This window comes from Citrobacter sp. Cu231 (assembly GCF_030332265.1).
GTDB lineage: Bacteria > Pseudomonadota > Gammaproteobacteria > Enterobacterales > Enterobacteriaceae > Citrobacter > Citrobacter meridianamericanus.
The window spans coordinates 172,467-221,979 of the sequence record NZ_JAOWIE010000046.1 but is presented as its reverse complement, the minus strand read 5'-3'; the positions used below and the strand labels follow the sequence as shown (position 1 = coordinate 221,979).

General features: G+C 50.3%; 47 protein-coding genes and 4 pseudogenes (1 of these 51 running past the window's edge). 19 read left to right on the top strand and 32 right to left on the bottom strand.

Annotated features, from left to right (window positions below; translation table 11 throughout):
• Positions 1 to 52: 52 nt before the first annotated feature.
• The 4 genes from OGY15_RS20850 to OGY15_RS20835 all read right to left on the bottom strand — a co-directional run bounded on the left by OGY15_RS20850 (position 53) and on the right by OGY15_RS20835 (position 2,947).
• Positions 53 to 1,108 carry a DUF2955 domain-containing protein gene (locus tag OGY15_RS20850; RefSeq protein WP_286540931.1) on the bottom strand — a complete coding sequence of 352 codons (1,056 nt, stop codon included), beginning with the start codon at positions 1,106 to 1,108 and terminating at the stop codon, positions 53 to 55.
• Positions 1,098 to 2,165, bottom strand: coding sequence for an HlyD family secretion protein (locus OGY15_RS20845; RefSeq protein ID WP_252838441.1), 1,068 nt, complete (start codon positions 2,163 to 2,165; stop codon positions 1,098 to 1,100). The genes OGY15_RS20850 and OGY15_RS20845 overlap by 11 nt, the downstream gene beginning before the upstream one ends.
• Positions 2,166 to 2,171: 6 nt before the next feature.
• Positions 2,172 to 2,636, bottom strand: coding sequence for a MarR family winged helix-turn-helix transcriptional regulator (locus OGY15_RS20840; protein ID WP_151224511.1), 465 nt, complete (start codon positions 2,634 to 2,636; stop codon positions 2,172 to 2,174).
• A 146-nt stretch (positions 2,637 to 2,782) separates the two neighbouring features.
• Positions 2,783 to 2,947 (bottom strand): DUF1127 domain-containing protein, encoded by a 165-nt coding sequence (locus OGY15_RS20835; RefSeq protein WP_151224510.1) that lies wholly within the window; start codon positions 2,945 to 2,947, stop codon positions 2,783 to 2,785.
• 177 nt (positions 2,948 to 3,124) lie between these two features.
• On the opposite strand from OGY15_RS20835, the gene OGY15_RS20830 reads away from it, so the two are divergent.
• A complete protein-coding gene (locus OGY15_RS20830; protein ID WP_187253678.1) occupies positions 3,125 to 4,537 on the top strand; it encodes an aminotransferase-like domain-containing protein in 1,413 nt (470 codons plus the stop codon).
• A gap of 26 nt (positions 4,538 to 4,563) precedes the next feature.
• Here OGY15_RS20830 and OGY15_RS20825 read toward each other — a convergent pair whose 3' ends face one another.
• On the bottom strand, positions 4,564 to 5,526 hold the full coding sequence (locus OGY15_RS20825; RefSeq protein WP_187259152.1) for an Rpn family recombination-promoting nuclease/putative transposase: 963 nt from the start codon (positions 5,524 to 5,526) through the stop codon (positions 4,564 to 4,566).
• A gap of 231 nt (positions 5,527 to 5,757) precedes the next feature.
• Here OGY15_RS20825 and OGY15_RS20820 point away from each other — a divergent pair, with 231 nt between their 5' ends.
• From OGY15_RS20820 to mdtM, 3 genes are all read left to right on the top strand, one after another.
• On the top strand, positions 5,758 to 6,573 hold the full coding sequence (locus OGY15_RS20820; protein WP_151216643.1) for a helix-turn-helix transcriptional regulator: 816 nt from the start codon (positions 5,758 to 5,760) through the stop codon (positions 6,571 to 6,573).
• 48 nt (positions 6,574 to 6,621) lie between these two features.
• The gene (locus OGY15_RS20815; protein WP_278238466.1) at positions 6,622 to 7,272 is read left to right on the top strand and encodes a LysE family translocator; all 651 of its coding nucleotides are present in this window, start codon (positions 6,622 to 6,624) and stop codon (positions 7,270 to 7,272) included.
• 323 nt (positions 7,273 to 7,595) lie between these two features.
• Positions 7,596 to 8,837, top strand: a complete 1,242-nt coding sequence (gene mdtM, locus OGY15_RS20810) for a multidrug efflux MFS transporter MdtM (protein WP_286540925.1) — start codon at positions 7,596 to 7,598, stop codon at positions 8,835 to 8,837.
• Positions 8,838 to 8,929: 92 nt separating this feature from the next.
• Here the strand turns inward: mdtM and metC are convergent, their stop codons facing one another.
• Positions 8,930 to 10,120 carry a cystathionine beta-lyase gene (metC, locus tag OGY15_RS20805; RefSeq protein WP_187253675.1) on the bottom strand — a complete coding sequence of 397 codons (1,191 nt, stop codon included), beginning with the start codon at positions 10,118 to 10,120 and terminating at the stop codon, positions 8,930 to 8,932.
• Between the two features lie 31 nt (positions 10,121 to 10,151).
• Entirely contained in the window at positions 10,152 to 11,384 is a 1,233-nt protein-coding gene (locus tag OGY15_RS20800; RefSeq protein WP_151216639.1) for a dicarboxylate/amino acid:cation symporter, read from the bottom strand.
• A gap of 219 nt (positions 11,385 to 11,603) precedes the next feature.
• On the opposite strand from OGY15_RS20800, the gene OGY15_RS20795 reads away from it, so the two are divergent.
• From OGY15_RS20795 to OGY15_RS20785, 3 genes are all read left to right on the top strand, one after another.
• Complete coding sequence (locus OGY15_RS20795; protein WP_187253674.1) at positions 11,604 to 12,530, top strand: LysR family transcriptional regulator; 927 nt, start codon at positions 11,604 to 11,606, stop codon at positions 12,528 to 12,530.
• A gap of 75 nt (positions 12,531 to 12,605) precedes the next feature.
• Positions 12,606 to 13,886, top strand: coding sequence for a DUF445 domain-containing protein (locus OGY15_RS20790; RefSeq protein WP_151216638.1), 1,281 nt, complete (start codon positions 12,606 to 12,608; stop codon positions 13,884 to 13,886).
• Positions 13,887 to 13,984: 98 nt separating this feature from the next.
• Positions 13,985 to 15,172, top strand: coding sequence for an MFS transporter (locus OGY15_RS20785; RefSeq protein ID WP_286540919.1), 1,188 nt, complete (start codon positions 13,985 to 13,987; stop codon positions 15,170 to 15,172).
• 206 nt (positions 15,173 to 15,378) lie between these two features.
• Here OGY15_RS20785 and OGY15_RS20780 read toward each other — a convergent pair whose 3' ends face one another.
• The 4 genes from OGY15_RS20780 to uxuA form a co-directional block, all read right to left on the bottom strand.
• Positions 15,379 to 15,582, bottom strand: coding sequence for a hypothetical protein (locus OGY15_RS20780; RefSeq protein WP_151216636.1), 204 nt, complete (start codon positions 15,580 to 15,582; stop codon positions 15,379 to 15,381).
• A 649-nt stretch (positions 15,583 to 16,231) separates the two neighbouring features.
• Entirely contained in the window at positions 16,232 to 17,005 is a 774-nt protein-coding gene (gene uxuR / locus OGY15_RS20775; protein WP_003033268.1) for a Uxu operon transcriptional regulator, read from the bottom strand.
• 132 nt (positions 17,006 to 17,137) lie between these two features.
• Complete coding sequence (locus OGY15_RS20770; protein ID WP_286540916.1) at positions 17,138 to 18,613, bottom strand: fructuronate reductase; 1,476 nt, start codon at positions 18,611 to 18,613, stop codon at positions 17,138 to 17,140.
• Positions 18,614 to 18,691: 78 nt separating this feature from the next.
• Complete coding sequence (gene uxuA, locus OGY15_RS20765) at positions 18,692 to 19,876, bottom strand: mannonate dehydratase (RefSeq protein ID WP_151216634.1); 1,185 nt, start codon at positions 19,874 to 19,876, stop codon at positions 18,692 to 18,694.
• Positions 19,877 to 20,120: 244 nt separating this feature from the next.
• Here uxuA and OGY15_RS20760 point away from each other — a divergent pair.
• Positions 20,121 to 20,698: pseudogene (locus tag OGY15_RS20760) on the top strand (GntT/GntP/DsdX family permease); the annotation flags it as partial.
• 51 nt (positions 20,699 to 20,749) lie between these two features.
• On the opposite strand, the gene OGY15_RS20755 reads toward OGY15_RS20760, so the two are convergent.
• From OGY15_RS20755 to OGY15_RS20745, 3 genes are read right to left on the bottom strand one after another with little or no spacing between them, the layout of a single operon-like run.
• Positions 20,750 to 21,442, bottom strand: a complete 693-nt coding sequence (locus tag OGY15_RS20755; protein ID WP_151216633.1) for a LutC/YkgG family protein — start codon at positions 21,440 to 21,442, stop codon at positions 20,750 to 20,752.
• Positions 21,435 to 22,862 (bottom strand): LutB/LldF family L-lactate oxidation iron-sulfur protein, encoded by a 1,428-nt coding sequence (locus tag OGY15_RS20750; RefSeq protein WP_187259159.1) that lies wholly within the window; start codon positions 22,860 to 22,862, stop codon positions 21,435 to 21,437. The genes OGY15_RS20755 and OGY15_RS20750 overlap by 8 nt, the downstream gene beginning before the upstream one ends.
• A 10-nt stretch (positions 22,863 to 22,872) precedes the next feature.
• Positions 22,873 to 23,592, bottom strand: a complete 720-nt coding sequence (locus OGY15_RS20745; protein WP_151216632.1) for a (Fe-S)-binding protein — start codon at positions 23,590 to 23,592, stop codon at positions 22,873 to 22,875.
• A 556-nt stretch (positions 23,593 to 24,148) separates the two neighbouring features.
• Here OGY15_RS20745 and OGY15_RS20740 point away from each other — a divergent pair.
• A complete protein-coding gene (locus OGY15_RS20740; protein WP_286540912.1) occupies positions 24,149 to 25,702 on the top strand; it encodes an L-lactate permease in 1,554 nt (517 codons plus the stop codon).
• Positions 25,703 to 25,952: 250 nt separating this feature from the next.
• On the opposite strand, the gene OGY15_RS20735 is transcribed toward OGY15_RS20740, so the two are convergent.
• The 3 genes from OGY15_RS20735 to OGY15_RS20725 all read right to left on the bottom strand — a co-directional run bounded on the left by OGY15_RS20735 (position 25,953) and on the right by OGY15_RS20725 (position 28,925).
• Positions 25,953 to 26,087 carry a hypothetical protein gene (locus OGY15_RS20735; protein WP_261990750.1) on the bottom strand — a complete coding sequence of 45 codons (135 nt, stop codon included), beginning with the start codon at positions 26,085 to 26,087 and terminating at the stop codon, positions 25,953 to 25,955.
• A gap of 12 nt (positions 26,088 to 26,099) precedes the next feature.
• A complete protein-coding gene (locus tag OGY15_RS20730; RefSeq protein ID WP_286540908.1) occupies positions 26,100 to 27,365 on the bottom strand; it encodes an aromatic amino acid transporter in 1,266 nt (421 codons plus the stop codon).
• Between the two features lie 189 nt (positions 27,366 to 27,554).
• Positions 27,555 to 28,925 (bottom strand): tyrosine phenol-lyase, encoded by a 1,371-nt coding sequence (locus OGY15_RS20725; protein ID WP_151216629.1) that lies wholly within the window; start codon positions 28,923 to 28,925, stop codon positions 27,555 to 27,557.
• Between the two features lie 777 nt (positions 28,926 to 29,702).
• Here OGY15_RS20725 and symE point away from each other — a divergent pair.
• The 3 genes and pseudogenes from symE to OGY15_RS20710 form a co-directional block, all read left to right on the top strand.
• A complete protein-coding gene (gene symE, locus OGY15_RS20720) occupies positions 29,703 to 30,065 on the top strand; it encodes an endoribonuclease SymE (RefSeq protein ID WP_286540906.1) in 363 nt (120 codons plus the stop codon).
• A 410-nt stretch (positions 30,066 to 30,475) separates the two neighbouring features.
• The gene (locus tag OGY15_RS20715) at positions 30,476 to 30,823 is read left to right on the top strand and encodes a hypothetical protein (RefSeq protein WP_286540905.1); all 348 of its coding nucleotides are present in this window, start codon (positions 30,476 to 30,478) and stop codon (positions 30,821 to 30,823) included.
• A gap of 2 nt (positions 30,824 to 30,825) precedes the next feature.
• Positions 30,826 to 31,170 (top strand): annotated as a pseudogene (locus OGY15_RS20710) (Hcp family type VI secretion system effector); the annotation flags it as partial.
• Between the two features lie 232 nt (positions 31,171 to 31,402).
• Here the strand turns inward: OGY15_RS20710 and OGY15_RS20705 are convergent.
• Complete coding sequence (locus OGY15_RS20705; protein ID WP_286540904.1) at positions 31,403 to 31,729, bottom strand: DUF1493 family protein; 327 nt, start codon at positions 31,727 to 31,729, stop codon at positions 31,403 to 31,405.
• A 196-nt stretch (positions 31,730 to 31,925) separates the two neighbouring features.
• Here OGY15_RS20705 and OGY15_RS20700 point away from each other — a divergent pair, with 196 nt between their 5' ends.
• Positions 31,926 to 32,798 (top strand): phosphorothioated DNA-binding restriction endonuclease, encoded by an 873-nt coding sequence (locus OGY15_RS20700; protein WP_286540901.1) that lies wholly within the window; start codon positions 31,926 to 31,928, stop codon positions 32,796 to 32,798.
• 635 nt (positions 32,799 to 33,433) lie between these two features.
• On the opposite strand, the gene OGY15_RS20695 is transcribed toward OGY15_RS20700, so the two are convergent.
• The 3 genes from OGY15_RS20695 to OGY15_RS20685 all read right to left on the bottom strand — a co-directional run bounded on the left by OGY15_RS20695 (position 33,434) and on the right by OGY15_RS20685 (position 36,005).
• Positions 33,434 to 34,546 carry an HNH endonuclease gene (locus tag OGY15_RS20695; protein ID WP_286540899.1) on the bottom strand — a complete coding sequence of 371 codons (1,113 nt, stop codon included), beginning with the start codon at positions 34,544 to 34,546 and terminating at the stop codon, positions 33,434 to 33,436.
• Positions 34,547 to 34,655: 109 nt separating this feature from the next.
• Positions 34,656 to 35,324: a hypothetical protein gene (locus OGY15_RS20690; protein ID WP_023296972.1), complete on the bottom strand. Its 669-nt coding sequence runs from the start codon at positions 35,322 to 35,324 to the stop codon at positions 34,656 to 34,658.
• Between the two features lie 27 nt (positions 35,325 to 35,351).
• Positions 35,352 to 36,005: a hypothetical protein gene (locus OGY15_RS20685; RefSeq protein ID WP_286540896.1), complete on the bottom strand. Its 654-nt coding sequence runs from the start codon at positions 36,003 to 36,005 to the stop codon at positions 35,352 to 35,354.
• Between the two features lie 352 nt (positions 36,006 to 36,357).
• Here OGY15_RS20685 and OGY15_RS20680 point away from each other — a divergent pair, with 352 nt between their 5' ends.
• The gene (locus tag OGY15_RS20680; RefSeq protein WP_023296970.1) at positions 36,358 to 38,175 is read left to right on the top strand and encodes a hypothetical protein; all 1,818 of its coding nucleotides are present in this window, start codon (positions 36,358 to 36,360) and stop codon (positions 38,173 to 38,175) included.
• Between the two features lie 179 nt (positions 38,176 to 38,354).
• On the opposite strand, the pseudogene OGY15_RS20675 reads toward OGY15_RS20680, so the two are convergent.
• The 10 genes and pseudogenes from OGY15_RS20675 to OGY15_RS20630 all read right to left on the bottom strand — a co-directional run.
• Positions 38,355 to 38,585: pseudogene (locus tag OGY15_RS20675) on the bottom strand (type IV toxin-antitoxin system YeeU family antitoxin); the annotation flags it as partial.
• A gap of 25 nt (positions 38,586 to 38,610) precedes the next feature.
• Positions 38,611 to 38,832: a DUF987 family protein gene (locus tag OGY15_RS20670; RefSeq protein WP_023296968.1), complete on the bottom strand. Its 222-nt coding sequence runs from the start codon at positions 38,830 to 38,832 to the stop codon at positions 38,611 to 38,613.
• Positions 38,829 to 39,371, bottom strand: coding sequence for a RadC family protein (radC, locus tag OGY15_RS20665; protein ID WP_286540893.1), 543 nt, complete (start codon positions 39,369 to 39,371; stop codon positions 38,829 to 38,831). Before radC ends, OGY15_RS20670 begins: the two co-directional genes overlap by 4 nt.
• Before the next feature lie 12 nt (positions 39,372 to 39,383).
• Complete coding sequence (locus OGY15_RS20660; RefSeq protein ID WP_023296966.1) at positions 39,384 to 39,821, bottom strand: antirestriction protein; 438 nt, start codon at positions 39,819 to 39,821, stop codon at positions 39,384 to 39,386.
• A 168-nt stretch (positions 39,822 to 39,989) separates the two neighbouring features.
• Positions 39,990 to 40,160: pseudogene (locus OGY15_RS20655) on the bottom strand (DUF905 family protein); the annotation flags it as partial.
• Complete coding sequence (locus tag OGY15_RS20650) at positions 40,157 to 40,975, bottom strand: DUF932 domain-containing protein (RefSeq protein ID WP_023296964.1); 819 nt, start codon at positions 40,973 to 40,975, stop codon at positions 40,157 to 40,159. The gene OGY15_RS20650 and the pseudogene OGY15_RS20655, both read right to left, overlap by 4 nt.
• Before the next feature lie 84 nt (positions 40,976 to 41,059).
• Positions 41,060 to 41,542: a hypothetical protein gene (locus tag OGY15_RS20645; protein ID WP_023296963.1), complete on the bottom strand. Its 483-nt coding sequence runs from the start codon at positions 41,540 to 41,542 to the stop codon at positions 41,060 to 41,062.
• Between the two features lie 4 nt (positions 41,543 to 41,546).
• A complete protein-coding gene (locus tag OGY15_RS20640; protein WP_023296962.1) occupies positions 41,547 to 41,954 on the bottom strand; it encodes a hypothetical protein in 408 nt (135 codons plus the stop codon).
• Positions 41,955 to 42,130: 176 nt separating this feature from the next.
• Positions 42,131 to 43,018 carry a GTPase family protein gene (locus OGY15_RS20635; RefSeq protein ID WP_286540892.1) on the bottom strand — a complete coding sequence of 296 codons (888 nt, stop codon included), beginning with the start codon at positions 43,016 to 43,018 and terminating at the stop codon, positions 42,131 to 42,133.
• 97 nt (positions 43,019 to 43,115) lie between these two features.
• Positions 43,116 to 44,039: a hypothetical protein gene (locus OGY15_RS20630; protein ID WP_286540891.1), complete on the bottom strand. Its 924-nt coding sequence runs from the start codon at positions 44,037 to 44,039 to the stop codon at positions 43,116 to 43,118.
• A gap of 820 nt (positions 44,040 to 44,859) precedes the next feature.
• Between OGY15_RS20630 and OGY15_RS20625 the strand changes: the two genes are divergently transcribed.
• Positions 44,860 to 45,450, top strand: a complete 591-nt coding sequence (locus tag OGY15_RS20625) for a YagK/YfjJ domain-containing protein (RefSeq protein ID WP_023296959.1) — start codon at positions 44,860 to 44,862, stop codon at positions 45,448 to 45,450.
• Here the strand turns inward: OGY15_RS20625 and OGY15_RS20620 are convergent.
• On the bottom strand, positions 45,447 to 45,992 hold the full coding sequence (locus OGY15_RS20620; RefSeq protein ID WP_023296958.1) for a hypothetical protein: 546 nt from the start codon (positions 45,990 to 45,992) through the stop codon (positions 45,447 to 45,449). The two genes, OGY15_RS20625 and OGY15_RS20620, sit on opposite strands and share 4 nt — an antisense overlap.
• 693 nt (positions 45,993 to 46,685) lie before the next feature.
• Between OGY15_RS20620 and OGY15_RS20615 the strand changes: the two genes are divergently transcribed.
• The 4 genes from OGY15_RS20615 to OGY15_RS20605 form a co-directional block, all read left to right on the top strand.
• On the top strand, positions 46,686 to 46,892 hold the full coding sequence (locus OGY15_RS20615) for a helix-turn-helix transcriptional regulator (protein WP_023296957.1): 207 nt from the start codon (positions 46,686 to 46,688) through the stop codon (positions 46,890 to 46,892).
• A gap of 164 nt (positions 46,893 to 47,056) precedes the next feature.
• Positions 47,057 to 47,464: a DUF7828 domain-containing protein gene (locus tag OGY15_RS24740; RefSeq protein WP_139016043.1), complete on the top strand. Its 408-nt coding sequence runs from the start codon at positions 47,057 to 47,059 to the stop codon at positions 47,462 to 47,464.
• Positions 47,465 to 48,135: 671 nt separating this feature from the next.
• Positions 48,136 to 49,074, top strand: coding sequence for a glycosyltransferase (locus tag OGY15_RS20610; RefSeq protein ID WP_023296956.1), 939 nt, complete (start codon positions 48,136 to 48,138; stop codon positions 49,072 to 49,074).
• 197 nt (positions 49,075 to 49,271) lie between these two features.
• A protein-coding gene (locus OGY15_RS20605; RefSeq protein ID WP_023296955.1) for a type I restriction-modification system subunit M crosses the window boundary here: on the top strand, positions 49,272 to 49,513 show its start. The gene runs 2,221 nt beyond the window's last position; only the first 242 of its 2,463 coding nucleotides appear in the window; the start codon lies at positions 49,272 to 49,274; the stop codon falls past the right edge of the window.

Below are 49,513 nucleotides of genomic sequence, written 5' to 3'. Positions count from 1 at the left end.
CCGGGTACGCGATCTGTTGCCCTGGAAAGTTGATCTGACCTCTCAGTAAATATCAATACGGTTCTGGCGAGCCGCTTACGTTCAAAACGCGGTGCACCAGAAATACCATCGTTAACGTGGCCAGCAGCGCGACGGTAACGGAAGTGATGCGGTAGAGATCGCTGAATACCAGGTCCTGATCCGGATGCAGGTTCTGCCCGAACATAATGCCGATGGTGGTGATACTGGCAAAACCCACGCCAGCGCCTACTTTTTCCATCACGTGCAGGCGGGCGCTGAACGCCAGTCCAAGGCCAATCAGCGGCATAATCAACAGCATATGGTTGCTGAAATCATAGATAAGCAGCTGCACCAGCAGAATATACAGACAAGCCAGTACCACGCCGACCACACGCCAGAGAGAGCTCAACACCGCGCCGCGATAGTGCATAGGAAACAGGATCAAAATGCCCGCCATCAGCGCCGACAGCGAATCACTCAAGTCACAGATCTGGAAAACCACAAAAATCATTGTCGCCACCGAACCGGAAAGCAGCGACTCGTGGCGAACCCGGGCGTCATCTTTCTCAATGCGCGGCGGCGGCTGGCGGGGTTCCACGTCCGGGATCAGATAATGCAGCAACGCGCTCAGCGCCACCGCCATGACGCAGGCTTCCATATTGGAGAACATCAGCGTATGCCAGTTGGTGGTGGGATAGCTCATAAAGTTGAGCATCGTGCTCTGGCACACCACGCCCATTGAGCCGAACAGAAACAGCGGTCCTTTGCTCATCAAACGAAAACGCATCACGTACAGGCCAAATACCACCAGCGTCATAATCAGCGGCCATTGTGAGAGATAGCCGACAATCAGTACCATTTCAACGCAGTTCACCGCCGCACTGAACACAAACTGTTTTGCCACATGGCGGTTGAACACCGGTACCAGCGACAGCAGCATCAGCGGATAAACCACAAAGAACACGCCGTACTGCACGTTGTAAAAGGTCGAGATACTCAGCGCTATCGTTCCGGCAACGGCAATACGCAGAGTCTGGCGAAAATCATTGGCGGTGTAGACAATATTCCCGTGCGGCGTAAAGACGTGAGCCAGGGTGTTAATAGACATAGTGCAGCCAGCTAACGAGATGGATCTGCGCTCCGGCAAAGGTGCGGGCGAACATCCCCTCGCTGTTGTACAGCTGTACCGTGGCGCGTGCCCCGGTCGGCAACGGCGTGTCGAGCGGTTCGTTCAGCGCGACGTGAATACGCATACGCTGGGCGTCGCGCACCCAGCGGGTAGACTGTTCCGGTTGCGACAGCTGGCCGTTAACCTGCTCCTGACCCGCCAGAATACCGGCATCGCTGCTGGTGACGCGGGCAGAGAAAACCTTGCCCGGCATGGCGTCGAACACTACGGCGGCATCGGTATCCACCCGGGTGTGGCGCAGGCTTTTCTCGCGAAAGTCGGCCACGATATCGGTCTGATGGCTGACCAGCGCCAGCAATGGCGTGGCGGCGGTGGCGTACAGTCCGGGGCTAAGCTGGAGATTGCTCACCGTACCGTCGGTCTGGGCATACACTTTGCTCCAGCCGAGGTTCAGTTGCGCCTCTTCCAGCGCGTTACGGTATTTTTGCAGCGTCACGTTGCGGTTTTCATCGCGCTCGCCGCGTTGGATCAGCAGGTTCTGAATATTGGCATTGAGCGCCGACACCGACTGCTCGCTGGTTTGCCAGGCGGTGCGCACCTTATCGAGATCGGCTTGCGACACGTTCTGCATGGCGCTCAGGCGCTGATAGCGGTCAAAGGTGGTCTTGTCGTTCCGGGCGTTAAATTGCGCAGTGCGCAGATTGGCACGCGCAGAGGCGATCTGCGCATCCAGCTGTTGGTTGCTCAGCTTTGCCTGCTCAAGGGCGATTTGCGCAGCCTCGACCTTATTGATAAACGGCGTCGGATCCAGTTCGTACAGCAAGTCGCCCTTTTTCACCGGGCTATTGTTATGGACATGTACCTGCGAGACGTAGCCGGATACGCGTGAGGAAACAGGCGTTACCACGCGCATCACAGTGGAGTCCGGCGTCAGCGGGATCCAGATATCGGCAACGATAAACCAGGCGAATATTACCAAGAAAGCGGCAATACTCACCCTTACCCAACGGGCAAATTTTTGTTCTGGGGTCATCATAGTTTTTTAGTGTTGATTGTCTTCTTCGCGGATTGTCCGCAAATTGCAGGCGAGTTGATTTAAGGTCGCGCTGAAGGCGGCAAGCTCCGCTTCTGGGATGGTACACGTGACGCGATGTTGGTAGTTCTCAATCACCCGGTTGAGTTCTTCCAGCCTTGCTCGGCCTTGCGCGGTCAGCGTGAGCAGGCGAATGCGTTTGTCATAAGGCGATGTGGAACGCAGCAGATAGCCGTGCTTTTCCAGCTGTGAGAGAGTGCGCATCAGCGGCGGCAGTTCAATACCCTGCACCTGGGCCAGTTCACTGACCGAGACGTTATCTCCCAGTTGATACAACTGCATCAGTACCGTCCAGCTTGACTGCGTCAGGCCTGTGTCAGTAATAGCTGCATCAATAATAGCCCGCCACTGCCGCACCACCATCGCCATGCGCATTCCCATCGGGCGGCGGGCAAACAGTTCATCTTCAGTCATGCTTATTTCCCCTTCATCACTGAGAAGAAAATAATACTTATCAGAGTAAGTATCAAGAAACACATCATTCAGAAGCATGAATTGATAAATGCCGTGAATACAAAAGAGGCCGGGGCGATAACCCCAGCCTCTGTCGATGAAAGAAATCACTCCACCTGATCGCGTCGCAGCCCGACGTCCCGCAGCCGCTCGTCGCTCATCTGTTGCAATACGCGCCGCGTTTGCGCTCGCAGCCGCCATGCCTTGTATGCCCGCCAGATCTGCACCAACCCAATAAACGGCTGTTTTGCGTGGTTCTCGTGAAATTCCATACCCCACCTCCTCACCTTGTCAGAGGCTTTATCTTCTCGGATTTACTGCCTGACAATACAGATTCAAAAAGTACTTTTATTTAACATACAGATTGATTAAAACAGTATCTGCACACGGTTTTTTCCACCGTTCTGTATTGGTTTATCAATCTGTATGGCAATAACGAGGGATACAGCATGACGCGTTACCAACATCTGGCCACACTGCTGGCCGAACGCATTGAGCAGGGGCTGTATCGCCATGGCGAGAAACTGCCGTCGGTGCGCAGCCTGAGCCAGGAACACGGGGTGAGCATCAGCACCGTGCAGCAGGCGTATCAGATGCTGGAACAGCGGCAGTTGATCACCCCGCAGCCACGTTCGGGCTACTTTGTCGCGCCGCAAAAAGCGCAGCCGCCGGTGCCGCTGATGTCGCGCCCGGTCCAGCGTCCGGTGGAGATAACCCAGTGGGATCAGGTGCTGAGCATGCTGGCAGGTCATGCAGATAAATCGATAATCCCTTTCAGCAGCGGCGTCCCTGATATCAATCAACCCAGCCTGAAACCGCTCTGGCGCGAGTTAAGTCGCGTGGTGCAACACAATTTAGGTGCGGTGCTGGGCTACGACGAACTGGCTGGATGCCGTGAACTGCGCAATCAGATTGCCCGTCTGATGCTGGACGGCGGATCGGTAGTGGCTGCGGATGATATCGTGATCACCAGCGGCAGCCAGAGTGGAATGTCGCTGGCACTATTGTCGGTCTGCCAGCCAGGAGATATCGTCGCCGTAGAATCGCCCGCCTATTACGGCACGATGCAGCTACTGCGCGGCTTAGGGATTAAGGTTATTGAGATCCCAACCGATCCGGATACCGGCATCAGTATTGAAGCACTGGAATTAGCGCTGGATCAGTGGCCCATCAAAGGCGTGATCCTGGTCCCCAACTGCAATAATCCCCTCGGATTTATTATGCCGGATGCACGTAAGCGGGCGGTCCTGGCTCTCGCTCAGCGCCACGATATTGTTATTTTTGAAGACGATGTGTATGGCGAACTGGCAACAGAATACCCGCGCCCGCGCACCATCCACTCCTGGGATATCGACGGTCGGGTGCTGTTGTGCAGTTCGTTTACCAAATCCGTTGCACCGGGTCTGCGCGTGGGTTGGGTTGTTCCTGGGCGCTATCATGACAAACTTCTGCATAAAAAATACGCCGTTATCGGCACCAATGTTCCCGCCACGCAGCTGGCAGCGGCAACCTTTGTGCGCGAAGGCCACTATCATCGCCATGTCCGGCGTATGCGCCAGATTTATCAGCGTAATATGGAAATCTACACCTGCTGGGTGCGCGAATACTTCCCCTGTGGAATCTGCGTTACACGACCAAAAGGTGGCTTTATGCTTTGGGTCGAACTGCCATTGCAGGTTGATATGGTCTGCGTGGCTAAGCAGCTCTGTCGGTTGAAAATACAGGTCGCTCCGGGATCGCTGTTCTCCGCATCCGGAAAGTATCGCAACTGTGTGCGCATCAACTGCGCATTGCCGCCTGATGAGAAGCATCGGGAAGTGATGCAAAAACTCGGAGAAGCAGTGAAGGTGGCGATGGAGTAAATCGGTACGCCCGGTTTCGCCTCTGTCTAGTGGCTTAATCCCTGGATATCCTCAGCAGAAAGTCGGGTAATTCTTTGTACCGTGTTGATATCGATACCGTCTGCCAGCATGGTGCGTGCAATACGGAGCGCCTCAGCTCGCTGCCCCTCAATTAGACCTTCTTGTTTACCTTCTTGTTTACCTTTTTGCTGGCCTTCCTGCTGACCTTCGAGCCACCCTTTTTGAAATCCAGCCTCATGCAATCTGTCCGCAATCGTCATCAAATGCTCCTTATGCTGCGGTGAACGTTCGGCAACCCCACGAATAAACTCCCTGAATCGAGGTGCATCGCCTGTACGCAAAATATAATTAAACAGCGTCTTTATCTGACTGTCATTAGTCAGTCCGGTAACTAACAGAGAAACAATTTGCTCAACCAGTCCCATAAGATCGCGCTGGCGGATATGTTTTTGTATTAGCTCTAGCAACGCCATACGCCGATGTTGCACAATCTCATCGTCCGGAATAACCGTAATATCCACCAGCGGAAATGCCGCAGCATACAACTGACGAGCCAATTTCGGACTGGCAAATTCATCTAGCCAGCACAGCGAGTAGGGATACGGGCTTTTAGCGCCGTGATAAAACAACATCGGCACCACCAGCGGCAACTGCTGATGCCCGGCATCTAAATGCTTCTGCATGGCCGCAACCGCATAGCGCATCAACCTGAATGCCATATGCGCATTCGGTGTACTCTGGTGTTCAATCACGACATAAATATACCCATCCCCATCCGTCGTTTTCACAGACCACAGCACATCGGAATAGTACGCACGTAATTCCTCTTCAATGAAACTGTCTGTCTCGAGTTTCAGCGTCTGAAAATCACAAAGTTCACACAGCGAAGCAGGAAGATGTATTTGGAGAAAATCCCGAGCGGTTTCAGGGTGATGCAAAAACGTTTTAAAGACCGCATCATGTGGCGTGGAAGTCGGTGTTTTGTTCATGGCGATCCGTCACCTGGGAATAAGATGCTGTGACTGTAGCGCCGCAAAACCGCCCCCCTCACCTGCAACTTTCTCTCTTTGCGAGACGTTTTCAGAGATAAAAACGTCCCGTTGTAACGTCTGCAATTGTCTGGAACGCATCACGCAGAATCACTATTTCAATGCGCATTCCCGCTTTTTGACCGCACGGCCTGTGTTATAACAAACCATCACTTTCAGGGAGGACACGATGTGACGCATACCCGGGATATTCCACAATCGTTCTGGCGAGACGAACAGCTCCCGTGGCTGGAACTACGCAGCACCTGGCAAAGCCAGCAGGCCTATAAGCGTCATAACCACTCTCAGCTCTCGATTGGGGCGATTCTTGAGGGGGAAACATGCAGCCAGTGCGATGGAAAAGATTATCACCTGAAAGTGGGCGATCTGATTGTGATCCCGCCATTGGTGCCACACAGCTGTAATCCCGTGAACGGACTGTTTCGCAGCTATCACATGCTTTATCTTGATGTCCGGTGGTGTCTTGTCCATCTGCCTGCGCTCAACAACAATCAACTGCTCTGCTCGCGCGATCCCGTTATTCGCGACCCGCAATTATTCCAGCACTATATGAACCTCGTGGCGCTTATGCAGCAACGGCAAACGACGCAGATAACGGATGCCGCACAAGCATTGCTGCGCTCGCTGCCATTGCAATCGGTAACACCGGAAAACCAAAGCACCGCCAGCCAGTATCTGCGTGAACGGTTGCAGACCAATCTGCTGGCTCCGCCCTCGCTGGACAATCTGGCGCAAGAGTGCGGCATGCGTAAAGAAACACTGATCCGTACCTTTAAGCAGGACACAGGACTCACGCCTGCAAGTTATCTGAATATCTTGCGGATTGACTATGCCCGCCAGCGGCTTCGTGCCGGGGACGAGATTGCCGATGTCGGCTATCAGAGCGGTTTTGCCGACCAGAGTCATTTCCACCGCACCTTTGTCCGCTACACCGCAGCTACACCGCGCCAGTACGCGTTGGGACGATCAATTTCAGACAATAAATAGCATTATGCCAGGCGTAGGGTGATCGCAGGTTCATTCTCTGAGGTCGCTATGTCACTGCTTTCTGTACTTTTTCCATCGGCTTTTCCCGCACTGGCGCTGGCACATTTTGTCGCTCTGCTAAGCCCCGGGCCGGACTTCTTTTTACTGGTCGGTTACGCCGCCCGTTACCGGATGCGCGGTAGCACCGGGCTGTGTGTGGGTATCGCCATAGGCAATGGGCTGTATATCCTGCTGGCGATTATCGGTTGGGGGATCCTGCGCCAACGTCCCCTGCTGTTTACGGTTATTGAGCTTGTGGGCGCGTTCTATTTATTGTGGATAGGCAGCCTGCTAATACGCAGCCGCCCGCAAACCCTGTCCGGAGCAGACGCCCCGTCTACCTGCCCGGGATTTAGCAAACAGCTGCTGCTGGGGTTAGGTTCGTCGTTGCTCAACCCCAAAAATGCGCTGTTTTATCTGGCGCTGATGACCGCACTGCTCGGCCCATCGGTGACGCTGCTGCAACAAGCCGTGAGCGGGATCTGGATGACCAGCGTGGTGCTGGTGTGGGATCTGTTGATCGTTATGTTCATAGGCTTACCGCAGATCCAGCGACGGTTAACCAGAGGAATATTGTGGGTAGAGCATATCGCCGGGGGCGTACTGATCGTCTTCGGCGGTGCGATCGCGCTGCGTTTTCTGCAGAGCATCACTTTCTGATAAGCGAGATGAATTTCTGCAAATAAAGCGGATAAACTCGTTTAATTAATATCCAATCCGCATTACACTTTGGGTGGCTATTATCCATTCAACTAATTCTTCCCGAGGTGCGATGTGCTGATTGTTACCTGTAATCGTTACGTTTTCTGACCCGAGTCTGAAAACGTTTCTCCTGCTTGCGCCTTGCGCGGGCAGCGTTTTTGATTACATGAAATTCAGTACATTTGCAGTCTGCATTTTTCTGTCATCGGCCTGACGTCTCAAAGACGGTATTGAATTTTGCTATTCCCGTTGAGGGTTTTCTCCCGACAAGGAGCTGTTTTATGCAACGGATTTTCGCGTTTTTCTCCCAACGCGCCACGACGCTATTTTTCCCCATCGCGTTGATTCTGTACGACTTCGCCGCCTATCTGTCGACGGACCTGATCCAACCCGGCATCATTAATGTCGTGCGCGATTTCAACGCCGATGTCAGCCTGGCACCGGCTGCAGTGAGCCTTTATCTGGCAGGCGGCATGGCGCTGCAATGGCTGTTAGGCCCGCTTTCAGACCGGATTGGTCGTCGACCGGTGCTGATTGCGGGTGCGTTAATCTTTACGCTCACCTGCGCGGCCACGCTGTTCACCACCTCAATGACGCAATTTCTGGTTGCGCGTTTTGTGCAGGGCACCAGCATCTGCTTTATCGCCACTGTGGGTTATGTCACGGTGCAGGAGGCGTTTGGGCAAACGAAGGCCATTAAGCTGATGGCGGTAATCACCTCCATTGTGCTGGTTGCGCCGGTTATTGGCCCACTCTCCGGGGCTGCGCTAATGCACTTTGTCCACTGGAAGTTTCTGTTTGCCATTATTGCCGCCATGGGGCTTATCGCCTTCATTGGCCTGCTACTGGCAATGCCGGAAACCGTCCAGCGCGGCGCGGTGCCGTTCAGCGCGCGTGGCGTGCTGCGCGATTTCCGCGACGTTTTCCGCAACCGGGTATTCCTGTTTGGCGCAGCCACGCTGTCGCTAAGCTATATCCCGATGATGAGCTGGGTGGCAGTCTCACCCGTGATCCTGATTGATGCGGGCGGCATGACCACATCGCAGTTTGCCTGGGCGCAGGCGCCGGTATTTGGTGCGGTGATCGTCGCCAATATGGTGGTGGTTCGTTTTGTGAAGGATCCAACCCAACCCAGTTTTATCTGGCGCGCCGTGCCTGTTCAACTGAGCGGGTTAGCGGTGCTGATCGCGGGTAATTTGCTGTGGCCGCACGTCTGGCTGTGGTCGGTGCTGGGAACCAGCCTGTATGCGTTTGGCATTGGAATGATCTTCCCAACGCTGTTTCGTTTTACGCTTTTTTCCAACAACTTACCGAAGGGCACTGTTTCCGCGTCACTGAATATGGTGATCCTGACGGTGATGGCGGTTTCTGTCGAAATCGGGCGTTGGCTGTGGTTTAACGGTGGCAGGATCTCGTTTCATCTGCTGGCGGTTGTGGCGGGGATCGCTGTCGTGTTCACGCTGGCAGCCTTGCTCAAACGGGTGCGCCAGCATGAGGCGACGACGTTAGCCACAGAGAGCTAACATGCCGGATGGCGCTTACGCTTATCTGGCCTGCATAGTTGCAGCAGGCCGGATATGACGTTTGCGCCACATCCGACACAACTCACATCACCTTAAGCAATACGCGCAAATCCCGCTTCGAGATCGGCAATCAGATCGTCGATATCCTCAAGGCCGATATGCACCCTGACCAGCGTGCCGCTGAAATCCACCTCTCCTGCCGGGCGAATGCAGTTCAGTTCCTCCGGCTGATTCGCCAGAATGAGCGACTCAAACCCGCCCCACGAATAAGCCATATGGAACAGCGAGAAGTTATCGAGGAAATTCGCCATCTGCTCGTCAGTAAGTCTCTTTTTCAGCACGAACGAGAACAGACCTGAGCTTCCGGTAAAGTCACGCTGAAAATACTCGTGCCCCGGACACTCCGGTAAGGCCGGATGATTCACCCGCGCCACTTCCGGTCTGGCCGACAACCAGCGGGCAATATGGATGCTGCTTTCCTGATGCTGCTTCAGGCGTACCGCCAGGGTGCGCAATCCACGGCTGCCGTTGTAGGCCGTATCGGCATCCAGCGTTTGTCCCATCAGATAGGAATTTTCACGCAGGCGATCCCAGCAACGGGCGTTGGACACCGCCGTGCCTAACATGCCGTCCGAATGACCAATGGTGTACTTCGTTCCCGCCTGAATGGAAATATCCACGCCATAATCCAACGCTTTAAACAGCACACCCGCCGCCCAGGTATTGTCGATCATAATGACAATCTCCGGGTTCACCGCGCGGATCGCCTTCACCATTCCCGGTACGTCCTGCACTTCCATGGTGATTGAACTGGGGGATTCCAGGAATACCACTTTCGTTTCAGGACGCAGAAGATCGACAATACCCGGGCCGATCAGCGGATCGTAATAGGTGGTTTCAACGTTGAATTTACTCAGGATCTTATTACAAAAATCTTGGGTTGGTTCATAGGCCGCGCCGGTCATCAGGATATGGTCGCCGCTTTGAACAAACGCCAGAATCGCATTAGTGACCGCCGCCGCACCGCACGGGTAAAGCGCGCAACCAACGCCGCCTTCCAGTTCGCTCATGGCCTTCTGGAAAGCAAAGTGCGTGTATGTGCCGCGACGACCGTAAAACAGTTCGCCGTTCGCACGATTGGCGGTGGCAAATTTCTTGTCCTTCACGGTATCAAACACCAGCGAAGAGGCGCGTTGGATCACCGGATTCACCGCTCCCTGGGTATAACGTTTGTCGCGACCCGCAACAACCAGGTGCGTCTCAAGCTTCATTGCGTCTTTCATAACATCTCCTGTTCTTAATCCGTGTGAAAACCTATACCACCGTAGCAGTAGAGTTTATTTCAGTGTTGATCTGCTTTTTTCCAGCGAACCGTTCAACAATCTGCGCCGCATTCAAATCATGGATTACGTTAATCAACGTGGCTGGCGCATCGGTAATGGTGCCCAGCACCACCAGCATCGGGATCGCTTCCATTGGCAGACCCAGCGTGGTGACGATAAAGATTTCACCAAGGAACGCCCCGCCCGGCACGCCGCCGACGATAATGGCGGAGAGCACCGCAATCAGCATCGTCAGGAAGAAGGTTTCGGTAGTGAACTCCATGCCCAGTACGGAATAGATAAAGACAATTTTCAGCGCGGCAATCATCGCCACGCCGCCTTTGTTCAGGTTAACCAGCAGCGGAATGGAAACATCAACGATTTCCGGGTTAATCCCCATCGCCTTACCGGCACGCAGGGTCACCGGGAGCGTCCCCAGCGAAGAGCAGGTTCCCAGCGCGGTCGCGGAGGGTTCAATCGCGTTTCGCCAGAAGGCTTTGACTGCAGGAACACCGCCGCCAATATACGAATAGATAATCGAGCCAAAAACAAAGTAGACCAACGTGGCGACCATAAACAGGCCGATAGCACGGGCAAAGGTTAACAGCAGTGCAGAGTCCTGACTGGCCATGGTGGCCGCGAAATAACAGCCCAGACCAACCGGTGCCACCTTCATAATGATCGAGACGATCTTCATGATCACGGTATTAGCATCTTCCAGCAGCGACGCAATGCGTTTACCGGCCTGATCTGATTGCCCAATCGCCACTCCGGCGATGATCGCCATTACGATCAGCGCCAGAATATTGGACTTAGAAAACAGTCCGATAAAGTCGCTGGTGGTGATCATGCTGACAAAATCCATCTTGCCACTGCCCGCCTGCACCGACTGCGAGAGATCGATAGTGACGCCCTGCGCCGGGTTATACCATAGCGCCAGCGCGACGATCCCGGCCGCCGGAATAAAGGCCATCGCGATCGAAACAATAAAGATTATTGCCATGATGCGCCCTAACCTTTTCAGGTCGGTCATACTGGCGATGGACGACATGACGCTGATCCCCACCAGCGGCACAATAATCATAAATAACAGGTTCAGGAATATCTGACCTATAGGCTGGAGTTTACCTGCAAACGATGGGGCATAAATGCCTAATAAGCCGCCAATCACCAAAGCAACTAATAAAATAATCGACGATCTGTAGGGTTCGAGTCGTGACCACATAATCGGTACCTTTAGAATAATAATTAATGAGATTAAATTCACAATGTGATGAGTTTCCGTTTCGCCTCCTTTTATTTTGTGACGTAACTCACCTAAGTTGTTATTTTTTCATTTTGCCAGCAAGTTGTTTCCTGTGATTCAATAGTTGCATGTTTAAAAGATGAATGTAACGGCCTATTCGTACCGTTTTTGCAAATCACTTGTGAATTTAAGGAAATTATGAGTACGCCGATTTCACTTAAGCATCTTGAATTTTTTACTAAAATCGTCGACTGCGGAGGATTGTCAGAAGCCGCGGCGCAGCTCAACGTCTCGCCGTCTGCGGTCAGCAAAAGCCTGGCGGCGATGGAAGATACGTTAGGCACGACATTAATTAAACGCACCACCCGCAGTATTACCCTGACCGATGCCGGGCAATATCTCTTTAATCGCGCTAACAAGCTGTTGAAAGAATTCGATGAAACACTGAACACTACTTCCGGTTATTACCATAACCCGCAGGGTGAATTACGTATAACCTGCTCCATTGCGTTTGGTTATTCCCGACTGGTGAACCTGGTGGATAAATATCGCTCCCAGTTCCCGGATGTGAATCTGTATATCGATCTCAACGATAACTTCGTGAACCTGAACGAAACGGATTTCGACATTGCCCTGCGAATTTCCACCGCACCGCCGCAAAACTATGCGATGCGCAAGCTGGTACCTGTTCGCTGGGCGTACTGTGCCTCACCCGGCTACCTTGCCAAAAAAGGCATGCCCCAGCGCCGGAGCGATCTGGTAGATCATGATTGCCTGGTCTACCCGGGCCTCACGCCGGTGCTGAAGGTGGCAGATGAACAGGATCGACTGCATCAGTTAAAACTGCATATGCCGATCCAGGCCAACAGCAGTCTGGTGCTGTTGAAATCGGTGTTAGAAGATCAGGGGGTGGCGTATTTGCCCACTTATCTGATTGGCGATCATATTCAAAAAGAAGAGATCACGCCGCTAATGCTCGACGGCACCATCACCTGTGAAACTCACACCCTGTATGCACTGTACTTTCCCAGCAAGTACAGCAACCCGAAAGTGCGTTCGTTTATCGATTTTCTGGTGGCAGAACTCGGCCCCTTACCCGCCTGGGACAACTGGATCCCGAAGTAAGGTCTCTCCGCCGGAAAATGGGACACGCACCACATTTTTTGCGCGATCCCCCCGTCTGGCTCTATCCTTAAGCCTATGAATAAAATTGCTGAACTCAAACGCGCCAAGCGACTGGCGCTCTCATTGCTGCTGATTGCGGCCGCCACCTTCGTCATCACGCTGTTTCTGCCGCCTAATTTCTGGGTTCTCGGGACCAAGGCGATCGCTGAAGCAGCGATGGTAGGCGCGCTGGCGGACTGGTTCGCTGTGGTGGCGCTTTTTCGTCGGGTGCCGATCCCGTTTATTTCGCAACATACGGCGATTATCCCTCGCAATAAGGATCGGATCGGCGAAAATCTCGGGCAGTTTGTGCAAGAGAAATTCCTCGATACCCAATCTCTGGTAGCTCTGATCCGCCGCCATGAACCGGCGCTTCTAATCGGCAACTGGTTCAGCCAGCCGGAAAACGCCCAGCGTATTGGTCAACATCTGCTGCAGATCATGAGCGGCTTTCTGGAGCTGACCGACGACGCTCGCATCCAGCGGCTGATCAAGCGGGCGGTGCACAAAGCCATCGATAAGGTCGATCTCTCCGGAACCAGTGCTCTGATGCTGGAAAGCATGACCAAAAACAATCGCCATCAGGTACTGCTCGACACGCTCATTGCCCAGCTTATTGCCCTGCTCCAGCGCGACAGTTCGCGGACATTTATCGCCCGACAGATAGTGCACTGGCTAGAGACCGAGCATCCGCTGAAAGCAAAGATCCTGCCGACCGAATGGCTGGGCGAACACAGCGCCGAGCTGGTATCGGAAGCCGTTAACTCCTTGTTGGATGACATCAGCCACGATCAAGCGCATCAGATCCGCCACGCGTTCGATCGCGCCACGTTTAAGCTCATCGACAAGCTCAAAAACGATCCTGAGATGGCAGTGCGGGCCGAAAGCATGAAAAGCTATCTGAAGGAAGACGAAGCCTTCAACCGTTATCTTGGCGAACTGTGGGCAGATCTGCGCCAGTGGGTGAAAACAGATATTAACGCCGACGATTCCCGCGTGAAGCAGCGCATTGCCAGCGCCGGGCAGTGGTTTGGCGAAACGCTGGTTGCTGACAGCGCCTTGCGTGCCTCACTCAATGGGCATCTGGAGCAGGCCGCGCATAAAGTTGCCCCGGAGTTTGCCTCCTTCCTGACACGCCATATCAGCGACACAGTGAAAAGTTGGGATGCACGCGATATGTCACAGCAAATTGAGTTAAACATCGGCAAAGATTTGCAGTTTATCCGCGTTAACGGCACGCTGGTCGGCGGTTCTATTGGGCTGGTGTTATATCTGTTGTCACAAATTCCGTCCCTGCTGACGCTGGCGAATTTTTAAGGAGAAAGGTTTTTGCGTCGTTTATTTTTTACTTTTCATTATCATTTACACATGTAATATAACAATCACCCGACTCACTGTGTGAAATCAAGGTGCGTATGTCTCAGGGAAGTCCAGATTCAAATCGCCATGCCATCCGCGTCGCACTCTTTGGCATGCTGGTCTTAACGCTGGGCATGGGGATTGGGCGCTTTCTGTATACCCCAATGCTGCCGGTACTGCTGTCGGAAGGTCAATTTACGTTTGACCAGCTCTCGTGGATTGCCAGCGCCAACTACGCCGGATATCTGGCGGGAAGCCTGCTCTTCTCCTTCGGGCTCTTCCACCTTCCCTCACGCTTACGCCCGATGCTGTTAATTTCTGCACTCGCCACCGCCGGACTGATTCTGGCGATGGCCAGCTTTACACAGCCTGTGCTGGTCATGCTGATCCGCTTTCTGGCGGGCGTCGCCAGTGCCGGTATGATGATCTTTGGCTCGATGATCGTTCTGCATCATACCCGTCATCCCTTCGTGATCGCCGCGTTGTTCTCCGGCGTTGGCGCTGGCATTTTGATGGGTAATGAATATGTCATCAGTGGTCTGCACTTTGCGCTGTCATCACACACGTTGTGGTTAGGGGCAGCGGCAGCCTCGGCTCTGTTCTTTGTGCTACTGGTTATGCTTCTGCCCTCTCGCGACCATACGCTCCCCGCCGCGCCCCCGGTAAAAACAGAGCATCAGCCGATGTCCTGGTGGCTGCTGGCGCTGCTGTACGGGCTGGCCGGATTTGGTTACATCATTGTCGCCACCTACCTGCCACTGATGGCGAAAAGCGCCGGTTCGCCTCTGCTGACGACTCATCTCTGGTCGCTGGTTGGCATATCGATTATTCCGGGGTGTTTCGCCTGGCTGTGGGCCGCCCGACGCTGGGGAGTATTGCAATGCCTGACGGCGAATTTGCTGATACAAAGCGCCTGCGTGGTCATGACGCTCGCCAGCGATTCCTTGCCGCTGCTGGTGATAAGCAGCGTCGGTTTTGGTGCAACGTTTATGGGCACCACGTCGCTGGTGATGCCGCTCGCCCGTCAACTTAGCGTGCCGCGCAATATTAATCTGCTGGGTCTGGTCACCCTGACATACGGCATTGGACAAATTCTCGGACCGCTATTAACCAGCCTGCTGGGAAGCGGCGCAGTTGCCATCATCAACGCCACACTGTGTGGTGCGGCAGCGCTGCTTTTCGCCGCGTTAATTAGCGCCGCACAATTATACAAACAGCGATTCATCACCGCTAAAAGAATATAATCTTAAGCAGCAACAATATATCCAGGTAAATACCTGTCACGGTTTAAAAAGTATCCCGTAAGCTAATAACTTTGTCAGATTAAACACTCTTGATCAAAAATGGCTATAAATATCTTCCCGATTTACGCCATCAAACTGACTTTCAAAGTGAAGTAGCAAGACATATTTCATTCTTGGGTTTTAAACAAAACCCGGACAGAAAGTCATTACTCTAAACTTTCACTCTTATTAACAGAGCGATGTAACATTAATGCTTCAGCAATAATATCTTGTTTGCTTTTTCGTGTTTCAAATGCCAGCGTTCGCACATATTCCCATAAAGAGGTATCGACACGGGCACTTAAAAGAACCATATCTTTTGATCGGGTCCCTCTGGGTTTTCGAATATCGGGATAGTCTCGAGATGGCATTTTCAACTCCTGAACGTAATGACACGCTTATGGTTATGAAATATGCAGTTAGTGTAAAAACATGTCAACGGCAAAATACAGTCATAATAGTAATGAAACTGTTAATAAAAAGCAGAAAAATGGAACAATGTTTCAAGTGAAAGATGACATGTTTATGGAACAATATGTAATGTTAACTTTACGCTTATTCGATTTTATTCATTTGATTAAAAAAACATGAGAAATTTACGTTAGACATACCACAACTCAAAACATCATAATGGCCAATAAGTTACACACCCTCATTAATGTATACATTTACGCGAAACGCTTGTTTTTATGCGTAGTTATGCCGATATGCCTTATCCTGATAACTGCAGGGATCGCGTTGATTCTCACTTTACCCAGATCCGTTTTGTCTAAAAATAAGCACGGAAAGGTAAAAATAAGGTAAATAACGCATTTTTTTGCACGCGAAAATAAGTTGTTTTTAATTGATATAAATCAATTTTCACCGCAAAAAGACGGCGGAAAAATGATCATTTGAGGCGATGGAAACAATTTTTTACGTGTCATTCAAAACGTGAATATCGGCCTGGTAGGACAATGAATAAGGATACGTAAAAGTGCGGTGCGGGCCGCAATAGCCCGCTTATGAGAGGAAGGAAAATCAGGCATTAACTTTATCCAGCGGCCAGGAATCAAACAGATAACCATCAAAATCAATGTCATCTACATTTGAAAACTCCAGCAGGCGCTGTTTGACATTTTCCAGATGCTGCCACATGGCAAGCTTGGCCGCGCGAGCATCTTTTTTGATTAATGCCGCAAGGATCTGTTTATGGTCGCCCATCCATTCTTTGCGGTAATGAGTGTCGTCGAGGTGGCTATGGAGCTGGATCCACATCGGGTTGTTCTCACGCCACTGCCATGACTGGCGAAACAGCTCCACCAGCATGCTGTTATGCGTGGCTTCGGCGATGGCGAGATGGAACTGCATGTCGCCGCTTTCAGAACCGTTTGGCTCGCTGGACGCCAGCTCCCGCTCTTCGAGCTGCAACGCCTGGCGCATTTTGACGATATCTTCGCGGGTAGCCTGCAGCGCGGCAAATTCAGCGATATTGCTTTCCAGCAGCTGCCGCGCCTGCAGCAGCTCAAACGGCCCCGCATCATTGCAATGATTTGCATCCGTACTGTCGATGGTCTGCGCATCCGCATTATCGAGCACGTAGATCCCGGCCCCGCGCCGCACGTCCACCAGGCCTTTAATTTCCAGCATGATTAACGCTTCGCGAACCACCGTGCGAGTGACATTGAGCATCTCGGCAATTTCACGCTCTGGTGGTAAGCGTTCACCGGGCTGGTACGGCGTCTGAACAATCAGATCGCGGATCATGGCACCCACTTCCTGGTAGGGTCTTTGCTGAGAAGTGTTCGATTTCATCGTGTTATGTCCGTCAGATGCGTGTAATCAGATACGGTGAATAAGTACCGAACTATAGCATTTGCGGGAAGCCAAAAACAGAAAATGGGTCAACCAAACCAATATTTTGATTGACCCGTCATAGTTCGGAGCTTATGCGTCAGCGCTTAATGCCGCAACGCACTCACGTGCGCCGTGTTCACATAACTGTTGATACACCGCAATAATGGTCTCCACAAAGTCGGCGTTTTCCGCCAGGTCATGACCAAAAATGCCAGACAGCCCCAGCAGCGCCGTCACGCGTTCGGCCCCCTGGTACTGTCGGTTAATGCGCTGGAATTCAGCCAGCATTGGGTCGACAACATCAATGGCCTGCCCTTGCTCATCCACACCGTGGGTGTAGCGCATCCAGCCCGCCACGCCCAGCGCCAGGTGACGCCAGCCGCTGGCGTTTTGCAAGTGCAGACGCACCGGATCAAGCAGGCGCTGCGGCAGTTTCTGGCTACCGTCCATCGCAATTTGCCAGGTACGGTGGCGCAGAGACGGGTTGCTAAAACGCTCGATCAGCAGGGTCGCGTAAGCGTTGAGATCGGTGCCTTCCGGCATCGAGAGCGTCGGCGCCTGCTCCTGCATCATCAGCGCAAACGCCGCTTTGCGGTACGCCGGATTCGTCATGGTATCGGCGATAGTTTCATAGCCGCCGAGATAGCCCAGATACGCGAGGAAAGAGTGGCTGCCGTTGAGCATGCGCAGTTTCATCATTTCAAACGGCACCACGTCGGCCACGAACTGTGCGCCAACCTTGTCCCAGTCAGGACGACCGTTGACAAAATTGTCTTCAATTACCCACTGACGGAACGGCTCGCAGGCGATAGCACACGGATCGTAAACGCCCAACTGGTCGGCAATCTCCTGTAACGTTTCCGGCGTCGCTGCCGGAACAATGCGGTCGACCATGGTGCACGGGAAAGTGGCATTAGCTTCAATCCACTGCGCCAGCTGCGGGTCGCGCGCCTGCGCCAGCCCCAGCACCGCGACTTTCGCCACATGCCCATTTTCACGCACGTTATCGCAGGACATCACGGTGAAGGCAGCCAGCCCCTGCTCACGACGCAGGTACAGCGCTTGTACGATGTAACCAATCGCCGATTTCGGCGCGGTAGGATTCGCCAGATCGTGTTTAATCAGCGGGTTATTGAGATCTAACTGACCGCTGGCCGCATCGGTGCAGTAGCCTTTTTCGGTGACCGTCAGCGAAACAATTGCCGTCTGCGGGCGCGCCATAGCCTGTAAAATACCGTCACAGCCGTCAAGGTCCGGATGCAGCGCTTCTTTCATTGATCCGATCACTTTCAGCACGGTGTTGTCCGCGCCTTTTTCCGCCACGGTATACAGCAGTTGCTGCTTGCGCAGATTTTCAATCAGTACGCAGTCGTTACCCGGCATCAGGTTAACTTCACAGATCCCCCAGTCGCTGTCGGTGGTTTCCAGCAAATGATGGGTGTACAGCGCCTGATGCGCGCGGTGAAAAGCGCCGCATCCCAGGTGAACAATGCGGGATTGCAGGCGCGAGTTGTCCCATGCAGGGCGCGCAACCGGCAGGTCGCTATTGGCAATTGTCGTTGTCATTGTGAACTCCAGAACCCGTTGAAAGACCAACGGATGAGAAAAGAAAAAGCCGGCCAGACAGGTGGCCGGCAACTCGCTTTAGCGGCTGAAGAAAGCGCGCTGGATAGCCATCTCAACGCCGCGCACTTCCGCCAGCCCTTTCAGGCGACCAATCGCGGAGTAGCCTGGGTTGGTTTTCTTTTTCAGATCGTCCAGCATCTGGTGGCCATGGTCCGGACGCATCGGGATCAAATCTTCCTTCCCTTCCGCTTTACGGCGTTGCTCTTCTTCAACGATCGCTTTCACCACTTCGTACATGTCGACGTCGCCATTAAGATGCGCCGCCTCATGAAAGGTTTTCGGATTATCTTCACGCAGCGTGGAACGCAGATGGGTGAAGTAAATGCGTGGGCCAAACTGTTTGATCATGTCGACCAGATCGTTATCCGCCCGAACGCCGTAGGAACCGGTGCACATAGTGAAACCATTCGCCATGCTGTTAACCGTATCGACCATCCACTGCATGTCTTCCACCGTGGAAACAATGCGCGGCAGGCCGAGGATCGGGCGCGGCGGATCGTCCGGGTGAACTGCCATGCGTACGCCAGCTTCTTCCGCCACCGGAATAATCGCCTTCAGGAAGACGGCGAAATTCTCACGTAGCGCGGCTTTATCGATATCTTTATAGCGCGCAAGATGCTGGCGGAACTGGTCGAGCGTGTAGCCCTCTTCTGCCCCCGGCAGACCGGCAATGATGTTGCGGGTCAGACGCGCTTTGTCTTCATCGCTCATGGTGGCGAAGCGTTCATTTGCCTGAGCAATCTCTTCGGCGGTGTAGTCTGCTTCCGCGCCCGGACGCTGGAGGATATGCAACTCAAAGGCGGCAAATTCAATCTGGTCAAAACGCAGCGCTTTGGAGCCGTCTGGCAGGACGTATTCCAGGTCGGTACGGGTCCAGTCGAGAACAGGCATGAAGTTGTAGCACACGGTACGAATGCCGCACTGGGCCAGGTTACGCAGGCTTTGCTGGTAGTTGGTGATCCACTGCAGATAGTTGCCGGAACGGGTTTTAATGTCTTCGTGGATCGGCACGCTTTCGACGACCGACCAGACCAGGCCCGCCTGCTCAACAATAGTTTTGCGCTTCAGGATTTCATCAACCGTCCACACCTCCCCGTTAGGGATATGGTGCAAAGCGGTGACAACGCCTGTGGCACCCGCCTGACGAACATCCGCTAAGGTGACCGGATCGTTAGGACCATACCAGCGCCATGTCTGTTCCATGTTTTATTCCTCGTTTACGTTATGGACTCGACGATATGGCATATAAATTCCCCCTTTTGGTATGACATGTCAACCTGAAGCGATAAATTGGTTAACCAAATCACGGTTTATGCCGATTAGATCGCCTAATTAAGGCCATTCAGTTCGGTAAGACTGTAAACATGTAACGCAATATGACATTCATTGCATCAATGGTTAACCAATATATGTAGCATCTCAACCAAAAAATCATAATAGTTCAACCAAGCTGGCGATCCCCGCCGTTACCGCCGCCACCACTCACTCGTTGTTCCCGCCACAGCCGGGGCCGGTTGCGCTGGTTAACGCCTACGGCGCGGACATGGGCATGGCCTACATCTATGGCATTCTGGTGATGATTCCGAGCGTGAGCTGCGCCGGGCTTATCCTGCCAAAGTTCCTCGGCAACCTCGATCGCCCAACGCCGTCGTTCATGAAAGCCGACGTACTGGTTGACCAGAACAATCTGCCCTCCTTCGGCGTGTCTATTCTGGTACCGCGCGTGGTCACGACATGCAGTGGGTGATGAATGCCTTTGAAAACGCAGTGAAAAGCATCGCCATGGTGCTCCTGATCATCGGCACAGGCGGCGTACTGAAGCAGACCATTATTGATACCGGCATTGGCGATACCATCGGCATGCTGATGTCGTACGGCAATATCTCTCCGTACATCATGGCGTGGTTGATAACCGTGCTTATTCGTCTGGCAACCGGTCAACTGGTTGGCGTCGACCCGGCGTTACTGGAGCCGGTGAACTCCGTTATTGGCCTGATTATCGTATTGATCATCAGCTTGATTGCATACGTCGATACCGCTCTGGCTCTTCACGCCAGAGCGGTTCTGAATCCTGCCTCAACAATCCTCAATAATCAGATATACCGCCTTCACCGGGCCATGCACCCCAACCACCTTGATAAGCTCAATATCTGCCGTCGAACTGGGTCCACTGATAATGTTAATGCACGATGGCATACGCTCACCGGCCTGCGCCTTCTGATGCAGTTTCTCTGCCAGCTGGGCAACGCGCGGCAGGATAGTGCTTTTGCGCAGCACGAAAATCGAGGACTCCGGCAGCAGGCTAATTGAACGTCCGCGCTCCGGCGCGGAAAACAGCACCACGCCGCCGGACTCGGTCAGGCCATACTCGGCATACACCACCCCCACTTTCGCCTGCTCAGCCTCGGCAATATTTTCGCTGCCTCGCGCCGGGTCCCAGACCACGGCGTTGCATTCCTGCTGCAGACGTTCCGTGATGCCCAGTTCCACCAGTCGACTGTCGCCGCTGATAACCACCGGCTGACCCAACTCTTCGCACAGGCGTCGCGCGGCTTCTGCGGCCTGTTCCTCGCGGGTCAGTTCGCAGCGGGCCAGCATCACCTCGCTGGCAAACTGGGTAAACGCATCGCAACGCTGTTGCGGGCTCAGCTCGGTCAGGCGCTCGTTGGCATAGTTGTTCACCGGCGCGGCATCCGCTTGCGGCTCAAAACGTAGAGGGCGGCCCAGCGCCTGGGCGATAGTGTTTAAAAACGCGGTACGGTTATCCATTCTTTTTCTCCTGCGCCTGATGTTTCTTAAACCAGCTGCGGAAGCTCTCACCGTCGGCATCAGGAAGATCGCGCGCCTCCATCCAGTCACCAATCGCGCCAACCTTAAGCGGAGTTTTGCCACCATTGATAAACCAGCTCGCCGCATGTGCGCCCGCCATCATCCCGACTTTCCACAGCCCCGGATGGCTATTGGCATACGCGAACATTTTTATCGCCCGACGCTCGGCTTTCGGGGTGATGCCCTCCTCGGCCATCACCCGACGATGCCGCAGGATCAGTTTTGACAGCGGAATCTTTACCGGACAAACGCTGTCGCAGGCCGTGCATAATGAACAGGCGTAAGGCAGATCTTTAAAATCTTTATAGCCGCCGAGCAGCGGAGAGATCACCGCGCCGATAGGGCCGGGATAGATAGAACCATAGCCGTGTCCGCCAATGTGACGGTACGCCGGGCAGGTGTTCATACAGGCCCCGCAGCGGATGCAGCGCAGCACATCGCGAAACGCCGAACCCAGCACCTGCGAGCGGCCATTATCGACAATCACCAGGTGAAACTCTTCCGGACCGTCGACATTATCCGCCTCACGCGGGCCGGTCAGCCAGGTGTTGTAGCCCGTCAGACGCGCGCCCACGGCGCTACGCGCCAGCATGGTGATCAATACATCCACATCGGCAAAGGTCGGCGCGATACGTTCCATGCCCATCACCGCAATGTGTGTTTTTGGCAGCGTGGTGCACATCCGTGCGTTGCCTTCGTTGGTCACCAGGCAAACAGAGCCGGTTTCCGCCACAGCAAAGTTACAGCCGGTAATACCGATTTCAGCACTGAGAAAATCCTCGCGGATCTTCTGACGGATAAATAAGGTCATGGCTTCCGGGGTTTCCGGGCCGTCGTAACCCAGACGCTCGTGCAGCACGCGGCGGATCTGATAACGATCTTTATGAATAGCCGGGACCACAACGTGCGAAGGCGGATCCTGATCCAACTGCAGGATATATTCGCCGAGATCGGTTTCGATCACCTGAATTCCGGCATCCTGCAGCACATGGTTGACGCCGATCTCTTCGGTCACCATCGACTTGGACTTCACCACTTTCTTCGCGTTTTTACGCTGCGCAACCTGCAAAATGTAGCGGGTAGCGTCTTCTTTGGTCTTTGCGAAATAGACGTGGCCGCCGTTTTGCGTCACTTTCTCGGAGAGTTGATATAGGTAAGCGTCGAGGTTACTCAGAACGTGATCGCGGATCTGGCTGGCACGATCGCGCCAGTCTTCCCAGTGGCCTAGCTCATCAACCATTCTCTGCCGATTCGCACCAATACGCTCCTGCGCGTTGGCCACGGCTTTGCGCATGATTGGATCTTCGATCTGCTGACGAATGCGCAGTTTAAACTCTACATCGCTGGTTTTTATCGACATCTCTTTCCCCTCAGCGGCTCATCAGCACTTCAGCAATATGCATCACTTTGACCGGCTGGCCCTCACGTTGCAGCCGACCGCCAATATTCAGCAAGCAGCTGACGTCCGCGCCAATCAAATATTCCGGCTTCGCATCCATCAGATGTAAGACTTTCTCTTTCACCATCTCACCGGATATCTCGGCCATCTTAACCGAGAACGTCCCGCCAAAGCCGCAGCAGGTGTCCTGATCGGCAAATGTCATCAGCTCCAGCCCGCGCACGTTTTTCAGCAGCGTCAGCGGCTCTTCCTTCACCCCCAGCTTGCGGGTCAGGCTACAGGAAGGATGATATACCGCACGGCCCTGCAGGCTGGCACCGACATCCACCACGCCCAGTTTGTTGACGATAAAAGAAGTGAGATCCTGCATACGTCCGGCAACCTTCTCGGCGCGCAGCGCCCATTCAGGTTCATCCGCCAGATACGTCGGGTAGCTTTTTACCGCGTAGGTGCAGGAGCCTGCCGGAGAGATAATCGGATCGTCGTTGTCTTCCAGGGCGGCGATCAGGTTTTTCATTCCGGGGATCGCCTCTTTGATGTAACCGCTGTTGATGGCTGGCTGACCACAACACCCTTGCTTCTCAGGGAAATTAACGTGACAGCCCAGTTTTTCCAGTAGCAATACGGAGTCTCGTGCCATCCGTGATTTCAGGGCGTCACCAATACAGGTAACAAAGAAATTTACATTCACAATAACTACTCCATTGCTTCATTTCTGTTTATTGCGCTTGATATCGCTATATCACGCCCAGTCTTCTGTTTGCTGGTTTTGTCGATGTCTGGGTTCATGGTGTTTGTCGGATCATGCTCCTGAGATGGCCGCTCTCCGCTTCTTATATCAGGATCATCTTAAATACCTGTATTTTCATTTGTATGACAAAACCAAATAATCCTCCAATCAACTCGTACATGCAATACCCTGGTTTATTTCTTTCGGCCTCGCTCACATTTTTATATTGAAAATCACCGTGTTATGAGTCGGTTAAAAATAGTTTCAGGTGATAATTATTCCTGTCACTACCATTATTAAAAGAGTTATCAAATAACTATTTATAGGTATTCAACTTGCTCTTTAGTATATTTACCTGGCATTGAATTTTAATTAAAAGATTACAATAGTTACAAAACCATTAATCATAATTACTTTATTCACTGAAGCGATTCAGTTTGCATCTTTTATTTATACAGCAATATAGCCTTCCCGACATAAATATAAATCAGGTTTAATAAACCAATCAGGAATAGCAATGAACGAATATTCTATGTTTGCCCTGGCACTTTCTCCTTTACTACTGATGGTATTTTTAATATTAAAATTGAAAATACCTATCCATTATTCCGTACTGATCTCTTTAGTATTCACTGCTGCGCTATCGGCTCTGTTCTGGGAGATGCCCGTACAGAATCTCAAAGCCGCGATAGGCTATGGTGCGCTGAAGGGATTATGGCCGATTGTGATTGTGATCCTCGGCGCTATCTTCAGTTATAACGTCATGCAGGCAACCAAAGCGCTGGATATTCTGCGCGATATCCTCGCCAGCATTAGTGAAGATAAGCGTATTCAAGTGCTGCTGATTTCATGGTGCTTTGGTGGATTTCTTGAAGCCGCGGCGGGTTATGGTACAGCGGTCGCCATTCCGATCGGTATACTTATCGCACTGGGTTTCAACCCACTGAAGGCGGCAATAGCCTCTCTGGTGGCAAATACCGTTCCCACCGCATTCGGCGCAGTCGGGATCCCAGTTTCTATTCTGGCGGAACAGGTTAACCTGCCGGTTTATACCCTGGGCGGAACCATTATTCTGCAGCTTGCGCTGTTTAATATCCTGCTGCCATTTGTGATTATCTGCATTATTGGCGGCGGCCTGAGAGCCATTCGCGGCGTATTTTTAATTACGCTGATTTGCGGTATTACCACGCTGGTTCCGCAGTATTTTGTCGCTATTCATCTCGGTGCTGAATTACCCGCCTTTGCCGGTAGTCTGGTCAGCCTGTTTGCCGTGGCGATGGTTAGCCGTCTGCGCAAAGGGAAAACCGCTCCCGAGTGGCGAATTGAAGTCAGCCATAACCGCGAAACCACGCCGCGTTCGGCAAAAGTGTTGTTCCGCGTGGGTTCTATCTATCTGTTCATATTTGTCTTTATCCTGTTGTGTTCGCCGCTATTCCCGACGATAAAAGGCGCAGCCTCACAACTGGCCTCGGTGCTGCATTTCACGCTTGCTGACGGCAAAACGCTGGCGCTCAAGGTTGAATGGGTGACCACGCCGGGGATGCTGATCATCTTTGCGACCATTATCGGCGGTTTTATTCAGGGGGCGTCCGCGTGCGGGATGCTGGAAGTGTTTATCAAAACCGTTTTCCAGCTTAAAAATTCCATTGTGGCGATTATGGCGATCGTCGCACTGGCCACGGTGATGGATCTCAGCGGGATTATCTCCACGTTGGCCCAGTCGATTGTCGATCTGACCGGCAGCTCGTACGTCTTCCTCGCCCCGGTGATTGGTGCGCTGGGTACGTTCGTTACCGGCAGCGATACCAATTCGAACATTCTGTTCGGCAAACTGCAAACCATTGCCGCCAGTAAACTGCATATCGATCCCAACTGGCTGGCGGCGGCCAACACCTCTGGCGCAACAGGAGGGAAAATGATTTCGCCGCAGAGTATCGCCATTGCGGTTTCAGCCACTAAAATGGACGGCCAGGCCAACCAGATTATGTCTGGCACCATGAAATACTGCTGTGCCTACATCGTAATCCTCGGCCTGAAAGTCGGTCTCTTTTATTACTGGTTTATGGCGTAACCCATTGTCAACCCCGTCAAATTCGCGGCAATCGTATTTGACGCAATGGTGAACTAAAAGGTTTACACCGCCCCGGAATCGGAACGATGTCACTGGCTTTACGATTTGTCGGCGCTGACTACAATAGCGCCAATGTTTCAAATCGAGGATTGTTGTTATGTTGTTCTGGAAAAAGATGGTGAAGAAGTTCGACGCCTTTTCCGCGTTGATCCCACCACGCTACTTCCGGGTGTAATGCCAGGCAGGCCTGTCAGCGACAGGCCTGAGTCTTATTTCCCGCTTTTTTCTTACGCAGCCCGCACGTTCTTAACACCACCACCCGCAAGCGCAGCCACGCAAAGTGATAAACCAGCGGATGCTGAAATCGTAGCAATGTCAGAAACATAATTCCCCCGCACTAACGAAACGTTGGCAGCAGACCAAATACATCCAGAACAACCGTCAGATAGACAATCGCCCCGCAGATTATTACCAGATTGAGCACGGTGTTATTACACGGCGCGGTATAGCTGGCAGTCGGAAAACGTTTTCGCGCGGCTTTCACCAGGAACGGCGGCAGGATCACGCTCCAGATGGTAAAGGCCAGACCGGCATAGCCAATCGCATGCACAAAACCGTTCGGGAAGAAGAAGCACACTGCAGCAGGTGGGAAATAGGTCACCAGCGCGGTTTTCAGACGGCCCATACCGTCATCCGGGAAGTGGAACAGGTCGGCGATATAATCGAACAGACCAAGCGTTGCCGCCAGCAGTGAGCTGGCTACCGCGAAGTTGCCGAAGAAGGTCAGGATCAGATCCATATAACGGCTGGTGAACAGCCCGCTGATAGCCTCGACAAACACGTCGATATTGCCGCCTTTGGCAATAATCGGCGGGAATGAGGCACGGCTGATATTACCCATCGTCACACCCAGCCAGAAAATATATAACAGCAGGGCAAACAGCGTGCCGATGATAATCGAACGCGTAATATTCGAGATCCCGCTCGTGCCATACAGCTTGACCAGGCTCGGTACGTTACCGTGAAAACCAAACGAGATGATGCAGAACGGCAGCGTCATCAGGATATAGGGCAAATACTGCGAATTGGGCAACGCCACCGCCACGCTGTCGATAAGTTTTGCCACTTCGATATGGCCAATCAGCCCGGAGAACGTGGCAAAGAACGCCACAAACTTACCGATAATCAGCACGGTAGTGATGCGTCCAACCAGCAGGGAGCTGTACCAGGCAATCGCCCCTACTAACATACTGACGATCACCACCGAAATATTCGCCGGAAAGCGCACGCCGCTGTATTTGAACACGGTTTGCGCCATCACCGCCGACGAACCGGAGATATAGGCATAGGTCAGAATATACAGCACAAAGCCGAAAGCGATACCGACCACGATATTCCACTTTCGGCCTAATAAATCCTGAGTAAAGGTATTAAAACTGGCACCGGCGCCATAATGCAGATTGACTTCAACCAGCATCAGACCGGTTAATAACATCATGATGGCGATAAACAGAAGAATAACAGAGGCACCGGGAAACCATACGCCGGCCATCGCAATCGGCAGGGAAAACATCCCGCCACCCACTACGGTTGCGATAACCAACATGGTTCCGCTAATCAGTCCGGGGGTACTACTCTGTCGCTCAATGGCATTAATATCCATGATAAATGTTCCTGTAGACTATTCGTTATAATTACAGCTGTCATTTGTACATCATGCGGATAATAAAAATGTCGGAGTCAGGGTTTACTTTTTTTAGTTATGCCACGGTAACGGGCACCGCAAAGGCTTCCTGTTCATAGAAAAGGAATACAAAAAAGCCCCATCCTGAGATGGGGCCATAATGATTATTTAGATATAATCAAAGCGCGCAGTAAAGAAACGCAACTGCTTCGGCTCGTAAATAAACTTCAGCCCGCGAATATCTTCTTTGTGCTGGTAAAGTTTAATAATGCCGTCAGCCACGACATCCATATGCGCGTAGGTATAAACGCGGCGTGGAATAGTCAGACGCACGGTTTCCAGTTTCGGTCGGTGGTGTTCACCGGTCACGTTATTACGGCCTGCAGAGATTATTCCGCGTTCCATACTGCGCACGCCAGTTTCCACATAAATGCTCGCCGCCAGGCTTTGCGCCGGGAACTCGTCCTGCGTCAGATGCTCGCAGAAGCGACGCGCATCGAGGAATACCGCGTGACCACCTACCGGTTCAACAATCGGTACACCAGCGGCCTTCAGCTTGTCGCCCAGGTAGCGAACCTGCTTCACGCGGTGCTCAATGTACTCATACTGCATGGCTTCGCGCAGGCCAATCGCCATCGCTTCCATGTCGCGTCCGGCCAGGCCGCCGTAGGATGGCATGCCTTCGTACACCACGACTAACTCTTTGGCGGCAGAGAACATTTCGTCATCATTCATGCACAGGAAGCCGCCGATATTCACCAGACAGTCTTTTTTACCGCTCATGGTACAACCGTCGGCATAGCTGAACATCTCATGCACGATCTCGGCGATGCTCTTGTTCTCAAAGCCCTGCTCTTGCTCTTTGATAAAGTAGGCGTTTTCAACGCAGCGGGTGGCGTCGTAGAACACTTTAATGCCGTGCGCTTGTGTCAGTTCACGCACCGCACGCATGTTCGCCATCGAGACCGGCTGGCCGCCCGCGAGGTTAACCGTCACAGCCAGGCAGATATAGGCAATATTTTCTGCGCCTTTTTCATCAATCAGCTTTTGTAATTTTTTAAGATCAATATCACCTTTAAACGCAATATTCAGACCGGCGTCGTGTGCTTCGTCACGAACGATATCGACAAACACTGCACCATTCTTTTCCTGGTGATAACGGGTGGTGGTGAAATACATATTCCCGGCAACATATTGCCCGGGTTTAATTGCCAGCTGAGATAACAGGTTTTCTGCGCCGCGCCCCTGGTGAGTCGGAACAATATGTTTAAAGCCAAACAGTTCCTGCACGGTTCTTTCCAGATGATAGAAGTTTTCGCTGCCCGCGTACGCTTCATCACCCATCATCATTCCGGCCCACTGCTTGTCGCTCATGGCGTTGGTGCCGCTGTCTGTCAGCAGATCAATATAGATATCTTTCGAATTTAACAGGAAAGTATTGTAACCCGCTTCTTGCATTTTTATCAGGCGTTCATCACGCGGGATCATAGATACAGTTTCAACGCTTTTAATACGGAAGGGTTCTGCCGGATAATTCATTTTGTTTCTCCAGTAACAGTGGTCATGTACGTATTAATGTGACGTAAAGCATATCGGGTTCATCAATAAAGTATGATGAAATATAACTATTCGCCTCCTGGGCCAGGGGGAGAAATAATGTGGAGGCACTATGCAAGATTTAATTGATTATGGAAATAGTCCGGTCAACATTAATCACTGGCAATAATTTAAAAAGCTGTAAATGTGAGTGATGTAAATCACACGTCGTTTTTTTACCCGTTCATATTCAACAAGTTTTTTTTTGCGTATTGATTTGCCATTCGCGGTAGTGCGCCCACTGAGGGGGAAATACTGAAAACTTAACTTTCCAGGCTGTGCGCATAATGTATTGGTGAATGAGTACACCCCATTTTGTGAGAGTCGGATCACTTCACGGGGTTATATTTGTGATTCACATCACCAAAAGTGTAAAGTAAAGTGTACAAAACGGTGTTGTTTCAGAGTTTGCTATTTGCTTCAGTGAGTGAGATCTCATTTTTGGCCTGATACAGAGGGGCGTTGTTTTCTGGAAATGGTAGGTATTTGGTGGATTGAATGAGAATGAATTTATACGGTGAATAATACCGAATCTATTGTGATGAGTGGGTTTTCTATTTATTCCGAAAGCGTTCTATTCGCGCTTATTTCATCTTATTTACATCTGGACTTCCCCCAGGATACTGGCGTAATTCACAGGGGTTTTACTAGCGCGATGCGAAGGTGCGCCAACACCTCCGCATCGCTGATCACAGTAACTATTTCACGAGAATAGCCATCATGACTGATACGCATTGTATTGCAGTTTCATTTGATCCAGAAGTCCACACCGCAGATAACCGTCGCCTGAAGGTAGGTTATGCGAGCCGTTATCCTGATTACAGCCGTCTGCCAGTGAAGTACGTCCAGTTTCCGTCCATCTTGATGAAGGGCCAGTGGCTGAAAGCCGCCGGATTCGACACCGGCACCGACGTTGATGTGCGGGTAATGCAAGGCTGCATCGTATTAACCGCCCGCGCCGCCGAAGCCGAAGAGTCAGAACTAATGAAATCCCTGCGCGCCGTGGAAAAGCTCTCCGTGCGTAAGCAAAAACAGGTGCTGGAGTTTATCGGGGTGATTGCGGGGAAAGCGTTGGAGGGGTGAGTGTGTGATTGTAATTGAGGCGTCTGCGGGCGCCTTTATTGGTGACGAATTTTCATGTGATTTTTTATATCACCACCAGAATATTTATTTCAAGAATAAATACCTCTAATTAATAATCCATATCGATATCCTTAATGTTATTTGAGAAACTGTTACTCAGGTCAACTATTCCACCATCAATTTTTGTTATTTACATGCTCTCATTTCTAGCTATCTTACTTTATTAAAGGATTGCCATGGCCGATACAGAAGGCATTGCAAGAAGGATCTATAACATTATCATTCCACCTGATACAGTACAATCTTTTGTTGATTCTATACATACTGGACATACAGAAGACAAGCCTTTTTTATAAAAATAATTGAGTTAGTGGGAGAACATTTAAACGGTAAGTCTAAGGACTGGTAACATGAAAAAACTTATCACACTAATAATAAACTCATTGTTTTGCGGGTATATTGCCACCCTTTGTTTAATTTCTCTCATCGAATTCGATTCATGGCAGGATAAAATCCTTGCCATTATTATCATCGTTGGAAGCGCTTATATTATCGCCTTTATAGCCAACAGGTTCTTGCCAACAAAGATACACCTGATGGGGGGAGTTCTTGATCTATTATCCGGTCCATTGCTAATCGCAGGAGGCCTCGCCTGTTTCGCTTTTCTTGAACCCTGGCCCGTAAAAATTATTGGAACATTCGTTTGGATTCTCATCATGCTTTATTTCCCTTCCCGTATAAATATAGATAAGGACTAATCATGTCAAACCCAGCCTATCTGTGGTTAACCGATGTAAATGGCTCCCCCGTAATGGGAAGCTCACAAGTCGCTGGACGCATTGGTGCTATTGAACTGAAAGCAGTCACTCATCACTTGTCTGTCCCTGTAGATGGAAATACAGGTAGACTAACAGGAACGCGTGTGCACGCGCCGATTGCAATACAGAAGGAGTTTAATAAAACAATGCCCCTTTTGTATAAAGCGTTAAGTGAAAGCCAGACATTAAAATCAGCCACAATAAAAATGTATCAAATTCTGGAGGTTGGTATTGAAAGTGAATATTTTAATATCATTTTAGAAAATGTAAAAGTGACAGGAATCACAGAGTAATTTCGTAACTGCCATTGAGTATTTCACCAGTACAGAAAGAATGTGCTGGTGGTGAAAGCATACGTTTTATGAACAAACGAGGTCATTCCTCTCTAATAAACAGCGAGATACACCACCAAAACTTTTGAGTAAACTGATACTGCCATTATTCTTCGTATAATTATTTCCCAGATTTTGTCGATGCAATCAACATCTAATTGCGTCAGTATCCTCTGTAAGCATACAGTCAATCATATAACCAGTAACCTGCTCTGGCTGATTCTGCGAACATACGCACAGTAAGCGGTTTTGACACTTGTTTGATGGGTTCTTTGGTAAACCACTTTCGATAGACCGACTCTCTTTCCCACGGGTAATAGGCCTCGAAATTAATCACAGAAACATCAACGTTATATTTCTCTCCAAAATCTTCAATGGCATACGGTAATTCATCCCATTCAGCGTAACCTTGCAGCGGCGTATCAAGTTCAATCGGGATAGGCTTGAAAGTAAACGTTACCGCGAGAGATAACTCTCCCCGAAAAAATTCTAATACCTCGTTATCCTTCACCATCAAAGATCCTTCGATATGCAATAATTTGCTTACTTATTGTACTCCTGCGTCTCCAGTTTGGGGGACGGTAACCGCCATGGCGTATGTGTTTTTCAGAAAACATAAAAGTGATGTTGGTAGCGCATCAACCCGTCTTTGCTTGATCAGGTGATATTTTGCGAGCATCATCGCAATTATTTACCTGATAATGAAATCAATGACTTCCAGTAAAAACCTGCAACAGGCAATTGCCGACATCACCATCTGGCGTAAAGGCGAGCAGCGTGCGCCGCACAAGCCTCTGCTACTGCTTCATGTGCTGGCGGGTTATCAGCAGGGTCACGGTCGCCTGTTTGACTACGGTTCGGAAGTTCGCGACCCGTTGCATAGTCTGCTGGAGCGATTTGGACCACAGCGCGCGCAATACCGCCCGGATATGCCCTTCTGGCGCTTACAGGGAGATGGGTTCTGGGAGCTACAAAACGCCGAGCACTGTTCAACATCCGGCAGCAGCAAACAGCCCCCTGCCGGGGAACTGGTAACGCACAACGTTGCCGGAGGTTTTGATGAACAACATTTTTCCCTGCTGAAAAAGAACAAAAACCTCATTAATTCCCTGGCCCAGCAAATCCTCGAGGCGCACTTCACCGAAAGCATTCAGGAAGAGATCGCGGATGAACTGGGATTTGATATCCTGCAAATCCGCAAACAGCGGGACCCATTGTTCCGCCAGCAGGTTCTGCGTGCCTATAACTATGAATGCGCCATTTGTGGCTTCAATATGCGCCACGACAGCACCTCAGTCGCCCTGGAAGCCGCCCATATCAAATGGAAACAGCACGGCGGCCCGTGCGAAATTTCAAACGGACTGGCGTTGTGTGCAATTCACCATAAAGCCTTTGATAAAGGTTCGATTGGGCTGGATGAGCGTATGCGGATTCAGGTATCTCCCGCAGTGAATGGCAGCAGCATAGTGGGCAGACTGTTCAGGGATTTCGACGGTAAATCGATAGCGCTACCGATGATGCGCGAGAATTACCCAAAAGAAGGGTTTATGGAGTGGCACAGGAAGGAGGTGTTTAGAGGGTGAGTGCGAAGGCCGGACTCGAATTTCACACCCAATAGACTGATATCAATGTAGTTTATAATTAGGAATAAGTAATTATACCCGCACTTGTACCCACAAGTTAAAATCCGTACAAAAAGTAGACATTGAAAGTGGGTATAAAGCCATATCAGTAGAACACCAATATAGCTGTCGAAGCAAGATTCAGGCAGGCAGGAACGTTTTCTTCAGAGGCAACAACTCCCTCAGGGCAAAGTCAGCTGTCGGTGTAAAACGAACACTCACTGTTACTATGCTAGTTCCCATGGCAAATCTCTGCGTCTATTAACAGGTTTCAGAGTGCCCCCGTTTCTCAATTGTTGAGCGGCCCAACGAATGTCATATTGCCACGTATACAACATATCGCCGGAATCCCTAAGCTCAGCCTCGTAGCTGTCCCATACATACTTTGAGACTTCACGTGGCCAAGCACTACCGCCCCGTTTCTGAAGACACTCGATGATCCATTGTTTCATGCTTTCCCTAGTTACCGTCATATACCCTAGCCTTCACTCGTTGTTCGATATATCACAATACTAGCATTGACTACTTCTGGCACAAGATGGACAGAATCAAGGCGCTTGTTGTCTGCTATGAGCGAGATGCAGACAGTAGTAGCGTTAAGCACTCTCAACATCATTATGATTTTTAATCCAATATTGTCGATGATTTATCAGATGAGTTGTTAACGGCCAGTTTTGCTTATCTTTAGGTAACCTGAGATATCGGCCATCTAACTCTGCATATTCTGTCCCGGCCAACTGTTCTGATATCCTTATTTTCAACTCGGTATCAATCCAGAGCAAACCTCGGTCAAATAGAGTATGGATATCTGTTTTCAGTAACAGGCCATGCTGAGCACGGGTATGCCAAGCTCCTGCGTAGGGGGTGATATGTGCAGCTTCAAGCAACACTTGGATTGAACAGCCCGTTACTGCGCATTTACCCTCATAAGCTTCAATGAGCTTTCGTCTAAATACTGGTTGCCCTTCTCGAATAATGACCTCACGTAGTGCTTTGAGGCGAAAGTCACCTTCATCGTCAGGCAATTCATTGAATAATTCATCTCTCGCTTCAACTACCATCCGATCGCCTGGCCTTGGGGCGGCAATCTGAATTGGCGTCCTACCATCATCGCCAATGTCCCATATGCCGTGCAGCTCCTGCACATACTGTTGATACCGTGTATTTTGTAGGTTTCCGCTACGAAATAACAAGTCGTATGGGCTACCCAGGTCAGTCCGGGCGCTTTTTCGGCTACCAAGATATCGATATCGGGAGTTGCTATTAACGGTTAATGCATCCAGTTGAATACGAATCTCGCTCTCTTTCAGGGGGGCGTTGCTGTTACGGATCCACTGAACAATATTTTTAGCAGAAGCGGAATTTAGTTGTGTCACGGCATACCATACGCGGAGATATTGCGGATAATGCATTTCTTCCAGAATTATACTTGGAATATCAACAATATATGTTGAGAAATTATGATGACGCATCCATTCTCCCCACTGGCGGGAATGGGTGCTAATACCTATGCGATGAGGTTCGCGTTTGCCAATTTCATCATTGAATTCCTGTCGCGAGGGTGCTCGACCTAGTTTCTGATAAAGCTCATCACAGCAATCCCACACAGCTCGTACTAACGGGCCCTGTGGATATCCATCTTTGCTCTGGTTCAAAGTGTTCTCCGTCAACGAACATATCATGAGAATAGCAATATCCAATTCTGACACTAAATCCCCTGCATAGCATCAGGGGATGATGCGCGAGAAACAGACATAAAGTGCTGTAAATGGTTGGGTAGTGCTAGGGTTTTCAATAGCCACCAAAGATTTCATAGTGTCACTTTTGAATAACTAAAATTTTAGGTAAATTATTTTTAATTTGCATTATAAATGGTTCCATCCGTAAATATGCTCTCTTAGATAAGGCTAACTGATAATCTAAATTTTTTTTAATTTCAGCATGAATATGAATGGCATTTCTAGCTTCATATAGTTCAATTATCTCATCCCTAAGTTTTGCATCAATTAAACCTAACTTTTCTGCGCATTCTGCTTTCTTATCAAATCGAACTTTTGTAATATCTGTCTTTCCAATGGCTTCATAAGTTGGAATGATGTCTTTTCCATCATGTTTAAGCGCGTTAACTAGGGCTGTTTTTTTATGCGTTGGTATCGATATTTCTTTTTTGGTTTTAAACTCTGTTAATGATTGAACATTCGGATTTGATGAAAAACATGTAAATAAAATATGATGGAGTACTGCCTCATAGATCGAAGCGTAAGATAGCACCTGTAGGCGAATCTGAGCTCTCAAAAGCCAACCATCAGCACTCATACCTTCTAACATTTTGTATACATAGCGAGTAGAGATAAATTCGTCCGCAAGGCGGTGCTGAAGGTTCTCGTCTGAAATGAAATCGAATCTTTCTCTATGCCAATCCAAGTCAGCCAAATGCCCGTCAATATAATCTTTTATTGCTAACTTTGTTTCATCCAAAAATGCCATGTTATTATAATTCCTTGATGTTAGTGGTTAGGTATTTGATAAAATCTTACTGATTGAATCGAAGTTACTGATTAATATTGAAATTACAGTGGATAAAACGATACTTATAATCGCCCATTTAACAGTTGCATTCACCCCAGAACGCCCCTCTTCCTGAACAGGCCGAATGATGTTTTTGTATATATCTTCATAACTAGAGGACACAATGCTAACACTATTAAAATGATGCATAATTTCTTTCAAGGGCTTTGCAATTGGCTTCAAAAGCTCATTGTTAGTTACGTGCATATGTACTTCTTGTAACTTACGTTGAGTTTCAGATATGGTCATAGAAAGTTGTTTAGGATTGAACGTTAGAATTTCTGAAATTCTATTCTCCAAATGATCAAACTCTAAACTCACCGAGCTTACTAATGTTAGCAAGTAGTCATGTGTTTTTTTAGATACACTGGAAATTATAATTGGTGCGAAACCATCCTCACCGACTTCCTCATAAAAGATAGCGTCTGATTCATTCAGTTTATATAGAGTTTCACTTAATTCATTCCCATTGCAAATTAATCCCGCCAACTCCGCACCTATTTCTTCTTTATTAAAGTCCACATTCCCCTTTTCATCAGAATATCTTATTAAGGTCAATAATATTTTAATTTCTTGGAACTTTGACGTGTATTTTTCCATGTTTGATTTTGGTTTTTATTAACAAATTAGTTATTGAGAAAATACATTTAACTTATGTACTATCTCGACCTTGTAATTCTAACACGCTACTAATAGCGTAGACTTTAAAATCCGTCAATGCATAACTAACAGATTGGCCAATAAAAAATCCATGCATTTAATTTTTGTCCAATACAACTGCAGTGTCGTGAGTTTACATGAGGTTGTGTCTCTTGCCCGTTTTTGGCACTAAACGGTCCTTCACAACAGCTACTATTACCCGAAACAAACTATCTAGACAATAATGAGGGCGCTGGGTTAGCATTTCATGATGAAGTACTTTCGCTTCGTCCATCTTCGTAGGGAATCGAACATGATCGATGAACTTCAAGCCAGCAAATCTTGCTATTTCTATCGCCAAAAAGCTTCAATCACGACAGTTACTATAACGGCATTGTTCCGGGCTATTAGAAAGGCGCAAACTTCCCCTTCTAACAATCTTTTCTCTTTCATTCGGCAACCCCACGGGGCGTCAATTTGGTCTGCTTTGTGCTTCCAGTTTGACAAGGCACCGGCTTTTCTGCCTGGCACTCAAAGTGTGATCGACCGGGTAACCGGATATTTTCTGATCGTCGAGCATCGCGATTATATTGCCATTTTCAAATCCCAGATCGATATCCCTGCTTATTTCTCCAAGCGGCACTTGCAGCGTATAAGCGCCCAAGATATCGACCGGGGACTGACAAGTAAGGACTCGGTGTTTGCCCGTGTCCGACTGAGGCATATGAATCTATCCCGCTTTGCATTGCGCAGCAAGACGCTCGAAGGCGAGAACCTCCAGAACAATGTAGGTATGGCATCCTCGGCTCGATTTGCCCCGCTGGGTTACAGCTTTACTGAAGAGGACGAACACTTTTCAACGACGCCGCGAACCGGGCGGATCTCGCTTCGCGCGGATCGCTCGGGCTATTTGGATTTAGTTGATTATGCCTGCCAAATCATTGATCGCTTACACCCTCGTCCAGGAAGACCATCCTCTTCCCCTTTCCTGGCAGCTTTCGCGCGGCCGATGGAGCTATCAGATCTGACGGCTAGCCCTACCCAATTTGCTGTTGATACCGCTATTCTCAGACAGGCCATCTTTGATGACAAAATCATCCGCTTGGTCAAACCTGACGGAGGGGGCTATCGTGAGTTGCCAAAGGCTGAAGTCGATTTGATACTCACGGAGCTAACAGATATCTTGTACGTCGCAAAAAACGATACTGGCAAACACATGGTTTCCCAGCAGGAAACTGGTGTAGAAGTAGGTGAGATCGCGATCAATAAAACGCGTATAGCTTTGAAACGCCTTACACTGCCTTTGCTCGTCGATGTATACGTAGAGGATACTCAATTTGCACTTGGTGCAGACGATAACTGCACCCCGCTTAAGCAGTTTATCGACAAACAGGACACGTTTATCGTCTTATTTGACCAGCCGAAATTTGCCTATCTAGACGGTAGCCTTTACCAAGACGACTCATTGGTCAACGGTGGCACACAGTTCTTGGGCTATCTTTTCGGTAATGCAGAGTTAGCGACTGTCACAGATGAAAAAGGTACCTTTACTGCAGCCCATCGTACGTTCGATCCAGACTCTACATTTGGTGCTGTACTGTCGACGATCGCCCACGAAGACGATGTTATAGTCTGCGATGATCTTGGTGATGAATGGGCGGATTTCGTTGGATTTAGAACGGATCCTGCTTCACCAAGAGTCACCTTCTATCATGCAAAGCACGGTGAACTGACTCTTGGTGCTGGAGCATTTCATGTATCCGTAAGCCAGGCTATCAAGAACCTAGGCAACCTCACATTACCCGCCCCAGCCATGGGTAAAAAATTTGCACGTTGGGAGCGATTTTACACCAACAACAAAGTAAGGACTGGCATTCATCGGACATGCCGTGGCGCAGCTGCTGAGTTAAGGGCTGCTGTGGAGTTTTGCAGGAATGCACCTCACACCTCCAAACGGGTGGCTATCGTGACTTCATCACTGAGCAAGGCCGCTGTTGAGCAAATATTCAAGGACATTGAAGCGGGTCATACTGCCAATCCATATTTCGTCCAGCTATATTGGTTGCTATCATCCTTTTTCGCTGCCTGTACTGAAGTAGGAGCATTCGGGTGCGTAATATGCCAGGAATAATTCAGCGGGATTAAAAGAACTGACTTATTCAGCCTCAATCGCTGACTATATTTCTGGCCACCACCTAGTTCCCATTTGATTTAAACCTAGTGGTGCTAGGCAATGTCCGCTTCTGCCAAGAAGCGGACTCTAAGTCACTGTATACAGTAATCTTGGTAAAGGCTATGCCAATAGCAGACGAGCTCGCCGCTGATGAGCATTAGTTCCAGTTGTTTGAGTGCCTGGTCCAAGCTCAAGGCATTCTTGTCGCTGAAAGTACCGTTAAACCCGGCGCGGTCAGCGAGAAAATGCACCCGACTGCCTTCCTGTACCAGACGAGCGCCAAAACAGGGTGTAACAGCGCGTTTAAGCCCCCACTGCTGACAGGCGGGATTCTCCGGTTTGGTACCGGGGTCTGAGTGATTGTTCATTATTGTTCCTGATTAAAGGGAAGGATTAATTGAGAGTGACACTTCTAAGAATGACATAGGGACCATTGCGATCCTGACGGCTCTCAGCAAAGACGGCCAGAACGCCGCGTATATCCTGAACTTCCCGGCCAGCATAATGGCAGATACTGCCAGACCATTTATATTTGCCGGTACAGAAGCGAAACAATCGGGAGCCTGAATGCTGTCGGTACGAGGCCATTGCCAGGCGTTTACTGATGATTTTCATATCCAGCCTCGCTCCGCAAACGACACAATGCCATCCTGACCGACAATCAGGTGATCGAGCGTTTTCACATCAACCAGTCCCAGCACCTCCTTCAGTTTGTCAGTCATCTGGTAATCGGCTCTGCTGGGCTCCGGATCGCCGGATGGATGGTTATGCGCCAGCACGACCGCTGCAGCATTGAAACGAAGCGCTGACTTCACCACCTCACGCGGATGGACCTGTACCTGGTTAACCGAACCGGTAAACAGTGTTTCGCTCTCCAGTAAACGGTGTTGGTTATCGAGATAGAGCACCATAAACACTTCCCGTTCTTGTCCTGCCAGCTGTAACCGAAGCCAGTCACGGGCTGCCGTACTTGAGGTAAAGGATATGCCGGGCTGACGAAGATATTTATCCAGCAGGTTGATAGCGCGGCGGATGGTCCGTTGGGCATAGGGCGTCAATCCAGATGTCGCGGGGAGCAGACAACCATGCTGGGCCATAACCGTCAGCGGAAAGAGTTCAGGCTGCGATGACACCGGGGATAATACGGTATTCATGTCAAGCATTCCTCAGTCAATGAGATACATAATGGTGCTGCATTCCGGATGGTTCAGCGCGTAGTCGCGTAAGCGATAATAGTGCTCAGTCATCGCGTCACATTCGGTACGACAGGCATGGTGGCTGTATGCCATCAGGCAAACGACTATCCCTGCAGCTTCGCGGGTGAGCCCTGCCCCGTTACCGTTCATCCTGTTAAACAGCGTCCATTTATCTTCGTTGTCTTCGCCAGCCTCCGGGGCCATAAACGCGCCCCCGTTGTTAAGCGTATAAATGGTCCAGATACCGCCGTGATAATCGGAACACAGACGGTCCATCCAGGCGAAGATTTGGGGCTCAAGTGTTATCCATTGCGGGATGCTGCCAAAGTGCTGCGGCCAGAAGTGGATACGCTGCTCGTCGGCAACAACAGCGGCGGAAATGGTGAGTTCAGTTGTGGTGTCAGTCATGGGTTTCTCCGGTAATAAAAAAGCCAGCGGTTCAGGCTGGCGGGTCAAGGGAAAAATGAATGCTTGGCAATATGGTTAATAGGGCAGGCGGCTGAGAGGGCCCTGCAGGATGCCGTAGTCCCGGATGTACGCATTAAGCCCGGTCCCGGCCTCCGGTTCAAAGTTTCAGGCCCGCCACAGCATCCGGCCATCCGCATCGCGCAGGACCAGCCGAAAATGGCTTCCCTGGTCATCCTCGATGAAGATGTTTTGGTATGCCGCGGTGACGTACTCCGCCTGCTGGCGGGTAAAAGGTCCGGCCGGAAGCAGACTCTGGCCCTTTTCTTTCTGCGCGGTCATGATGCGAGCTCCAGCATGTTTTCAGCCATGACCCAAAGGGCACGATTGAGCTTCACATCCCCATCGATGCCTTTGACTGCGCGGGTATGGGCCCGTTTGCCTTTGGTCGTTCTACCGGACAGACCGCCTTTAATCAGGTTTTCCTGAATGCGCTGGTACGTGGTCCACAGGTCATTGCTCTCATCCTGCCAGCGGCGTGGCGCAAGAATTTGTGACTCCGTGACCGGCTGATGCTCCTCCCCGAAACGGTAAGTCAGTGCCGCTTTCGCCATCGCCTGCTGAGCATGTGGCGGTAGCAGGAGTGAATGCATGGCATCGCGCCTCTCCTCCACCCGGTCAAATATCCCCAGCACTTCATAAGCCCCTTCAATGACTTTCTCCACCACGTTGCCTTTATGCGGCACACGTACTTCTCCAAAACTCTCCCCGCATATCAGCCCATTCTGACAAACAGCACGAAACAGCCCCGGCAGCATCTGATAGGAACTGGACCCATCATGACTGTTCAGCAGGATAATTTCCGGTACCTGCTTACCGGTGATTTGCCCTTCACGGCGCAGGCGCAGCATGTGTTTGGTGTGTTCACGTTTGCCGGGGTCCCGCACGCGGGTCTGACAGGCAAAGAAGGGCTGGAACCCTTCACGCTGCAGGTTTTCAAGAAGGGTGATGGTCGGAATATATGAATAACGTTCTGAGCGGGATTCATGCTTGTCTTCACTGAACACGCTCGGCACATAGTGCGCCAGCTCCTCGTGGGTGAGCGGGCGGTCACGGCGAACGAGGTTCACCGCGCCAAAACGACTGGCTAATTTCATGGTTGTTTCCTTATCTGAAGGCACAAAAGAAAACGCCCCACTCGAATGAGCAGGGCGTCGGGTGTGATGCTGATCTGATGGGGTTTAAGGATTATCGAGGATGAAGATGTTCCGCTTCCCGTTCGCCCAGATAATGTTGAGCCGGGTCTGGCCGTCAGCCTCTGTCACGGTGATGTGCTCTGCGGATGACAGTGCTGAATTATCGTCGTCAAAGACAATGCTGTTCAGCGCCGGGGTGGATGATTGCTTATCGATGTACCAGAAATCCGGCGTCTGATTCGCCGCAGTCGCCGGGGCATCCGAAGACATCAGAAAGGTGTAGCGACTCATATCCCGGACCAGGTGATAATTCACGGATTTCTCCCGCGAGCCCGCCGGATACTCCGCCATCAGGTAGCTGTCCTTATGGTCCGGGCCACACCGATAGCAGACCAGATATCCGGCCTCATCTGTAATCAGTCGGGACTCATTCCCGGCGGGTGCCGCAGACACATCGGCGCTCATTGCGAGGCAGGCCAGTATCAGCAACGAGACTATCTTTTGGGTCGTTTGTTTTATTTTCATCATGGTTTCAGCTGTAAGTGAATACGCCCAAGTCAGTGAATATCCGGGCTTCAATAACATTGCAGGTAATACCCTTCTGCCAGAGCGTGTTGCCAAATCGCCAGGTCAGGCTGTCAGCAAACTGCATCGTACGGGGCGTGAACGGGTCTTTATTGGGCCACCATCCCTCCATCTTCTGACCCTGAATGGTGGTCACGCCCTTCTTCAACTGCGGGCATTTGCCCCGGTTTACATCGATATTTTTTATCTGAATCCGCTCCGTGCGGGCAGTCACAGTGACGTAGACACAGTCATTGCACTCCCAGCCACTTTTCTGGATATCGACTTTGATGACGTCATTTTCTGCGCTTACCGCAGATGAGACGAGGCCCGCCAGCAACGCCATTACGGCGGCGGCGGCAGAGAACATGTTCATATTGGCTCCTTGTGATGCGACAGGTGCGCTGTCGCGCTGACTCAGTGAATGTGTGCCCGGGGATTTTATAAGTGGGTTTTTCGCCTGGATAATGAAGATATCCGATCGGGTCGATCGAGAATTTCGATCGTGTATGAACGAAAAAACTTATCGAAATGTGGGATGCACGGAGAAAGTCAACCGAAGAAGAAGGACCAGACCGTGCGGGCGGCGCGGGCCACGGTATGCGTCACGGCCTGAAGGGCCGAGCGGGCAACCTGCGGTAGCGGGGCCAAATCAATGATGCGGTCAATCACCTCCACGACCGCCTCGCCAAAGCCGGTGCGGGCGCTGCTAATCACGACTTCAGTGCGATAGCCGGTTTGCAGGTGCGGCACCAGCGGGCTGCGGGCCTGCTTTGGGAGACGGGTAATCATGGCCTCCACCAGGCGCGACAGCCGGTAACGCCCCCTGACGGAGATGACCAACAAATCACGCTCTGCAATTCCCAGTTGGCGGGCGACAGCCTGTTGTTTCTGAGCAATATGTTCAGCCTGCAGCACTGAGGGTTGCGCGGAAGACCAGTTCCATTGCTCTGCCGGTTCGGTCTTGTCCGCCTGATTCAGTACCCATATCAATGGAGGCTGCGGCCCGTTGTACCCGACAAAGACCGCCTGATAAAACTGCTCCTCTATCGTGAAGGCGCGGTCATCCGCCTTTAACACCCACAGCACCATATCAAGCTGTGGCATCAGTTCCCGGTAGAGTTCGCGGTACTCGTCATCACGTTGCAGACTTTCTCCCACGCCGGGCAGGTCAATCAGCGTCAAATAGTGAGAGCCAAAGCGCAGACGAACCCGTTGAGGCTCGCGGGTACAGGCTTCAACCGCGTTAACAGCACAGACTTCACTGCGAAACAGCGCGTTACAAAGCGACGATTTGCCTACGCCAGTTTTGCCCATGATGCCAATCACCGGTTCGCAGGTAACAAGCTGGTCCAGCTCATGGATTAAGGACTGGCGTAAAGAACTTGGATAGCACCGCAGGTGACGGCGGATCAGGGCATAACCCGATGGTTTTTTCATAGTGGCTTCCAGATAGCAAAAAGGCCATCCGGGGTGGATGGCCTGTTGAAGTGATACGGGAGGGAATTCAGTAAGATGATATATAACTGTAATTTTTTTACTTCTGGGTTTCTGCTTTTTTGCGTTTCCCCGAAGAGGAATAAGTAAAATTATCGGAGAATACTTTCGCCCTGGAGCCCGGGATCGTGTTGTATTTCTGAGCCTGAAGACGGAAGAATTGTTCATGCCTTTTACGGGTGGCCTTTAATGGTTCAGGGCTGTTGTACTCATCATTAGTAAAAAGAATTTTTAATGCGTCATTCCCTTGAGCATCATAAAGACTGTTGATTCCACCCTCTGGGACATGAAACACTAATCCTCTCACGTCATTTCTGTCAGGTTTATGCTCATCATCAAATGCATAAAATACAGCCTGCTCGTTTTCTTTGTTAGAGGAGCTACTTGTTGCCAGCCATTCGTGCCAGATATCCTCAGCAAAGTGCGCATTGAGATCGTCGACACTGAAGAAGAAGTTAACTAAATAAAAGGGTTTAAAATTTTCATCAATAAGGATAAGTCTGGAGTATGCACAAGCCGGATCATATTTAGATTGCTGCTTTAGTTTTTTTATCATTACATCAAAACGTCGCTGAAGCTCTTCCAGCGAAATTTTCAGGGCATTATGAGAAAATATTTTGGTACGTGGCTCTTCGTTTTTCTGAATCCAGTCATCAGGAAGATAGAATGCAAATGGTAGCAGAGTAACTTTTTTGTGTTCAGCCAAAAGCGCTTTGTATTTATCACACAAGTAAGTGGCTGCATCCTCTTTTTCTGCTACTGATTTTTTTAGCCACTCCTCCTGCCCCACCGTCATACCAACATTAATTTCACACCGTTCTTTCTCTCGCAAACGCCCCCTCTGATGACCTACGCGACTGGCTTTCTGTTCGGTATAGAGATAGTCCAGAAAATCGAAGGGTATTTTATTTTTTTCTACTGAATTTCTATTCAGAAGAGTTTGAGGCTGCTGGTTACCTATCACTTTCTAGTCAAAACAGATGAATGTATAACTGGCTATAATTTCACCATATGTTAACAAACTCACTTTCCGGCCTGTATCTTTTTTACGCAACCTGAAAGCTCTCAGATCGTCCATCATGTCCGACATTTCGTTCTCCCTGTTCATCGCAAGATGAAATTCGTTGTTATCACCGCTACGTTCAAAATCCGTGTTACTTTACTCAATTCTACTCGCACGAATGCTCATTTTTAGCTAAAAACGTGAGTATTTTAGTGTAAAAAAGCAGGTTTATTGCTGAAAAATAACAGGTTTTTTAGGTCAATAAAATGTTGAGGGAAATGCAAGGAGAGGTGTGTTTCAATCTGCAATCAGACGAACCCTTTGTTCTTTTGGCAACGCCACTGCGTCTGCCTGTCTGGCGGACCGCCAGCATAAGTGTACGTCAGATAGTCTTTTTTTACGCCGACCAGTCATCATACGACAGTTCTCAAGTGCTGCTTTCTAAATCTACAGGTCATCGACTGTCAGTATAAAAAATGCGGGATAAATGCCACTGGCTCAGCCGCAAGCGTGAGCAGCATCATTTCCCTGGAGTATCCCAGGATGGCATTCCTTCAGAACGACCACCGGCTATATTTAATTTAGGTATTATTATTCTTACTTAAAGAAGTACTCAATACCCTAATCATCACTCCATGTAGTAATACCCACTCTGTCAGTACTCTGATGACCCTTCTGACATCACTATCGGGTAGATGAATCAAACTGACCCATTATAACTGAATCATTCAAATCTGAAGAATATCTCTCATCCAATGTTAACCACATTGAGAGAGCCCACATGACTTATCGAATTAACCTGAACTATACCATCGACAATGAACTCTTCTCCACATTGACAGACCACATGGAAAGGCTACGTGATCGTTATTCAGACATCATCCCGCTGCGTATGGACTTCGCCTATAAGTCTACCAGTCAACGCTTTATCGACCGCTATCAAGACCACTGGGATATGGACATGTACCGGCTGGCTGAACGCGTGTTACGTTCTGGCTGCGTTATTGGCTACGCGTGGGTAATGGAGTTCACTCACCAGCATGGTTTGCATTTCCATGCCGTGTTTTATCTCAACGGTCAGCGTAAACGCAACAGCTATCGCTCGGCGAGAGTCATTGCTGAGGAGTGGCAGAACATTACCCATGAAGCCGGGATATTCGACAACTGCCAAAAGAAGATTTACCACAAGGTCAATGGGGGGAGGAGTTTGCACCATCTGGACCGAAAGGGATATCGGGATTTGGCGTTTATCCTGAGCTATCTGGCGAAGGAGGAGCAGAAAGGCATGCAGGATATCAAGGTTTGTTGGGTTAGCGATATACCTGTGCGAAGAGCTGGTGGTAGACCACGTTCATGTGCCTCTAGGCGTTAATCCAGTCTTACCTGGCGATTCAACGAATAGGTATAACGAAATTTATCGCCGTAGATGGATTCCGTATCCAGCACAAAGTCCAGCTGTTCTGGGTCCTGTGAGGCCCACTTCAGGCGCAGCAGGTCTTCCGCACAGTTTTTATCTGACCCTCTGGCTTCCACCAGAAATATTTCCTCTCCCACCTTGAAGGAATCATTCGGGCGCGGGCCGCCAATCACAAAACACTCAGCGTGAAGGCCCAGTGCCTGAATAGCCCCGACGAAGATATTGTTGTCAACGGCATCCACGGGTTTGCCATTGACCTTCACGGTGAGCCCGTTAACAAAGGCCGTTCCCATACCGTTGTTGATGGCATAAATTCCCCACTGATTTTTGCGACCATCGTTAGAGAAATAGGCATTAATCCTTGGCTCTACAGAAATATGGTTGTGCCTGATTTCCTCTCTGCCCTGCCAGATAGCGAACCCAAGTGAGATAATGGCAATGATGATGCCTGCAGATGCGAGGATCGAGTCCCGGTACGTTGTCAAAAAATGGCGCATTTATTGTGTTTCCCTACGATAAATCAGTTGCTCCGATGCAATGTTGCTGCTCAGGCACACGCTGTAATCAAGGTAAATAATACTGTTTCTAAAGAAAAGACATTTCTAATTATCATTCTTTCAGCTGATTTGTCTCCACATTACCCCCAACGCTGATGGATGATGCTATCCCAACATGATTACCTTTCTCCCTTATATCGAGCCGTACTCCAAATTAAATGAATCGGCACTGTATAGCGATATATCAAGGGGGCTGGTGGGCTAAGTATGGGTACTGGAACAAACCGAACAGCATGGTTTTCACATCCACGCCGCGTTTTACTCAATGGTCAGAAACACCGCCGTGCATGGACAGTTTTTGAAGCACTCAGGGATACCTGGAAATACGTGACATGGGGAGAAGGACATACACACCGGTGAGAGCCCAGGGAGGAGTACAGAGCACGGGGTGAATGGGTAACGGCCTACGACGACATTAAGGGCCGCAAGAGCATGCAGTACATCTTGAGCTATCTCAGCAAGCAGGAGCAGAAGACTTTGGGCGTTATCTGCAAGTTAAGTGACATCCCTGCTCCACCGGCAGCGGGCAGACGGCGGAAGCTCAGTTAAAAAATACGCCAGTGCCTCATCGTTTGAAGGAGTTTGCGTTCCCCATACCTGGCTCCTTCTCCCATTCACTCAAGGAGAAAAACGATGACAACTGATTACAACGTTCTTAACGACCAACTGGTGACGATGGCGTTTATCACCCAGCTCACAGGCCTGACGGACAAATGGTTTTATTTCCTTATAAAAAACGGCGAGTTCCCGAAGCCCATTAAGCTGGGCAGAAGCTCTCGTTGGTTGCAAAGCGAAGTAGAAGCCTGGCTACAGCAACGTATCGACCAATCCCGCCAGTGATATCAAATCAAACCTTACCTCCTCTCATGTTTATCTGAATTCCCCCACAGCATACTCGCCAGACTGCCTGACATAGGCGGCTTTCGCCTGCGTGCTGTATGGCGAAGGTCCCATACTATGAAACTAAAGATGCTTATTGAATCGGCACAACGGGAGGCATCGTCATGATGCAATTCCGTGCCATTGAACACGCCATCACCGAAGACGGTGAGTGGGTGACGCCAGAAGAACTTCCTCTGGATTATCGGGGACGACTGCTATGCGATTCCTGTCATGCCGAGGTTGTTATCGAGGAAGACAGGTCAGGGAATGAGATGTTTGTTCACTCCCGACATAATCGCAGCGAAAGAATCAAAAATCAGAGCTGCCGCTACGCAATCCGTCAACCTAAGCAACCAGCATCGACAAGCGCCGGTCACAGACGAAAACAACCACCTGCAGGTTACGCTGGACTACGAGGTCCGTTGAATACTCGAAGAGGGCTGTGGCGATGCAATCAATGTAAGCGTTCCTACTACGGCGGTAAGAAATGCCCCCATTGCGGCGAGTGGGTTTATACGATATCGCGCTAATCGGTTGCCAGAGGTCTGGCGAATCAGGAGGGCATTATTGCATTCCGTTGTGTTCGGATATATTGCCCTCCTGCTCAGCTTGAGATGTAACTGCTGACAATGAACATCATTCACTTCTTCTGAGCCTGTCAGTTCGGAGCTGCCCATACATTCTCCCTTTGCGATGTGGCCCATGTCTGGCAACGTGCTGATGCTGGTGGCTACTGCGCTGATACAGACGCATTCTCAAGAGCATTCCATTTAGCAAAACGCTCTTTTTCATGGACTGACTCCGTGGACATACCTATCGCTTAACCACACTTGTTATCGATCGGCGCCAACGATCAATATCGAAAAACTGATCTATCAAAACGATTATCTTTCATGCGCCCTGCCTGGTTATCCTTGTCTTAACTTACTCGCAGAAAAGCCTTTTATTACGGTTAGTTATCTAGCTGAGGCTTGCTACGTCCATTTTTTATGTACCCAAAATCACGAGGTTACTAAGGCGCGGAAAGATGAAGAGATGTGCACGTTGCAACAAAAAAAGAAGCGTCCTTGAGCGGTGGCTCTCCCTCGATAAAGAATTCTGCGACGAGTGCTTATTTGATATCGACCAGGAAATCAGGGAAAGACGAATTATCCCGATCAGGCGTCAGAATGACGGTAACGAAAGGAAGTCGTAATTCAGCATGAAAAATAAAATCGACGTTAGCATCATTATCCCTGCTTACAACGCCGCTGCGACCGTTGGTTGTCTGGTCAATAAAATCCTCAGCGAACCCCACGTAGCGATTGAACTTATCGTTGTCGACGACGGTTCTACCGATGGTACCGGCAACATTATCCGCCAAATCCACGATGACCGGCTCATTCTGATAGAGCAGGCCAATAGAGGTGTCTATGCTGCCCGAAATACTGCTCTAGCCTTGCACCAGGGAGAGTGGGTTATATTCCTTGATGCGGACGACGATATAGCAGATGGGTTCATTGAAAAAAGATGGCAAGCAGCTAGTACGTCGCAAGCCGACGTCATGATCTTTAATGGCTGGCATTCTGATGCTGATCACCATCGAAGAGCAGTCCACCGAAAGCAGCCATATGGGGCGACTCTGTCAGGTCATGAGTGGATAAGGCACTGTGTAACACGCCGCGAATGGCCACATTACCTGTGGCTGCAAATGATCAGATCATCCTATGTCAGGCAGCATTCACTGCGCTTCCAGCCCGGCAGGAGCCATAAAGACATTCTTTGGACGGTTCATCTTGCAGCGAGCAATGGCCGGTTCTGCGTGTTGGATGTTAAGGACTATATCTATATCAGTACTAAGACCTCTATCACGCACCGACCGGATTACTATGATGTTCGTGCGTTGAGCTATATCGAGGTGATTGCGGAAGTCATCCGACTGGCGAGCCTTGAGCAAAACAAAAAAATAAAGCTTTTTTTGTACCGGCACGCACTGGTGGAAGCGCGTCATTTTTTGGGGTTGTATCGCAATCGCGTCCGGGATAAATCGAGTGTGAAGTATAGCTTTGAGGCAAACATCACACTCGGCAGTTTATTCCGAGGCATCAACAGTTTTAGCGATGTTTTTTTCTTTATCAAACTGGCAAGCAAGCTGTTCTAAAATTACTAACAAGAATAAGCTTCCCCTCGTAATTCCCTGCTTTAGCGTTGTTACTTTACCTACCAAACCGCCGGCATAGTCTCAACGCTTCCAACTTGGTAAACTCTTACCCAATTTCTCACGCCACAGGCAGCGTTTCAGCACTGGTGCTTGTTATCCCCTGTCGCGTTCTCAGTATTGTTTTCACCGGACACCATATGGCTATCAAGAAGAACGAACTTTACTCCTCCCTTTGGGCGAGCTGCGACGAGTTACGTGGCGGAATGGATGCTTCACAGTACAAAGACTATGTGTTGACCCTACTGTTTATGAAGTACGTCTCTGACAAAGCTAAGGGTAACCCTTACGCGATGATTGAAGTGCCGGAAGGTGCAAGTTTCGACGATATGATTGCTCTCAAGGGCAACAAAGAGATTGGCGAAAAAATTAACAAAACCAT

Excerpts from the sequence above, each read along its gene's own strand:
- OGY15_RS20850 (WP_286540931.1), bottom strand. The coding sequence starts at position 1,108 with ATGTCTATTAACACCCTGGCTCACGTCTTTACGCCGCACGGGAATATT.
- OGY15_RS20845 (WP_252838441.1), bottom strand. The coding sequence starts at position 2,165 with ATGATGACCCCAGAACAAAAATTTGCCCGTTGGGTAAGGGTGAGTATT.
- OGY15_RS20840 (WP_151224511.1), bottom strand. The coding sequence starts at position 2,636 with ATGACTGAAGATGAACTGTTTGCCCGCCGCCCGATGGGAATGCGCATG.
- OGY15_RS20835 (WP_151224510.1), bottom strand. The coding sequence starts at position 2,947 with ATGGAATTTCACGAGAACCACGCAAAACAGCCGTTTATTGGGTTGGTG.
- OGY15_RS20830 (WP_187253678.1), top strand. The coding sequence starts at position 3,125 with ATGACGCGTTACCAACATCTGGCCACACTGCTGGCCGAACGCATTGAG.
- OGY15_RS20825 (WP_187259152.1), bottom strand. The coding sequence starts at position 5,526 with ATGAACAAAACACCGACTTCCACGCCACATGATGCGGTCTTTAAAACG.
- OGY15_RS20815 (WP_278238466.1), top strand. The coding sequence starts at position 6,622 with ATGTCACTGCTTTCTGTACTTTTTCCATCGGCTTTTCCCGCACTGGCG.
- mdtM (WP_286540925.1), top strand. The coding sequence starts at position 7,596 with ATGCAACGGATTTTCGCGTTTTTCTCCCAACGCGCCACGACGCTATTT.
- metC (WP_187253675.1), bottom strand. The coding sequence starts at position 10,120 with ATGAAAGACGCAATGAAGCTTGAGACGCACCTGGTTGTTGCGGGTCGC.
- OGY15_RS20800 (WP_151216639.1), bottom strand. The coding sequence starts at position 11,384 with ATGTGGTCACGACTCGAACCCTACAGATCGTCGATTATTTTATTAGTT.
- OGY15_RS20795 (WP_187253674.1), top strand. The coding sequence starts at position 11,604 with ATGAGTACGCCGATTTCACTTAAGCATCTTGAATTTTTTACTAAAATC.
- OGY15_RS20790 (WP_151216638.1), top strand. The coding sequence starts at position 12,606 with ATGAATAAAATTGCTGAACTCAAACGCGCCAAGCGACTGGCGCTCTCA.
- OGY15_RS20785 (WP_286540919.1), top strand. The coding sequence starts at position 13,985 with ATGTCTCAGGGAAGTCCAGATTCAAATCGCCATGCCATCCGCGTCGCA.
- OGY15_RS20780 (WP_151216636.1), bottom strand. The coding sequence starts at position 15,582 with ATGCCATCTCGAGACTATCCCGATATTCGAAAACCCAGAGGGACCCGA.
- uxuR (WP_003033268.1), bottom strand. The coding sequence starts at position 17,005 with ATGAAATCGAACACTTCTCAGCAAAGACCCTACCAGGAAGTGGGTGCC.
- OGY15_RS20770 (WP_286540916.1), bottom strand. The coding sequence starts at position 18,613 with ATGACAACGACAATTGCCAATAGCGACCTGCCGGTTGCGCGCCCTGCA.
- uxuA (WP_151216634.1), bottom strand. The coding sequence starts at position 19,876 with ATGGAACAGACATGGCGCTGGTATGGTCCTAACGATCCGGTCACCTTA.
- OGY15_RS20755 (WP_151216633.1), bottom strand. The coding sequence starts at position 21,442 with ATGGATAACCGTACCGCGTTTTTAAACACTATCGCCCAGGCGCTGGGC.
- OGY15_RS20750 (WP_187259159.1), bottom strand. The coding sequence starts at position 22,862 with ATGTCGATAAAAACCAGCGATGTAGAGTTTAAACTGCGCATTCGTCAG.
- OGY15_RS20740 (WP_286540912.1), top strand. The coding sequence starts at position 24,149 with ATGAACGAATATTCTATGTTTGCCCTGGCACTTTCTCCTTTACTACTG.
- OGY15_RS20735 (WP_261990750.1), bottom strand. The coding sequence starts at position 26,087 with ATGTTTCTGACATTGCTACGATTTCAGCATCCGCTGGTTTATCACTTT.
- OGY15_RS20730 (WP_286540908.1), bottom strand. The coding sequence starts at position 27,365 with ATGGATATTAATGCCATTGAGCGACAGAGTAGTACCCCCGGACTGATT.
- OGY15_RS20725 (WP_151216629.1), bottom strand. The coding sequence starts at position 28,925 with ATGAATTATCCGGCAGAACCCTTCCGTATTAAAAGCGTTGAAACTGTA.
- symE (WP_286540906.1), top strand. The coding sequence starts at position 29,703 with ATGACTGATACGCATTGTATTGCAGTTTCATTTGATCCAGAAGTCCAC.
- OGY15_RS20715 (WP_286540905.1), top strand. The coding sequence starts at position 30,476 with ATGAAAAAACTTATCACACTAATAATAAACTCATTGTTTTGCGGGTAT.
- OGY15_RS20705 (WP_286540904.1), bottom strand. The coding sequence starts at position 31,729 with ATGGTGAAGGATAACGAGGTATTAGAATTTTTTCGGGGAGAGTTATCT.
- OGY15_RS20700 (WP_286540901.1), top strand. The coding sequence starts at position 31,926 with ATGACTTCCAGTAAAAACCTGCAACAGGCAATTGCCGACATCACCATC.
- OGY15_RS20690 (WP_023296972.1), bottom strand. The coding sequence starts at position 35,324 with ATGGCATTTTTGGATGAAACAAAGTTAGCAATAAAAGATTATATTGAC.
- OGY15_RS20685 (WP_286540896.1), bottom strand. The coding sequence starts at position 36,005 with ATGGAAAAATACACGTCAAAGTTCCAAGAAATTAAAATATTATTGACC.
- OGY15_RS20680 (WP_023296970.1), top strand. The coding sequence starts at position 36,358 with ATGATCGATGAACTTCAAGCCAGCAAATCTTGCTATTTCTATCGCCAA.
- OGY15_RS20670 (WP_023296968.1), bottom strand. The coding sequence starts at position 38,832 with ATGAAAATCATCAGTAAACGCCTGGCAATGGCCTCGTACCGACAGCAT.
- radC (WP_286540893.1), bottom strand. The coding sequence starts at position 39,371 with ATGAATACCGTATTATCCCCGGTGTCATCGCAGCCTGAACTCTTTCCG.
- OGY15_RS20660 (WP_023296966.1), bottom strand. The coding sequence starts at position 39,821 with ATGACTGACACCACAACTGAACTCACCATTTCCGCCGCTGTTGTTGCC.
- OGY15_RS20650 (WP_023296964.1), bottom strand. The coding sequence starts at position 40,975 with ATGAAATTAGCCAGTCGTTTTGGCGCGGTGAACCTCGTTCGCCGTGAC.
- OGY15_RS20645 (WP_023296963.1), bottom strand. The coding sequence starts at position 41,542 with ATGATGAAAATAAAACAAACGACCCAAAAGATAGTCTCGTTGCTGATA.
- OGY15_RS20640 (WP_023296962.1), bottom strand. The coding sequence starts at position 41,954 with ATGAACATGTTCTCTGCCGCCGCCGCCGTAATGGCGTTGCTGGCGGGC.
- OGY15_RS20635 (WP_286540892.1), bottom strand. The coding sequence starts at position 43,018 with ATGAAAAAACCATCGGGTTATGCCCTGATCCGCCGTCACCTGCGGTGC.
- OGY15_RS20625 (WP_023296959.1), top strand. The coding sequence starts at position 44,860 with ATGACTTATCGAATTAACCTGAACTATACCATCGACAATGAACTCTTC.
- OGY15_RS20620 (WP_023296958.1), bottom strand. The coding sequence starts at position 45,992 with ATGCGCCATTTTTTGACAACGTACCGGGACTCGATCCTCGCATCTGCA.
- OGY15_RS20615 (WP_023296957.1), top strand. The coding sequence starts at position 46,686 with ATGACAACTGATTACAACGTTCTTAACGACCAACTGGTGACGATGGCG.
- OGY15_RS24740 (WP_139016043.1), top strand. The coding sequence starts at position 47,057 with ATGATGCAATTCCGTGCCATTGAACACGCCATCACCGAAGACGGTGAG.
- OGY15_RS20610 (WP_023296956.1), top strand. The coding sequence starts at position 48,136 with ATGAAAAATAAAATCGACGTTAGCATCATTATCCCTGCTTACAACGCC.